We start from the raw sequence: 57,671 nt of genomic DNA on the forward strand, positions 1-57,671 counted from the left end.
GCTCTGCTGTTTGAAGAATTTCCTGCTCTATGCCGTCCGCAACGAATGGATCGAGAAGAATCCCTTCCGCTACTACAAGATGAAGATTGACAAGACGAATGTCAAGGTGCCGCTGACAAAGGCGGAGCTGGACCTGCTGTTGAAGCGGCCGATGCCCAACGAGCGGCTGGCCCGCATTCGGGATGTCTTCTGCTTCTGCACGCTGACGGGACTGGCCTTTACGGATGTCGACCACCTGCGGTGGGAACACTTCACGACGGACGAGGAGGGTCAGCTGTGAATCCATAAGCCTCGTGAGAAGACCTCGGTGATGAGCCGTGTTCCGGTGCTTCCGCAGGCAGCGGCCCTGCTGGAGAAGTACCGCGACGATGCCAACTGTCGGGCACGGGGCAAGCTGCTGCCTGTCCCGTCGAATACGAATATGAACGCCTGCCTGAAGGAGATTGCGGATATTTGCCAGATTCACAAGCATCTGACCACGCACCTGGCGCGCCATACGTTTGCCACACTGGCGATTGAATACGGGATGCCGATCGACATTATCGCTAAGATTCTGGGCCATACGAATACGAACATGACACGGCGCTATGCGAAGATCTCCGAGGCGAACATCAGCCGCGAGATGCGCCGCATCGGCAAAGTCCTGACAGCATAAACCGGCTGTTGAGTTGAAAAAACGAAGATGCGGCGGCGAGGGTTCTATTGCAGATCCCCGCCGCTCAGTTTATAGGAATTCATAATCCGTAAAAGCTGTACATTCTTCCATGAAATCGTTACGTCAGGTGGCTCCCCGCCGGATTACCTTTGCAGCAGACACAACGGCCACAATTCTGTCTGAACGGGGGTCGGAACAGATAAACGGGAAACGACATGGATAGACGCGATTTTCTTAAAAGTGGACTTTTTGCCGCAGCTGCCAGTGCGATAATCGGTCCGAAAGCCCTGGCGCAGGAGGTTGAAAAACAAGCCGTACGGGAGCGGTTGTCGAGAGAGATTCTCAATTACAAACCGCAGATGCAGTACCGCCCGATGGGGCGGACCGGCGTGAAGGTCTCGGCGCTGGGTTTCGGCATGCTGCGGCTGCCGATGAAGAACGGACACGTGGATTTCGACCAGACCACGCCCATGGTACGCCGTACCATCGAAGGCGGTGTGAACTACATTGACACGGGGCGTGTCTACCTGGGCGGAGAGAGCGAACAGACGGTGGGTCGTGCTTTGGCCGGAGGCTGGCGCGACCGGGTGTATGTCACCTCCAAGATGCCGTGGTGGGAGATGCGGTCGGCGGACGATTTCGAAAAGTTCTTCGACCAGTCGCGCCGCACCATCGGCACGGACGTGATTGATTTCTACCACATCCACATGATCATGCACCGCGCGTGGAAGGATTATGTGCTGCCTTATAGGCTCATCGAAAAGATGGAGCGGCTGAAGGCCCAGGGCAAGATTCGCTTCATGGGCTTCTCATTCCACGACAGCCTGCAGCTGTTCAAGAAGGTGGTGGTATACACCCCGGCCTGGGATTTCTGCCTGATTCAGCACAACTACCTGGATTACGAATACGAGGCAAGGGCGCTCGGCCCAAAGTATGCCGCAGCCAACGGGATGGGACTGGCGGTGATGAAGCCCGTCCATACGGGGTTTCTGGCCCGTCTGCCGCAGGCGATGCACAATGCCCTGGCCTCGACGGGGATCCGCAAGCCCGATGCGGAGTGGGCGTTGGATTATTTGTGGGATATTCCCGAGGTGAGTGTGGCGGTCAGCGGCATGGGTTCTATGGCGGATGTGGAGGAGAATCTGAGGTATGCCGCCAAGGCCCGGCCGAATATGTTCTCGCCGGCCGAGCGTGAGGCGTTGGGAGCTGCCATCCAGGCCTACCGCCATGCACCGGGCCATATCGACTGCACGGGTTGTTACCAGTGTATTCCCTGTCCGCATAACGTGGCCATCGGCTACATCTTCGCCTATGTGTACAACAACTACCTGTTGCACGGCAACCTGCAGCGGGCGCTGGCCGACTATACCGTGTCGATGTCGCCCGTTCAGCGCGGCGACCCGGCCTCCTCGTGTGTCGCGTGTGGCGAATGCCTGGCCAAGTGTCCGCAGCATCTCGATATCCCGAACCTGCTGGCCCGGGTTCGGGAGACGATGGGTAAATAAAGAATACACTTACATAAAACAATTCTAAAAGATGGAAACCAATCTTATGTACGACATGTATGTTCCGACCCGGGTGATGTTCGGGGCCGGGATGCTGGACAAACTGAATGAACAGCCGATGCCGGGACGCCGCGCCCTGATCGTGATCTCCAACGGAAAATCGACCCGTGCCAACGGCTACCTCTCGCGTACGGAGGAGCAGCTGCACAAGGCCGGCGTGGAGACGGTCCTCTTCGACGGGGTGATGCCGAATCCGACCGTCAGCAACGTCGACGCCGGGGCGAAGGCGGCCCGTGAGCACGGCTGCGATTTCCTCGTGGCGCTGGGCGGCGGCAGCGTGATGGACTGCACCAAGGCCATTGCCGTGATGGCGACCAACGACGGGGAGCTTTGGGACTATGTACCCATCGGTTCGGGCAAAGGCAAACCGATTGCCGTCCGGCCGTTGCCCATCATCGCCATCACGACCACGGCCGGAACGGGTTCGGAGACGGACAACTCGGGCGTCATCACCAGGGAGGATACCTTCGAGAAGGCCTTCGTGGGCGATGCTTCACTCTTTCCCGTCCTCTCAATCGTCGATCCGGAGCTGATGGCCAGCGTGCCGCCGACCTTCACGGCCTACCAGGGTTTCGACGCCCTGTTCCACAGCACCGAAGGGTACATTGCCCGGGGTGCGAACCTGATGAGCGACATGTACGCCCTGACGGCCATCGAGAATCTGGCGACGTACCTGCCCCGTGCCGTGAAAGATGGCAAGGACATGGAGGCCCGCACCCACGTGGCTTTCGGAAACACGTTGTCGGGTGTGGTGATGTGCCTCACGCTGATTACGAGCGAACACGCGTTGGAGCATGCCCTTTCGGCCTATCATCCGGCACTGCCTCACGGTGCAGGGCTGATTATGATTAGCCGGGCCTACTACAAATACTTCATCGAACGCCACGCCTGCGACGAGCGCTTCGTTCGCATGGCGCAGGCCATGGGAATGCCCGAAGCCACCCGGCCCGAAGATTTCCTCACGGCTCTCACCCGGCTGCAGGAGGCCTGCGGCGTGGCCGACCTGAAGATGTTCGACTACGGCATCACGCCCGACGAATTCGAGACCTTGATGCGCAATACGCGCGAGGTGATGGGCATCATGTTCACCAGCGACCGGGTGCAGATGAGAGACGAGGAGATTGTGCGCATCTACCGGGAGTCGTACAGATAGTCGATTCCCGATCCGGACCTTGGAAAAGCGTCAAACCTTTAAAAGAGAAGCGTATGAAAAAGTTGTTTTTGATCCCCTGGATGCTGCTGACGACACTTGCCGTGACAACGGCCTGCGGCGAACCCCATCCTTCATCGAACGAGCCGGAACAGACCCGACCCGAGGACGACGGGAACGACGAGGAAGGCGGCAACGTGAACGGAGCCGACGGGCGTTACCTTGTCCTCTACTGCTCGCGCACGGGCAATACGGAGCGGATGGCCCGGACCATTCAGTCCACATTGGATTGCGAGATGGCGGAGGTGGAGCCGGCTGTGCCCTACGATACGGACTACAACGCAATGCTCGACCGCGCACAGACGGAGCTGGAGGCCATTGCTCAAGGCGATTTCCCGGCAATCACCACCTCGGTCGAAAGTTTTGACAATTACGACATCATCTTTGTCGGCTATCCGATCTGGTTCGGGCACATGGCCTCGCCGATGCAGGCATTCCTGCATGATCATGCCGCGTTGCTGGCCGGAAAGCGGATTGCTCTCTTTGCCAGCAGCGGGAGCAGCGGCATCGGAACCTCCGAACGGGATGCTGCCGCGCTGGTTCCCGAAGCCTTGTTCGAAGAGTCGCTGCTACTCACCTCCGGCTCGTTGGGCAGCATGGCGACCCGTATTCCGGCTTGGCTGGAGGAGCTCGGAGCAGGCCGGGAGGAGCATTAAAAAGCACGCGACATGAGAAAGCAACTGTTCACTTTGCTGCTTGCGGGCATGCCTCTCGGGACGGCGCCCCTTTACGGGCAGACGGTCAATCTCCATACCCACATCATCCTTCCGGACTATCTCGAGGTGCTGAAGGCGCACGGCGCGGAGCTCGAAGAGAGTTTCCCGCTGCCTGCGTGGGATGCCGCACGGCACATCGACTTCATGGATCGTGCGGGTATCCGAACGGCCGTGCTGACGATGCCGGCCCCGCAGCCCTACTATGGCGATACGGATGAGTCGGCCCGCTGCATCCGCCGTGTGAATGAGGCCTCGGCCGAACTGAAACAGCGATACCCCGGCCGGTTCCGGTTTTGTGCCGCGCTGCCGCTGCCCGACGTGGAGGCTGCCATCCGCGAAGCCGTTTATGCGCTCGATACGCTGGGGGCCGACGGGGTGAAACTGGCGACCAACAGCCGCGGGCAGTATGTGGGTGACGAGGCGCTGGATCCGCTGATGGAGGTGCTCAACGAGCGACATGCCGTCGTCATCCTCCATCCGCACCGCCCGACGCCCTGTCCCAAGGAGATTATCGCCACCACACCGCTGGCCATGTACGAATATCCGGCCGAATCGACCCGGACCGTGGTGAACATGCTGGCGCGGAACGTGCTGGTCCGTTACCCGAATATGAAGGTGGTCGTGCCCCATTGCGGTTCGTTCCTTCCGCTGGCATTGCCGAGAATGAAATCCATCCTCCCGGCGATGGTGTCGCAGGGCTGCATGCAGCCGATTGATTGGAAAGCAAACCTGTCGCGCCTCTATTTCGACCTGGCGGGGAATCCCACGGCAGAGGTCCTGCATGCGCTGCTCACCATCACCACGCCCGACCATATCCTCTACGGTTCGGACTATCCCTATCTGCCCGATGCCGTGTTGCAGGCCAATCTGGAACGATTGAAACAGACACTCGCCGCCGACGGGGAGCTGGCCGGGTATGCCGACCGGATTCTGGGGCGGAATGCCGAACAACTGTTTGTCAGGAGCGCCGCTTGCGGCTGTACTCCGACGGAGTAATGCCCTCCTGTCGCCGGAACATGCGGCTGAAGTGCTGCGGATACTCGAACCCGAGGCGGTCGGCTACCTGCGCGACGCTCTCGCCGGCCGAAAGTCCGTTCTTGGCAAGCCGAATCACGAACCGGCGGATGTGGTTGCTGGCCGTGTCGCCCGTCGTTCTCTTGACGACGTCGCCGAAGTAGTTGGGCGACAAGCAGAGCCGGTCGGCGCAGTACTGCACGGTGGGCAGTCCGAGCTTCAGCTGGAGCTGCTGCTCGTAATAGTCGGCGAGCAGCCGGTTGAAGCGGACCAGAATGTCGGAGTTTTCCGCCTCGCGGCTCTGGAACTGGCGGTTGTAGAAGCGCTGGCAGAAGTTGAGCACCAATCCGATGTAGCCGACCAGAATGGCATCCTGCTGTGCGTCGCGCTCGTTGTCGAGCTCTTCGCGCATGCGGCGCATCAGCGAAACCAGGATGTCGTGCTCCCGGTCGCTCATGTGCAGCGCCTCGTTGACGCGATAGTCGAAAAAGGAGTAGTCGCGGATTCGTTTTTCGAGCGGCGTGCCGCGCAGCAGGTCGGGATGGAACAGAAGCGCCCACCCCGTAATCGAGACCCGCTCGCCGTTGTCCTCCTTGCCGCCCACCTGCCCCGGGGCCACGCAGAGCAGCGTTCCCTTGTTGTAGTCGTAGCGGCCGCAGCCGTAGTCGAGCTCCACGCCGACGTCATCGCGCAGGAAGAGTGCGTAGACGCCGTAGTTGTTCAGACTGTGGCGGATGGGCGACACCTCGGCATAGTCGATGACACAGACCAGCGGATGCCGTGCCGGACATCCGAGGTAGCTGCCGTAGTCGTTGACGCTTCGAACCTTCAGGATTTTGCTCATCGGAAAAAAGGCTTGAGGGGTTGTCCCCACAAAATTAACAATTCCCGCACAAAATCCGAATCGGTCGGCGGACGATTCGGTAAAACGGGTATGAACTTCCGGGGTTACGGTACCTGCACGGGCGGGCGAACCGCTACCTTTGCGATGTAAAACTCTGGAACAGTCCAACCATGACAAAGCGTATCTTCACTTTCGCGTGCCTGCTGCTGGGCCTGACGCTCTCGGGCGGCGGCATGGCGCAGACTCAATCGTCGAATCCTTCAAATACAACCACCATGGAAAAGAAACTCATAGGAAACACCCTGGCACTCTACCCCATGCCGCTGACGGTCGTCGGGGCCGAGGTCGACGGCCGCGTCAACTGGCTCGTCGTGGCACATGTCGGGGTTATCGGCCACGACCGGATTCTGGTCAGCATGAGCCAGAGCCACTACACCAACCGGGGAATCCGCGCCTCGCGCAAGCTCTCGGTCAACCTCGTCAGCCATGAGATGCTCCCCGAAGCCGACTATGTGGGAAGCGTAAGCGGTGCCCGCGAGGACAAGTCGCAGGCCTTCGCCTGGCATCGGGGCGCGAACGGCGCGCCGGTGATTGACTTCTCGCCGCTGACGATGGCGTGCGACGTCGTGGATATTTACGAGACGGAGGGCTTCGACAACTTCATCTGCTCGATTGCGGCGACCTACGCCTTGCCGGAGGTGTTGGACGAACGCGGACGACTCGACTACACGCGGCTGAAGCCCGTGCTGTTCGAGTTCCCGACCTACTCCTACCTCTCGACGGGCGAGGTGCTCGGCCGCTGCCTGTGGCTCGACAGCGAACCGTCGATGTGCGCCAAGGAGCCGATGGCCGGGGACGGCATCGTGCGCCTCTCGAAGATTGAGGTCCGGCCGGAGTATCTCGACGAATATATGCGCTTCGCCGCCGAAGTGGGCGAAGTATCGCTGCGCACCGAGCCGGGCGTGCTGACGATGTATGCCGTCTCCGAACAGGAGAACCCGTGCCGAATCACCATCCTCGAAACCTACGCGAGCCGCGCAGCCTATGAGAAGCACATCGCCTCGGCGCATTTTCAGAAGTACAAGCAGGGGACGCTCCACATGGTCCGGTCGCTCGAACTGACGGACCAGAGGCCGCTCAACCCGGCCAACCGCCTCCGCAACTTCATCGAGTAGCGGCGACCGTGCGTGTCGGCTCCGGATAACCGGCCATTCCGTCTTCGGCCCGGCCTTCAACCTTTCCGCGGGATTCCGGACGGGGAGGGACGACAGCCCATCATCCGTGCTCCACAACTTCGGAGCGAAGCCTACTTCAACGCTTCGGCCGTGCGGCGGATGAGCCCGACGGTCGTGTCGTCGTCGAAGACCGAGTAGAGCCCCTGGGGCTCCTGTGCCGGGTCGCCGCAGTAGACGTCGCCCGCCTGCCAGAGCGTGTGGGCCGGATGCGCCTCACCGCCCCACGCCCAGAAGTTGGCCCCGGCGAGCAGCCCTCCTTCGCGCTTCGAGGCAAGCAGCCGGTCGCAGATGCAGGCGTAGTAGGCGTCGCGCAGCGAGGTGGCGCTGCCCCGCTCGTAGCGCACGCTGTCGCGCGGGTAGCCGAACTCCTCGATGACGGCCGGTTTGCCCAGCCGCGCGGCAACCTCCAGATGGCGGTCGATGTAGCGGCGGGTCTCCTCCATCGAGTTCCGAAGCCCCGAAGCGGGGTCGTTGCGCGGCGTCCAGTTCCAGTTATAGGGCCAGATATGGAGGTTCACGTAGGAGATTTCGGGCACGGCGTGGATGCGCTCCACCAGCTCCATGTCGGCCTCGCAGCCATAGAAGCCCTCCGAACCGGTCGAAATCATGTGGTTGGCGTCGAGCGAGCGAATCAGCCGCGCCGTCCGGGCAATCCACTCGGCGAAGGCCTTCTTGTTCTGCTCACCGAAGGGGCGCGGCTCGTTGCAAATCTGCCACGAGAAGATGGCCGGGTCGTCGGCATACCGGAGCCCCGTATAGCGGTTCGTGCGGCCGACGATGAAGCGCACGTGCTCCTCGAGCAGCGCGCGGGCCTCGCGGCTGGGGATGAAGTGCGAGACATACTCGACGTAGGCCTCATAGCCGTCGACGGCCGGGATGGCCGGCTTGCCGGCACCGGTCCAGGCCAGGTATTGCGAATAGCCGCCCGACCACTCCCACGAATTGGTCAGGTAGAGCACGGCCTTCATGCCGCGCCGTCCCAGCTCGGCGAGGAAGTAGTCCAGACCGTCGAGCAGCTCGTCGTTGTACTTGCCGGGGACGTACTGGAGCGTCGGTTCGATTTTGGAGGGGACTCCCCCGCCGCCGTCGGCCCCCACCAGCACGCGCAGGTTCGTCACGCCGCAGGCGGCCAGCGTATCGAGCTCCCGCGCCAGGCGTTCGCGGTCGCCGCCGGGGCCCTTCGAGCCGAGGATGGGGCCGTACCAGAAGTTGGTACCCAGGAAGTAGCAGGGTTTGCCGTCGAGCACGAAGCGGCCGTTCTCGACGCGGACGAACGCATCGCCGTCCTCCGCGGTGCCGCAGCTGCAGGCCAGCCCCGCGAACATGCAGAGGCAGAGTTTGAAGAGAGATTTCACGGTATCGGGATTTAGAGGTTGGAGACAAAGATACGAAAAAGGGGCTCCCCAACCAACCAGGAAAGCACTTTTCCGGGTTGGAGCACCCGGCTCCTTATCCGATAGCCGCCCATGCGGCCCCGTACGACCGGTTCATCGCCCCGGTTCGTCACCCGGGCTCCACGCTTCGGGCGGCCCCGTTCTGCCGCGCCGGCCGTTCGACGCAGGTCGTTCGACGCCGCCCGCAGCCACACGGGTCCCGGCCTCAACGCTCCGTGCCGAGCGAAAGGGTCACCGTCACGGCGCCCTCTCCGCCGAGCAGTTCGAGCACGCGCTCGCGGGTCGAGGCGTCGTCGAGACGCCCCAGACGGGTGTAGCTCCACGAGTTCGAACCGTAGAAAATCACCAGCGAGTTGCCCTGATAGAGCACCATATCACCGGGCGACGTGGTGGTCGAAGCGTCGTTGCGGGGCAGCGAAAAGCCGAAGCTGCCCACCTTCTCCATGTCGCCGTAATCCTCCATGCGGATGTCGACGGGTCCCTGTGCGAGGCGGGCCTTCAAAGCCTCCGTCGCCTGGTTTTCGACCAGCGTGGCCGTAAACGAGCGGCCGCCGGCTGTCAAGGTAATCGTATTGCTGTTCATCGTATCCTCGTCCGGGTCTTTGTCCGGATTGTTCTCTCCGTCACCGCCCGGCTCCCCAGGTTCCTCGGGTTGTACGGATGTTCCGGGTCGATAGGGCTCCTCGTCGGACGGACTGCAGGCCTCGGCCGAGAGGAATGCCAGAAGCATGAGCGGAAGCAGGCGGAATCGGTGCATTGCAGTGTGTTTTTCAGGTTTGTTCTCTTTTCCGATACAAAGATAGCGCACGGCGGCTGCCGACACGGTATACGGATTCATGGTATGCTTACCCCGATTACGGATTTGCCGCACCCGGGGTCCGCAAGCGGCCTCCGAAGAGGCCATTACCGGCACCGCCGCCTCTTTTCTCCCCGCCCGGAAGCCTCGTTCCGCCGCCCCTGCGCGCCCCGCCCCAAAAAAGAGGGCCCGCCTCCGTACCCCCTCTGGAGGGTCGGAAGCGGGCCTCGGTACAGACAATCCGGCGGTCGTCAGTCGAGCGTCACCAGTTCGTACTTCTGGCTGCCCATGCCGAGCGCCTCGGCGTGGTCGAGCGTATGCATGCCGTGGCGCGAGTCAATGCGCTCGATGAGGTGCACCTTGCCGGGGTCCTCCGACGAGCGCACCAAATCGGTGCAGGCACGGTCGAGCGCCACGGGGTCGAGCGAGGCGAGGATGCCGATGTCGCCCATGCGCGGCTCCTCGGGCGAAGCGTCGCAGTCGCAGTCCACCGAGAGGTTGTTGGCCACGCTGATGTAGAGAATCCGGTCGCCGCAATGGTCCGCCACGGCCTTGGCCGCCTCGGCCATCGACTCCAGGAAGTCGTCCTGCTCGGGCAGGTTCTTCCACGCCTCGGCCGGAACGCGCGTCTTGCCGGCCGAGTGAATCCACGCCTTGCCGTTCGACGAGGCGATGCCAATCGACATGTTCTTGATGGCGCCGCCGAAGCCGCCCATGGCGTGGCCCTTGAAGTGCGAGAGGATGATGGTGAAGTCGTAGTTGAGGAAGTCCTTGCCTACGATGTCGAATTTCAGGTGCTTGCCACCCTCGACCGGAAGTTCCACTTCACCCTCGGCATCCATGATGACGACCGGTGCGATGGCCGTGAATCCGTGGTCGGCCGCCGCCTTCAGATGGCTCTCCGTATCGGCCCGGCCGCCGCCGTAGGCCGTGTTGCACTCGACAATCGTACCGTTGACCTTCTGCACCAGCGCCTTGATGAGCGACGGCTGCAGGAAGTTGTGGCCGCCCGGTTCGCCGGTCGAGAGTTTGACGGCTACCTTGCCCTTGGCCTCACGGCCGAGCGCCTCGTAGATTTTGACCAGATTGTCGGACGAAATCTCCTTGAAGAAATAGACCTTCGGGAGCGTTGCCGCAGCCGCCTCGGGTTCCGAAGCGGCCGAAGCCTTGCGTTGTTTCTGCGCATTGGCGCAGCCGGTCGCGGCGAGCAGCGTCGCCAGCAGGACCACCAGAATGTTCTTTTTCATCGTTTCGGGTATTTGAAGGTATTTGTCTTGTTTCAGAATTTGAGTTCGATGCCGCCCATCGCCGTGGCCCGGGGCATGGGATAACCGGCGATGATTTGGTAGGACTGCGCCAGCAGGTTCTCGCCGCGGGCCCAGAGCGAGAGCCAGCGCGTGGCGCGGAACGAGGCCCGGAGGTTCCACAGCACGAACTCCTCGGTCTGCACGGGGTCGGTCTGCGTATAGAGCCCGGCGATGTACTGTATGCCCGTCGCGACGCTCCAGCGCCCCCTCACGAAGGCGGCCCCCACGTAGAGCTTGTGCTCGGGAGCGGCCGGAAGGGGCTGCTCCATGTGCAGGAAGCTGTAGTTGCCGTCGAGCGACCAGCTGCGGTCGATGCGCCAGGCGGCCTGCAGCTCGACGCCCGCATTTTCAATCCGCCCCGAGTTCTGGTTGAGCATGCCGCTGCCGTTGGGGTTGGGGAGGGTCAGGATGAGGTTCCTGCCGTCGATGTAGAAGAGGTTCACACCGTAGCTCAGCCGCCCGTCGAGCAGCCGCTGGCTGAAGGCCGCCTCGTAGTTCCACATCGACTCGGGACGCAGGTCGGGATTCTGGGGCGGGAACATGTGCATCTCGCGCAGCGTCGGATAGCGGAACCCCTTCGAGGCCGAGAGCTTCAGCTCGATGCCCGCGCCGAGGTGGAAGGCGGCACCCGCCTGAGGCACCCACTCGGTCCCCGCGCGCGAGTGGTGGTCGACCCGCAGCCCGGCGTTGAGCGTAAGCCACGACCCGACATCCTGCCGCACGTCGACATATCCGGCCACCTCATCCTCGTGCATGTCCACCAGAGGAGAGGTGCTCCCCGCCTGCTCGCCGCTCACATACTCGTTCCAGGCGCGGCCTCCGTAGCGGAACCAGTCGGCACCCAGCGTGATGCGGCTGCCGTGGAAGAGCTGCAGGCTCTGGTAGAGCGACGCCCCCATCATGTCGTCGTAGGAAAGGAAGCGGTCGTCGGGCGGCAGCTCGCCCTCCGACGGGGTGTAGCCGTCGTTTATCCGGTGGTCGCCCCAGTTGTAGAAGAGGCTCAGCCCGCCGGAGCTCTTCGCGTAGCGGTTCTCGACGGCCAGCGAGGCGGCGCCCCGCGTGATGCGCTGGTCGCCGTCGAGCAGCCGGGCTCCGACCGGTCCGGGATAGGAGGCGTTGAAGTGGGTCACGTTCACGTCGCCGCGCAGACTCCAGTGCTCGCTTGCCTCGTAGCTCAGCCGCACATTGCCGCCGTACTGCTCGAAGCCCATGTCGGCGCGGTGGCCGTCCGTACGGTTGTACGAACCGGAGAGCGTGCTCGAGAAGCGCCCCTTGTGGATGAGGTTCGTCAGCTCGCTCTCCAGCGTGTTCCACGAGCCGTAGCCCGCCCTCAGACGGGTCTCCACGCCGTCCCCGGCCAGATGGCGGGTGACAATGTTGACCACGCCGCCCATGGCGTTCGAGCCGTAGAGCACCGATGCCGGTCCGCGCAGCACCTCGACCCGCTCGGCCAGAAACGACTGGCAGGCGTCGGAGACGGGGTGACCGAAGATGCCGGCATACTGCGGATGGCCGTCGATGAGGACCATCATCCGCCCTGAACTGCCGCTCAGTCCACGCAGCGAGATGTTGCCCGCCGCGCCGTTCGAGACGCCGTAACCCATCACTCCGCGCGAGGTGACGAAGAGCCCCGGCACCTGCTCGCTCAGCACGGGGAGCAGCGAGGGCTGCTGTGCGCGTTCAATCTGCGGCCGGCCGATGACGGAGACGCTCTGCGAGAGGTGGCGCGGGTCGGTCACCGTGCGGGCGCCGGTCACCACGACCTCGCCGATTGCGTAGCTCCGTGCCGGTCGGAGCGAGTCCTGGCTGGACGCGACGTCCGGCAGTGCAGGGTCCGTCAGTGCAGGGTCCGTTACGCGGGCCTGAGCCGCGAGGCTGCATCCTGCGGCAAGGAGCAGTGTCAGAATCCGGGTCTGGAGGTTCTTCATGATTTCAGTCTGCGGGGCATGGCTTCGGAAGCCATGCCCATGATACAAAGATAGTTCAAATGAACGGTTCGGTCGCACGCCCGGAGCCGGAAATTCACCGCCCGGGCACTCTTCCGGCGACAGGCCGCCCCTTTTCTGACGGGCCTGCCCCGTTTCCGGCAGCCCGGTTCCGTTTGCGGCAGCCCGGCGCCCCCTTTCGGCAACTCGGTTTCGCTTGCGGCGGCACCTTGTCCCGCCATGCGCGGCACTCCGGCACCCGCCTCGGCGGCGGCACACCCGTTCACGCTGCAAAATTAGGGTGGAACCGGCTTCGGACACCTATCCCGATTACGGCCGCGCATACCCGATTTACGGGTATTGCAGCACCGGGGCCGGATTCGACGAACAAACGCACAATTTCTACTCCCGAACGAAGAGTGCGGAACGCCGCGAAATAACGATTTTTACGCACTCAAAAACATCATGGAACAAACGAACGAACAGAACCGCCAAGCCCCGACACCGTCCATGGGATTGCTCTGGGGCCTGCTCATCGTCCTGCTGCTCAACGGACTGGTATTTCCCCGATTCTCGGGGGCCCAACTCGCCGACACCGACTACGGGACATTCATCGGCAAGGTGGACAGCGGTCTGGTGAAGGAGGTGATAATCAAGAACGGACAGATTTACTTCACGGCCGAAGGCTCCGACCGGAAGACCCGCACCTACCGTACGGGGGAAATCGGAGACCCCGGGATGGTCGAGCGTCTTCTGAAGGCGCCGAGCCCCAATCCCAACGGGAAGATAGCCTTCAACCGCATCATTCCCCACGAGAACTCACCCATTCTCAACTTCGTGCTGATGTGGGTCCTGCCGGGTCTCTGCTTCTATCTGATATGGCGTCAGGCGGGCCGGAGCATCCAGGCACGGCTCAAGGATGGCGGCAACTTCCTCTCGCTGGGCAGCAGCGGTGCCAAAATCTACGCCGATACCGACGTCAAAACCACCTTTGCCGATGTGGCCGGACAGGACGAGGCGAAGGATGCGCTGCAGGAAATCGTCGATTTTCTGCACGACCCCTCGAAATATGCGGAAATCGGCGCCACGCTGCCCAAGGGTGCGCTGCTCGTCGGCCCTCCGGGAACGGGCAAGACATTGATAGCCCGCGCCGTAGCCGGACAGGCCAAGGTGCCGTTCTTTGCCATCTCGGGCTCGGAGTTTGTCCAGATGTTCGTCGGCATGGGAGCGGCCAAGGTCCGCGACCTCTTCAAACAGGCGGGTGAAAAGGCCCCCTGCATCATCTTCATCGACGAAATCGACGCCATCGGCAAGCGCCGCGACTCGGCCTTCGGAGGCAACGACGAGCGGGAGCAGACCCTCAACCAGCTGCTGACCGAGATGGACGGCTTCGACGGGCGCAAGGGGGTGGTGATTCTGGCCGCCACAAACCGGCCCGAGAGCCTCGACAAGGCACTGCTGCGCCCGGGACGGTTCGACCGCCGCATCCAGATGGAGCTGCCCGACCTCGAGGGACGCAAAGCCATTCTCGAGGTGCATCTGCGCAAGGTACGGCACGAGACCGTCGACCTGGACCTCGTGGCACGCGCCACGGCAGGCTCGTCGGGCGCCGAGCTGGCCAACATCGTCAATGAGGCGGCGCTGCGGGCCGTCCGACAGGGACGCAAACGGGTGACGACCGAAGACCTGGAGGAGAGCGTCGAGACGGTGATTGCCGGCGCCCAGAGGAAGAACAGGATGCTCTCGCCGCAGGAGAAGCGGCTGGTGGCCTTCCACGAAACGGGGCACGCGCTGGTGGCAGCGCTGCAGAGCGACTCGGCACCGGTCCACAAAATCACCATCATTCCCCGTACATCGGGCGCACTGGGCTACACCATGCAGGTAGAGGACGAGGAGCAGCTGCTCCAAAGCCGCGACAGCCTCTTCAACCGGATTGCGACGCTCACGGGTGGAAGGTCGGCCGAAGAGCTGCTCTGCGGCACGGTGACGACCGGAGCCTCGAACGACATCGAACAGGCGACACGGCTGGCGCGCGCAATGGTCACCCGGTTCGGAATGAGTGAAAAATACGACATGATGGGACTCGAACAGGTGAACGACGCCTACCTGGGAGGCGAAGCGACGGCCTCCTGCTCGGCCTCCACGGCCGCCGAGGTCGACAGCGAGGTGCTGCGCATCATCCGCAAGGCACACGAGAAGGCCCGCGGCATCATCTCGGAACATCTTGACATCATGAACGAAGCGGCCGAGTACCTGATGGAACGCGAGAGCATAACGGGCGACGAGTTCATGCGCATCGTGCGCAAATACGTTCCCGCCCGGAAGTAGGACGTCCGAAGTGAAGATGCAGCGCCGGAGCTCCTGTTCGGGACCCCGGCGCTGCATTTTGTGTTCCGGCTTTGCGGTCCGGCGCGGGAACGTCCGCCGGCGGCCGTCAGCCATCCTCAACCGTCCTCAACCGCGGCCGCTGACGGCTATCATGTCGCAGAGCGTCGTATTGAAGTCCTCGGCCGCGAGCAGCTGCTCGAGCGTCAGGTGCATGCGGTAGCGCCAGTAGTAGCGGGGAATGGCCGGGACGTTGATGCGCTCCTTTTCGGGGTCGGGCGCCCGCAGCTCCTCATCCATCGCCAGCCAGTCCTGCAGCGGCAGGATGGCGAACATGGCGGGCGAGGTGAGGTGCATCTCGACGATGCGCCGGCAGAGCCACGGTTCGCACTCGGCGGGAGCCTCGCCCGGGCAGCGGAGCACCTCGTTGTAGAAGTGCTGCGTAGTGGCGCGCTCCTCGCGCCACCAGGCGCGCAGCGGCGTCATGTCGTGGGTCGAGGTCGAGCAGACGCTCAGATAGGGATAGTCGGCCGTCGCGGCGAAGCGCTCGCCCGCACGCTTGGGCATGCGCTGGATTTCGAGCGAGAGAATCTGCAGCATCCGCATCGTCGCGGGCACACAGTCGGGAATCATCCCCAGGTCCTCGCCGCAGGCGAGCATGTCGGTGGCCGTGAGCAGCACCGGCAGCTTGCGCAGGGCCGACTCCTGCCAGAAGCGGTCGTGGCGCCGGTAGAAGAAGTCGTCGTGCAGCCGCATGAAGGCCTCCTGCTGCCAGCCGGGCAGCAGCGCGAACGAACGGGTCCCGCGGGCCGCGATGCGGGGATGGTAGTACCCCTTGCGGTAGGGGTCCTCGACGAAGAGCACGTCGTCGAGCAGCGTCATCAGCCCCCCGCGCATCCGGCGGTCGTGCTCCTCCTCGCCCGGATAGCGGGCCGCCGCGCGGCGCTGCGTCGAGCACGAGGAGACGAGCCGCCCGTGGCGGATGCAGTCGCGCCGCACCTCGTCGGCCAGCTCGCCGAATATCGCCCCGAGCGTTGCGTCGTCGAGCGGCGGGGTGACGTAGCGCCCCTCCGAGAGGTCGAAGCCCATGCCGCGCAGCTCGCCGGCCGAATAGGGCATCGCCGGATTGAAGTGGCCCAGCAGCCCGTGGAGCGCCTCGGCGGGAATCTCCCAGATGCGGAAGAAGCCGAGGATGTGGTCGATGCGGTAGGCGTCGAAGTATTCGGCCATCTTGTGCAGCCGCGCGCGCCACCATGCGTAGCCGTCGTGCGCCATGCGCTCCCAGTCGTAGGTCGGGAAGCCCCAGTTCTGCCCCACCTCCGAGAAGGCGTCGGGCGGCGCCCCCGCCTGCGAATCGAGGTGGAAGAGGCGCGGCGACTGCCACGCGTCGGCACTCGTGCGGCCGATGCCGATGGGCAGGTCGCCCTTGAGGACGATGCCGCGGCTGTGGGCATAGCGGCTCACCTCCGAGAGCTGGAGGTGGAGGTGGTACTGCACCCAGCAGTGGTAGCCCACCTCGCGGCTGTGGGCCAGGCAGTAGGCCTCCACCTTGCGCCGCTCGTAGCGGGCATAGGGGCCCCACTGCGCGAAGTCGGTCGTGCCGTACTCGTCGCGCAGGCAGCGGTAGGCGGCATAGGGCAGCAGCCAGTGGCGGTTGGCCTCGACGAAGGCCTTGTAGTCGGCCCGGGCCGCCGTGCGGGCACCGCAGCGGGCGAAGGTGGCACGCAGCAGCCGCTCCTTGGCGGCGTTGACCCGCTCGTAGTCGACCTCCTCCAGCGCGTTGAGCTCGTCGCGCAGGCGGCAGTACTCCTCGTCCTCGGCCACGCCCGCCGCCGTCAGACGGAGGAACTGGGGGTGGAGCGCATAGATTGAGTTGGCGTTGTAGGGATAGGAGTCCTCCCACGTGCGGGTCATCGTCGTATCGTTGACCGGCAGCAGCTGGATGACCCGCTGGCGGGTCGCCGCGGCCCAGTCGATGAGCAGCTTCAGGTCGGCGAACTCGCCCACGCCGAAGCTCTCGCGCGAGCGGAGCGAGAAGACCGGAATCGCCGTCCCGGCGCCGTGCCACTGCCGCTCGGGCAGGCGGGGCGTGAGCGACGCCTCGACGAGCAGCTCCCCGTCGGCCGCCGCACCGCTCCAGCGGCGGTTTTCACCCTCCTCCCAAACGACGGGGCGCCCCGTCGCACGGTCGATGACGAGCAGCTTGAAGGCCGCCCCCTCGGGCAGCGTCAGGCGGAGGCTCCACTCGGGGAACTCCCCGTCGTCGAAGGGCACCATGCGCTGCCAGCCGTCGAGGCGCTCCGAGGCGATGGCCAGCTGCTCGTCGGGGCGGATGTCGGGAGCCACGACGCGCAGCAGCACCTCGCCGCCGGGGGCCTTTCCTACCGGTCTGGGCTCGGCGGCACCCTCCGTACGGCCCTGCCGACGGGCAAACACCGCCCGCGTGAAGGCCGACGAGAGGAAGGCGGCTCCGGCGGGAAGCTCCTGCCAGCGGTCGCGGATGCGGACCTCGCGGCAGGCGAGCCCGCGCGGCAGACGGAGCCGGTGGCAGCGCCACTCGGTGCGGATGCAGACCCCCTCGCGCTCGACCGTATAGCGGTAGGTCGTTCCGTCGCCTCCGCGCGGTGCGTCGCAGACGCCGCGCCAGAGCCCGTTTTCCACATAGTGCAGGACGATGCGCCGCCGGCCCCAGAGGAGCACGAGCTGCTCGCCCCATTGGGTGCGGTATTCGATTTCAAAGAGGAGTTTCATAGGCCAGAATACGTTTGGGGAGGGTTTTAACCCTACAAAATTAAACATTTTGCTCCCAAAGCGGAGCGCACCGCCCGAAAATTTTTGTCGACGCTCCGAACCACCGACGAATCAGCACGATGGCCCCTGCGGCGCGCTGCCGGGGCGAAAAAAACACCGGCCTACGCTTCCGCATTCGGGGAAAAAGCGTATCTTTGCGGCCGATTGGTTCCCCAAGAGGCCCTTCAGGCCCTGTGGATTAAAAGGGAATCGGGTGCAAGTCCCGAACAGTCCCGCTGCTGTGAACCTCCGCCAATCCTTCCGAACATCACATGCCACTGACCCCGCCCGGGGTCGGGAAGGCCTCGGAAGGAGGAGAAAGTCAGAAGACCTGCCAACGAATTTTTACCGGTTGACCGGACCCGTGGAGAGGACGGTCGAATCGACAAGCGAATGTTTTACAGGATTTACGGTTTTCTAAGACTGTTCATACCCCTTTGTGCGGGTCTGAATGCATGCATGGCGGCACACGCCCAGAGCCTCGACTCGCTGCAGCATGTCGAGGAGGTGGTCATCACGGGGCACATCGTGCGCCGCGAGGTGATTCCCGTGCAGGAGCTCTCGGGACGGGCACTCCAGCGGCTGGGCACCCACAACGTGGCCGACGCGCTGCGCTACTTCTCGGGGGTGCAAATCAAGGACTACGGCGGCGTGGGCGGTCTGAAGACGGTCAACATCCGCTCGATGGGCACCAACCACGTGGGGGTCTTCTACGACGGTATCGAGCTGGGCAACGCCCAGAACGGCACGGTCGACCTGGGGCGCTTCTCGCTCGACAACATGGAGTCCATCACCCTCTACAACGGCCAGAAGAGCGCCATCTTCCAGCCGGCCAAGGATTTCGGCTCGTCGGGCTCGATTTACCTCCAGACGCGCACGCCCCGCTTCGAGGAGGGGGAGCACGACCACGTCAAGGCGACCTTCAAGAGCGGCTCGTTCGGCGTGGTCAACCCCGCGCTGCTCTGGGAGCACCGAATCACCGAGCGGGTGAGCAGCTCGCTCAGCGCCGAGTACCTCCACTCGTCGGGGCGCTACCGCTTCACCTACCGCATGGAGGAGGGCTACGACACGACGGCCGTGCGCCGCAACGGCGACATCAACGCCCTGCGCGTCGAGGGGGGCACCTTCGGCCGTCTGGAGCAGGGCTACTGGCGCGCCAAGGCCTACCTCTACACCTCGGAGCGGGGCTATCCCGGGGCGGTGGTGCGCAACAAGTTCTCGCACGAGGACCGGCAGTGGGACACCAACTTCTTCGTCCAGGGGGCGCTCAAGAAGGACTTCGAGCCGTGGTACAGCCTGCTCGTCAACGCCAAGTACGCCTACGACTACCTCCACTACCTGGCCGACCCCCGCAAGGACGAATCCATCATGTACACCGACAACCGCTACTACCAGCAGGAGCTCTACCTCTCGGCGGCCAACCGCTTCAAGCTCTTCCCGTGGTGGGAGGCGAGCTTCTCGGCCGACTACCAGTTCAACCTGCTCGACGCCGACCTGCGCGACTTCGCCTATCCGCGCCGCCACACGCTGCTGGCCTCCGTGGCCACGTCGCTGCGCTTCGGCCGCGCCGAGCTTCAGGCCAGCCTGCTCGGGACGCTCGTCCACGACCGCACGCGCGGCGAGTCGGCCCCCGACAAGCGGAAGCTCACCCCGGCCGTCTTCCTCTCGTGGAGGCCCTTCGCCCGGGCGGACTTCAACCTGCGCGCCTTCTACAAGCGCATTTTCCGCATGCCGACGCTCAACGACCTCTACTACACCTTCGTGGGCAACATCAACCTCGACCCCGAGTTCACCACCCAGTACGACGTGGGCTTCACCTACGGATGGAAGTTCGAGCACACGTGGCTGCGCCATCTGAGCATCCAGGCCGACCTCTACTACAACGAGGTGGAGAACAAAATCGTAGCCACCCCCACCTCGAACTTCTTCCGCTGGACGATGGTCAACCTGGGCAACGTCGAAATCCGGGGCATCGATGCCGCACTCGAGAGCGGGTGGGCCATCGGCCGCGACTTCACGCTCACCACGCGTCTGAACTACACCTACCAGAAGGCGCAGGACTTCACCGACCCGACGAGCGAGTTCTACGGCGGGCAGATACCCTACATCCCGTGGCACAGCGGCTCGGCGGCGCTCAACCTCAACTGGCGGCGCTGGGAGGCGAGCTACAGCTTCATCTATACGGGCGAGCGCTACTCCTCGCAGGCCAACATCGTCTACAACTACCAGCAGCCCTGGTATACGAGCGACCTCTCGCTGGGGCGCAGCTGGGAGCTGGGGCGCGGCGAGCTGCACGCCACGCTCGAGGTGAACAACCTGCTCAACCAGCAGTACGAGGTGGTGGCCTGCTACCCCATGCCCGGCATCAACTTCAAAATCATCGCACAATACTCCTTCTGACCCCGCCATGAAACCCCTTTCCCAGACCTTCGGACCGCTGCTGCGCCCCTGCGCCGCCGTCGTGCTGCTGCTCGCCGCGACGGCCTGCCGCAAGGAGCTGCCGATGATTCACTCCGAGGTGGACTACGTCGCCCTGCCGACCACCCCCGAGCGCATCGAGGGCTTCTTCCTGCTCAACGAGGGCAACATGGGCAGCAACAAGTGCACCATCGACCACTTCGACGCCCGCAGCGGCGGCTACCGGCGCAACATCTACCCGGAGCGCAACCCCGGCGTGGTGAAGGAGCTGGGCGACGTGGGCAACGACCTGGCCATCCACGACCGGCGGCTCTACGCGGTGGTCAACTGCTCGAATCTGGTCGAGGTGATGGATGTCTACACGGCCGAGCACATCGGCAGCATCTCGATACCCAACTGCCGCTACATCGTCTTCGAGGGCGACCGCGCCTACGTGAGCTCCTACGCCGGGCCCGTGCAGATTGACCCCGAGGCGCGCCCGGGCAAGGTGGTCGAAATCGACACCCGCACGCTCGAAATCACCCGCGAGGTGACGGTCGGCTACCAGCCCGAGGAGATGGTCATCACGGGCGGACGGCTCTACGTGGCCAACTCGGGGGGATACCGCTTCCCCAACTACGACCGCACGGTCTCGGTCATCGACCTCGACACGTTCGAGGTGGTCAACACCATCGACGTGGCCATCAACCTCCACCGCATGGAGCTCGACCGCTACGGCCGCATCTACGTCAGCTCGCGCGGCGACTACTACGGCACGGGCTCCGACATCTACGTCATCGACGCGGCCAGCGAGCGCGTCATCGGCAGCCTCGGCATCGCGGCCAGCGAGATGTGCATCGACGACGACCGGCTCTACATCATCAGCACCGAGTGGAGCTACACCTCGCAGAGCAACGAGGTCTCCTACGCCGTCTACGACACGGCCGAGCAGCGCATCGTCTCGCGCAACTTCATCACCGACGGCACCGACCGCGAGATTGTGCTGCCCTACGGCGTGGCGGTCAACCCCGAGACCAAGGAGCTCTACGTCTGCGACGCCACCAACTACGTGACGCCGGGCTACCTCTACTGCTTCTCGCCCGAGGGGGAGTTCCGCTGGCGGGTCCGCACGGGGGACATCCCGGCTCACATCGCCTTCTCGCCCGAGCCCTTCTACTGATGCGGCCCGGCGCAGCCATCCGACAAAAGAACGACAAATATCCCATAAAAAACCATGAAACAGATTCTTCCGAACAACCGGTTCTGCCGCACTTCGGCCGCCCTTGTGCTGGCCCTTGCGACACTCTCCTGCTCGACGGACGGGGGTGACGACGCCCCCTCGACGGGCAAGGCCACACCCTACGTCACGCGCGTCGTGGAGTTCCGCCCCGCCCCGGGGCAGTTCGTCAACCAGCTGCCCGAATACAGCGAGGGCGACACGCCCGAGGATATGAACCGCAAGGCGCTCGAAGCCATCGGCAACAACCGCCGGGGCATGGTCTCGCTGGGCGGTTTCGGCGGCTACATCGTCGTCGGCTTCGACCACACGATTGAGAACCGCGCCGGGCTGTGCGACTTCCGCGTGCTGGGCAACGCCTTCTACGCCAGCGGCCAGAGCGCATACGGCAGCAGCGAGCCGGGCGTCATCCAGGTGGCCTGGGACGCCAACTCGAACGGCCGTCCCGACGAGGACGAATGGTACGAGATTGCCGGCAGCTCCTACCCCACGGCCTCCGAGTCGTGGCTCGACAAGGCGGCCGAGGCGGGCAACGACACCCGCACGCAGCTCGGCTACCGCATCACCTACCACCGCCCGGCACAGGAGCCCGGCGCCCCCACCGAGGAGTACATCCGCTGGGAGGACAACCTGCAGCAGACGGGCTACCTCGCCATGAACTCGGCGCACCTGCAGTCCTACTACCCGCAGTGGCTCACCGACGACGAGCTCACCTTCGAGGGGACGCGCCTGCCGCAGAACGGCATCGACCTGAGCGGCGCGGGGACCAACTACGCCCTCTACCGCTTCGCCTTCGGATATGCCGACAACGACACCAACGAGAGCGCCGCCTCGGCCATCGACATCGACTGGGCGGTCGACGCCTCGGGCTCTCCGGTCCATCTGCCCGGCGTGGACTTCATCCGCATCCACACGGGAGTCAACCAGGTCAACGGCTGGCTGGGCGAGTGTTCGACCGAGGTGATGGGCGTCACCGACCTCCACCTCACGGGCGAGGAGCTTCCGAGCGAGGGCATCGGACGATAGGAGGACCCAACAAGCGATTCATATTAAACATTTTATTTTATCACAAACCACTTGTCATGAAGAACAGATTACTCTGGAGCACGCTGCTGCTTGCGGCGGCACTCACCACCGCCTCGTGCAGCAGCGACGATACGCCGGCTGCCGAGCCGACCTTCGAATTCACGACGGGCGTCGAGACGGGCATGCCCGTGATGGTCGTCCCGGGCACGCCGACGACGCTCACCTACAAGGCCGAGCACCTTGCCGGACTCACGGCCGAGGCCCTTCCCCAGGGTTGGGACATCGCCATCGACCCCGCCGCGGGCAGCATCACGCTCGAGGCTGCGGACGACGCCGTCTCGAAGGCCGTGCTGCGCCTCTCGGCCACGGGTTCCGCCGCGCAGCAGCCGCTCTACGAGGTTGAGCTCCGCTGCCTCAACACCTTCGACGACCCGGCCGGCACGTTCATCCTCAACGAGGGCAACATGACCACCGAGAACGGCTCGCTGACCTACATCTCGCCCGAGGGCTACGTGCTCGACGACGCCTACCGCACGGTCAACGGCTCGGAGCTGGGCAACGTGGCGCAGGACATGGCCTTCTGCGACGGCAAAATCTACGTCATCTCGCAGAACGGCAACCGGAACGCCAACGGCGCGGAGTTCGAGAACGACGGCATGCTTGTGGTCATGGATGCCCGCACGCTGCGCCGGACGGCCTCCTTCTCCAACGAAGAGCTGGCCGGACTCGACTGGCCGACGCACATCGCCGTACTCGACGAGCGCCACATCTACATCCGCGACAATGCCGGCGTCCACCGGCTCGACGGCGAAACCGGAACGCTAACCTTCGTCGAAGGTTCGGAGGATGCACCCAAGAGCCGCTTTGTCACGATGAACGGCAAGGTCTACACCTACCTGTCGGGACTCATCAGCAAGATTTACGAGATTTCGCCCGAAAGCGACGCCGTCAACAGCATCCGGCTCCCGCTCACCGGCATCGAATGCGACATCAACGAGGTGCTGGGCATCCAGGCCGCGGACGACGGCCGGATGTGGATTATGACGTTCGGATTCGGCAAGACGGCCATGAACAAGTTCGACCTTTCGACCCAGGACATCGTACAGCGTCAAATCAACATCAAACCCACGGCAGGAGCCTCGGGCGTGGCATTCGCCGCACACGACAACCTCGTCTACTACGCCGACGGAACGACCATCTACCGGCTCCCCTTCGACGAGAGCGCCAAACTCGACGCCGCTTCGGGACTCGACGCCGTCGAGCTGCTGACCGACGTGTCGGGGCTGGACCCCAATGCCGGACAACTCTACAACGGGCTGGGCGTACACCCCGCAACGGGCCACCTGCTCATCAACTCCATCAAGTCCTTCGCCCTGTTCACCCAGAACCAGATTTGGGCGTTCGACCCCGCCGGCGACTTCCTGTCACCGCTGGCCAAATATGAGAACTACACTAACTTCCCGGCCGGGTTCTTTTTCCCCGAAAACCGATAGACGACCATGAAAAACATATCTTCGACCATGAAACGAATCTGGTTATGGGGTGCGGTGCTCGGCGCATCGGCCCTGCTCAACGGCTGCACGTCCGACACGGACAACGACGGCGGCACTCCCCCTCCCGCCCACCAGGAGGGGTATGCCGACCCCGACGGTGTCATCCTGCTCAATCAGGGGGCCCGCATGTCGGAGAACGGTTCGATTTCCTACCTTGCGCCCGACGGCACCATCGAAAAGGATGTCTACCGGACGGTCAACGGTTCGGCCTTCGGCAACGAGGCCATGGACCTCGACATGTGCAACGGGAAAATCTACATCATGAGCAACAACCTTTACCGGCCGAACAACGAAGCCGGCGACGGATGTCTGGTCGTGGCCGACGCCGAGACGTTCCGCCGCGAAAAGGTCTTCACGGCCGACGACCTCACCTTCCCCCGGCCCGAAGGTTCGCTCGAGGAGCAGGAGATGCTCCCGCTGTTGACCCCGCTGGAGAACATCGCCGTCATGGACGAGCACAACATCTTCTTCTCGGACAGCCAGGGTCTGTTCCGGCTCGACGGCACAACCGGCGAGCTGAACATCGTCAAGGGCTCCTATGCCTTCGGCAACCAGGGTGCCACCATCGAGACGGTGGTCTCGACGCGCGGCATGACCGTCATCGGCGACCACCTCTACTGCGCCGGAGGGGGCTTCTGGTCCGAGACCAAGCTCTTCGAGTTCACCCGGGGCAGCGACGAGGTGACGCGTGAGCTGCCGCTCAAGGGCGAGTTCATCAGCGGCATCTGCCGCACGGGCGACCACGAGCTGCTCGTGGCCACCTGCGGACGCTCGGGCAGCACGAAGAGCTACCTCACCTACGTCGACACCGACTCGTGGAGCATCACCCTCGAGCGGCCGCTCAACGCCGACATCTCGGCCGAGTTCATGAACTCGTCGGGCGTGACGCTCGCGGGCGACTACCTCTACTTCGCCGCCGGCTCGCTCACCGTGAGCCGCCTCTCGCTCAAGACGTGGGAGGTCGAGGAGTACATCCACGTCACGGACGACGCCCCCGAGGCGCGCTACCTGACCTGCAACGTGGTGGCCGACCCCGAGCGGCAGCTGCTCTACGTCTCGGTTTCGAACGAGCTGGGCGAGGCGATTGTCTCCGACGGCAACATCCTGGTCTACGACTGCAGCGGCGAGGAGCCCGTGCTGAAGAACAATCTGGTCAACCGGGGCAGCTACCCGGTGAACATCTACCCCGTTTCGCGCTTCTACCGTTGAGCCGGGCGGCACGATGCAGCACCGAACGCCCCGCTTCCCTATCAGGGAGGCGGGGCGTTTGTCATGCGGCACGGCGCACGTCCGGGTGCATCCGGCCCATTTCAGAAGAGGAGCTTGTAGCCCACGCCGCGGGCGTTGACCAGCCGGATGTCGGGGTCGGAGGCCAGACGGTGGCGCAGGCGCGTGACGAAGACGTGGAGGCTGCGGGCGTTGAAGAAGGAGTCGTCGCCCCAGATGCGCTGCAGAATCAGCTGCGTGGGGACTACCTCGCCGCGCCGCTCGCAGAGCATCGCCAGCAGCGCCGTCTCGCGGGCCGAGAGTTCGAAGACCCGCTCGCCCAGCGTCAGCCGCTGCTGCCCCGCATCGAAGAGGAAGCGCCCCACGGCAAGCGGCGCCGGACGGGCCGCCGGCTCCGCGGCCGCTTGCCGTCCCGCAAGGGCGCGCAGCCGCACGATGAGCTCGCTCATGGCGAAGGGCTTGCGCAGGTAGTCGTTGCCGCCCGCCTCGAAGCCCCGCACCACATCCTCGGCGGCCGAGCGGGCCGACAGGAAGAGAATCGGCACCGAAGGGTCCCTGCGGCGGAGCTCAGCGACGAGCGACAGCCCGTCCATGCCCGGCATCATGATGTCGGTCACCACCACCTGGGGCCGCTCGCGGTCGAAGGCGCGGAGCCCCTCGACGCCGTTGTAGGCCACCGTGACGGTGAAATCCTTCTCAGAGAGCGTGTCGGCGATGATGTCGGCGAGCGTCTGCTCGTCCTCGACGAGCAGCACGCGAATCTTAGGAGCGGGAGTCATGGCTCGGAATGGTGATGGTGAAACGGGTGCCGCGCCCCGGTGCGGAGTCGACGCGAATGGTGCCGCCGTGGCGCTGGGCCACCAGGCGGGCGTAGTAGAGCCCCAGGCCGAAGCCGCGGACCTCCTGCCGGTCGCCCGTCGGCACGCGGTAGAACTTCTCGAAGATGTGTTCGCGCGCGCGGCGGTCGATGCCGATGCCGTCGTCCTCGACCGTCAGCCGCAGCCGCTCCCCGGCCAGACGCGCCCCGATGCAAATGTGCACCCGCTCGCCCGAATACTTGAGGGCATTGTCGACCAGATTGCCCGCCAGATGGCGCATATGGAAGCGGTCGAGCGGAAAGAGCAGCGGGTCGGGCTCGATACGGAGCTCGAAGCGGGCCTCCTTGCGGCTCTTGAGCCGGTACTCGTCGACCACCTCGCGCAGCAGCGCCCCGACGTCGGTCTGCTCGCGCACGAGGGCGAACTCGCCGCGCTCCTCGACGCTCATCGTCAGGATGCGCTGCACCATGTCGCTCAGCGCGGCCAGCTGCCGGCGGATGACCGTCAGATAGCGCCTCCGCCGCCGGGGGTCGTCCGCCGCGCCGAAGTCGAGCAGGGCGTCGTTCGCGGCGTTGGCCACGGCGATGGGAGTCTTCAGCTCGTGGGTGATGTTGTGGGTCAGGTCGCGGCGCATCTCCTCGAGCGTCTTCTGGCGGAAGAGCGTCCGCAGCAGGTAGAGCAGCGCCCCGGCTACGGCCCCGAGCATCAGGAGCGACGAGATGACCACGCCCGCCATCTCGCCCAGAAGCTGCCGGTAGGGATTCTCGATGCGCAGCCGGAAATAGAGCTCGTCGTCGGTCGTGAGCGAGGTCGTGAAGGTGAGCGGATCCGCAATCCGCAGCGAATCATTAAGAGCTGTAACCACCACCTCCGAATCCGGGAGCGGCTTTGCTGTAAAGGGCTTCACCGACGACGTGCTGTCGGAAGGACCGCGTACGACATCCACCTTGTGGGGCAGGTCGATACCCGCCGCTGCAAGGTTGCACGTGAGAAGCGAGTCGTAGCGTGCCATGTTGAGCTGCAGAAGATAGACCGGCGGAATGCGGATCTCCTGGCGGATGTAGCGGGTCGTTTCGCCGTCCGAGACGCTGATATTGTGGTGGATCGTATCGGATTTCGAGGTGAAGGAGATACTCTTGCCCGCGCCGCCGAGATTCTTTACCGAAACCGACTGAATCATATCCACCTGAATCGAGTCGATGTTCCCCGATGAGGAGAAGGTAATAAGGCTTTTGCGTTCGGTGGGTTTGTTTCCCAACAGCAGGTCGTCATAGGCCGCGCGCGTCATGGCCTGCATGACCTGGCGCGAGAACTCCTCGCGGCGGTCGCGGTAGACACCCGCAAGGCTCCACGCCTGCACGGCGACGAGCACCGCCAGCGAGGCGGAGACCAGAAGCGAGATGCGGCCGAAGCGACGTTTGTTCATCCGGAAGAGGTTCTTGTGCCGAACAAAGGTACGCATAAAATAGCCACGGCCGACGGCGTTAAGACTATTTAACATTCGTTAACGGGGCGTTAACCATCGCCTGCCGGATTTCGTGCAACCTTTGTCTTCGGAAACCAAAACCGCAACAAAGATGAAAAAGTTCCTTATCCTCCTCACGCTGCTCGGCGCATCGGCCGGAGCGGCGCTTGCCCAACAGACCATCGTAACCTATACGCCCGACGGCGTCAAGACCTACGACACGGCCGAACCGCCCAGCGAAGTGCTCGACACGACACGCTTTGTCGTCAGCTACCGCATGCTCTACCAACAGCGGCCCGAGAGCGAACACCCGATGGAGGACCTACTGCTGCTCCAGATCGGGCGCAACGTTACGAAATTCTACTCCTACAAGACATGGCAAACCGATTCACTCGTGCGCGTCACGCCGCCCGAACAGGTGTTGGCCAACCTCGGAAGTTTCCACGGAGGCGTGCAGGATGTCCTCTTCCGCGACCAAGCGGGCGGTCGGCTGACTCATATCGATCAGATTGACATGGACCACCTGCTCTACACCGAGCCGCTGCCCGCCATCGACTGGGAGCTTGAGGAGGGCGAGCGGACCATCCTCGGCTATGCGTGCCGCCGAGCGCGCTGCACCTTCCGCGGCCGCAACTACGAGGCGTGGTATGCGCCCGAGATTGCCGTGAGCGCCGGGCCGTGGAAGTTCGGCGGGCTGCCGGGGCTGATTCTTGCCATCAAGGACGATGCCGGGGTGCTCGACATGGAGGCAACGGGTGTGGAGCAGCGCGTCGAACCCATCCGCATGACCGATCGCAACTACATGAAAACAAGCCGTAAAAAGTACCGCGAGCTCAAGCAGAAGATAATGACTGACCCGATCGGTTACCTCACAAACAACTCGAACGTAAGTATAACCGTCACGTCCCAGGACGGCACGCCTCTCGGGCCGGGCGACCTCGTGCGCGGATACAACCCCATTGAACTCGATTAACTACAGCGACGCATGAAGTGGGCAGTATATATCGTTGCGCTGTTCGGAGTTACGCTCACGGCCGCAGCCCAGGAGCTGACCGGGCGCGTCGTGGATGCCGCCGACGGACGACCCCTTGCCGGGGCCATCCTGCTGGCGGCCGACAGCACGGGCCGGCAGGCCGGCTACACCACCACGGCGGCCGACGGCGCCTTCCGCCTCCGCCCGCGGCAGGGGATGCGGGCCGCCAGCGTCGAGGTCTCGATGATGGGCTACCGCCCGCAGCGCCACACCACCGCCCGGCTGCCGCGCGAGATTCGCCTCGAGGCGGAGGCCGTGAAGATTCGCGAGGTCGAAATCCGTGCGCCGCGCCTCTCGCTGCGGGGCGACACGGTGAGCTACAACGTCGCGAGCTTCACCGAGGTGCAGGACCGCACGATTGCCGACGTGCTGCGCAAGATGCCGGGCATCGAGGTCGAAAAGACGGGCGAAATCCGCTACAACGGCGAGCCCATCAACAAGTTCTACATCGAGGGGATGGACCTGCTCGACGGCCGCTACTCGCTGGCGACGAACAACATCCGGCCGCAGGACGTGGCCAGCGTCGAGGTGCTGGAGAACCACCAGCCCATCAAGGCGCTGAACGACATCGCCCTGAGCGACCGTGCGGCGCTGAACCTCCGCCTGAGCGAACACGCCCGCTCGCGCTGGACGGGGTCGCTGCGCGGCGCCGGCGGCTGGGCCTCCGACGGGGCGCTCTGGCGCGGCTCGGTCTTCGCCATGCGCATGGCGGCCCGCAGCCAGTCGATGCTCAACCTCAAGGGAGACAACACGGGGCAGGACCCCACGGCCGACCTCACGCAGCTGACGACCGACGAGCTGCTCGGCAACGACTTCAACCGTTACCGGAGCCCCGAGTGGTTCCGGACGGAGCTCACCTCGGCCCCGCTGGCCCAGGAGCGCACGCGCTTCAACCGCTCGGTCATGGCGAGCGCCGACCACCTCTGGAAGCTCACCGACGACTACCAGCTGAGCGGCCACGTCGGCTGCGGCTACGACCGTCTGACCTCCGACTGGGCGGCGCGGACGCTCCGCTACCTGACCGACGGGAGGCTCGAGGAGCTGGCGACGGAGCAGGCGCTGCTGCGCAACCGCACGGCCTCGGGCCGGCTCCGGCTGCAGGCCAACACCGAGCGCCTCTACCTCCGCGAGCGCCTCTCGGCCGACCTTGCGTGGAGCGATTTCCGCTCCGCGGTCGGGGGCAGCTACCCCAATCAGCAGCGCGCCTCGACCCCCTCGTACCGCGTGGAGAACGACCTGGACTGCATCCTCCGCAACGAGCGGCGCACGCTCACCCTCTCCTCCTACGTGCTCTACCTCTCGCAGCCGCAGTGGCTCACCGTCGAGCGTGCGGAGTCGGGGCAGCGGCAGGAGCTCGACATCGACCTGGTGCGGATGAACCACAACGCCGCATGGGCCCTGCAGGCCGGACGGCGCTGGACGCTCCAGCTCAAGGGCGGCATCGCCGCGCTGCTGCGCCGCATGGGGAGCTCGCTGACGGGCGTCGAGGCGGCCGCAACGTCGGTGCAGAGCCGTCTGGGCCAGGCGGGAGGCTACCTCCAGCCCTCGGTCACCTTCCGCACGCACCAGGTGCACCTCACGCTTGACCTCCCCCTCGAGCTGCGCCACTCGTGGCTCGGCACACGGCGCAGCACCGCCCTGCTGTGGGAGAGCCGCGCGGCACTCCGCTGGGAGCCGGCCGCACGGTGGCGTCTGACGGCGGCCGTCACGCTGGGCGAGAGCGCTCCCGACGAGCAGCAGCTCTTCACCGCCACCCTGCTGCGCGACTACCGCACGCTGACGCGGGGCATCACCTCGTTCGACCGCACGCTGCGCCGCTCGCTCTCGGCCGGCGCCAACTATCGCAATCCGCTCAGCGGCATCTTCGCCCATGCGCTCGTCATGCGCACGTGGAGTGACATGCCTTGGCTCTCCGAGCGGAGCTATGCGGGCGACTACATCGTCGACGGCTGGCTGCGCCGCACGAACCGCACGGCGTCGTGGTTCGTCGCGGGCGGCGCGAACATCAACATCGACGCCCTGCGCGGGCAGGCGGGGGTCGACGTGCAGTGGCAGACGACCCGTCTGGAGAGCATCCAGCAGGGCGAGCCGATGCCCTACCGTCTGGCGACGCTCACCCTCTCGCCTCGCTTCAACCTCCGCCTCGCCCGCTGGTTCAACACCGAATACCGCCTCAACTACCGCCGTTCGGTGCTGGGCATCGAACAGCAGGAGCGCTCCGTACAGCACTCCTTCGACCAGCAGCTGCAACTCCACTTCGCGCCGACGCGGCAGCTGGTCATCCGCCTCACGGGCGAGCACTACTACACGCAGCTCACCTCCACGCAGCGGAAGCACCTCGTGCTGGTCGACGCCTCGCTCGGCTGGAAGGTCGGCGAGCGGTGGGAGCTCACCCTCACGGCCACCAACCTGCTCGACCGCGACAGCTACACCTATACGCTCTTCGACGGACCGAGCTCGTCGTCGTACCGCTACGCCATCCGTCCGCGCAACCTGCTGCTGGGAGCCTCGTGGCGCTTCTGAGCCGGGCAGAAAGAGAGACGGAACCCCTCAATTCCGGGGGTCCCGTCTCTTCGTTTGTTCTGCTGACGGCCGCTGCGTTCTGTTACCGGCCGCGGATGAACATCTGCCGGTAGTTGATTGTCAGCTGCCGGAACGACCTGACAAAATCGGCGCCCAGCGACCCGGCGGAGAGCAGCAGTCCTCCCCGCTCAGAGGAGAGCCAGCCCCCGCATCCGGGGAGAACCGGCCCCCGCATCCGGAGAGAATCGCGGCGCCCCCGCATCCGGGGAGAATCGCCCCCGCATCTGAGAAGAGCCGGCCCCCGCTCAGAGGAGAGCCTGCCGCACCGCTCAGTGGAAAGCCTGCCGCCCCGCGTCAGAGGTGAATCGCGGCGCCCATGGCCGCCTCGGCAGCCTCCATCACCCCTTCGTTCATCGTGGGGTGGGCATGGATGATGCGGGCCAGACGGTGGGCCGTGACGCCGAGCGCCTTGGCAAGCGTCGGCTCGGCCAGTATCTCGGTGACGCCGGCACCCACCATGTGGGCGCCGATGAGGCGCTCCTCGCCGTCGAAGAGCAGCTTGACGAAGCCGTCGCGGTCGCCCGCCGCCGTCGCCTTGCCCGAAGCGGTGAAGGGGAAGCGCCCGACGCGCACGTCGATGCCCCGCTCGCGCGCCTGCTGCTCGGTCATGCCGACCGACGCCACCTCGGGCGAGGTGAAGATGCACGAGGGGATGGTCGAATAGTCGACCGGCGCGGGGTTGAGCCCGCAGATGGCCTCGATGCAGCATACGGCCTCGGCCGAAGCGACGTGCGCCAGCGCCGGACCGCCCACGATGTCGCCGATGGCGTAGATGCCCGGCACGTTGGTGCGGTAGAAGGGGTCGACCACCACCTTGTCGCGCTCGACGGCGATGCCCAGCTCCTCAAGGCCGATGCCCTCGATGTTGGACTTGATGCCGACGGCCGAGAGCACCACCTCGGCGCTCAGCGACTCGACACCCTTGCGCCCCTCGACTTCGACGACGCAGCGTCCGTCGGCGCCGACCACGACACTGCGCACGGTGGTCGAGGTGAGCACCGTAGCCCGCAGCTTGCGGAAGACGCGCTCCATGGTCTTCGAGACCTCCTCGTCCTCGAGCGGCATGATGCGCGGCAGATACTCGACGAGCGTCACCTTGACGCCCAGCGTGGCGTAGAACCAGGCGAATTCGCTGCCTATGGCGCCCGAACCGACGACCACCATCGACGCGGGCAGCCGCCGCAACTCCAGCGCATGACGCGACGAGAGGACATGCTCGCCGTCGATGGGCATGAAGGGCATCTCGCGCGGACGGGCGCCCGTCGCCAGCACGATGTGGTCCGCCTCGTAGACGACGCCGTCGACGTCGAGCCGCCCCGGAGCCACCAGCCGGCCGAAGCCGGTGATGAGGTCGATGTTGTTCTTGCGCAGCAGGAAGGCAACCCCCTTGCTCATCGTCTCGGCCACGCCGCGCGAGCGGTCGACGATGCGCTCCAGGTCGGGGCGCACCTCCCCGTCGAGCGTCAGGCCGTAGTGGTCCGCAGCCTTGCACCAGGCGTAGACCTGGGCGCTCTTGAGCAGTGCCTTGGTCGGGATGCAGCCCCAGTTGAGGCAGACGCCGCCCGCCTCGGCCCGCTCGACAAGCGCCACGCGCCGGCCGAGCTGTGCGGCACGGATGGCGGCGACATACCCGCCCGGACCCGAGCCGACTACAATGATGTCATATTTCATGGTATTCGTTTTAGGAGCGAGGGGACGACGTGCGCCTCCGATGCGGCTCCGCCCTCCCCTCGATGGTTTTACTATGGTTGTTTCTCCGAATGGCGCCGCTTACTTGACCACGCGCAGCACCTCGCCGTTGTCGGCCGCCACGGCGCGCTTCCACTTCTCGTTGTAGCCCGGGAACTGAATCTTGTCGGGGATGTCGCGGCCGTTGCCGTTGTCGACGAAGTGGGCCGACGAACCGTCGCCGTCGAGGTACGAGAGCACGTCGCCGTGTTCGCTCTTGACGTTGCCGTCCATGTACTTAATCAGCAGGTAGCTGTTCAGACGCTGCCAGCGGTCGAAGAGCTCCTGTGCCGTCGAGACGCTCACCTCGGTCAGATAGCTGCGGCGCGCCTCGTCCGACATCTTGCCGATGCGGGCCGGAAGGCTCTCCATCAGGGCCAGGTGGTCGTTCTCCCACTTGTCGGTCACCTTGCGGATGTCGGCCGAAATCATGTCGTAGCGCATGTAGGCGAAGTTCGTCGTGCGGTTGAAGAGCCAGAAGGCCGACGTGGGCGAATAGCTGAGCATCGAGCCGTTCTTCTCGCTGAAGCACTCGGGAACCTCCTGCGCCGAGCAGAAAATCGGCGTCAGGCACGAGGTTGCGGCATCGTCGACACCGAACCAGAGGATGCCCGTATCGGCCGGACGGTCGGCGCGGGCCTGGCCCACGAACCAGAAGCCGGTCTGCTGCGTGGCCGTCGCACGCTCGTTGAGGTAGGTGACGCCGTCCACCTCGAAGTCCATCGGGCGCCAGCGGTAGGGGCAGTTGTGGCCGCCGGCACCGAGGTCGCGGGTCATGTCCATCGGTGTACCCTCGTAGTGGTCGCGCATGCAGTCGAAGACCGTCTTGGGCGATACCTTCTGGCGGGGCTTCACCCAGAGCGGCAGACGGTTCTTGAGGTTGTAGCCCATGGCGTAGTCCTCATAGGCGTCCATGCCGTCGGCCACCGTGCGGAAGAAGGCCCACACGCGGGCGTCGCAGCCGCGCACCGTGGCGAAGTCGGCCGGGCAGTAGGCGTCGGCGAAGCTGAACTTGCGGTCCGGACCCTCGTAGTAGCCCATTTCACGGGCGAACGAGATGACGTCGGGAGCATAGAGGCAGTTCTCGGGGTCGTCGAGCGGGAAGGTGGTGATGCGCGCCTGGTTGGCATGGCCCGAGACATATCCGTCGGGGATGCGGCGTGCCACCCAGACGATGCCGCGGCGGGCGTTGCCCCCCTTGCCGTCGTCCTTGTAGCCCTTGCCGATGAGCTCCATAATCCACGCCTCGTTGGGGTCGGCGATGGAGAACGACTCGCCGCTCGAGGCGTAGCCGTAGGTGTTGGCCAGCTCGGCGATGAGGGCGATGGCCTCACGGGCCGTCGTGGCGCGCTGGAGCGTGATGTATATGAGCGAACCGTAGTCGATGCCGCCCGTCGAGTCGGCCAGCTCGGCACGGCCGCCGTAGGTGGTCTCACCGATGATGAGCGAGTGCTCGTTCATGTTGCCGACGGTCGACCAGGTCTGCGCCGCCTGGGGTATGTCGCGCAGGTAGCGGCCCGTGTCCCACTCGTAGACGGGCATCATCGTACCCGGAGCGTAGCGGCCGGCCGCCGTGTGGTAGAGCGCCCCGTAGAGGGCATGCGAATCGGCGGCGTAGGAGACCATGACCGACCCGTCGGTCGAGGCGCCGCGCGTGACGATGAAGTTCGTGCAGGCCGAAACCGCCCCATAGGCGAGCAGCGCCACGGCCGAGAGAAGCAATTGACGTTTTTTCATTTTTTCTGGTTACTGGGTTTTGGAACAAATACAAATATAGGAAACTCTCGGCAAACCGCAAAACGCCCGGAGGGGCTGCGGCGGAAAATTTCGGCGGCCGTATCGCCGTTCCGCGAAAATTCGCTACATTTGTTCTCACATAAAAAAACGGACAACCATGTCGGTAAAGGAACAACTGGCCCGCGTGCGGGAGTCGCTGCCCGAAGGGGTAAGGCTCGTCGCCGTCTCGAAGACCCACCCGGTCGAAGCCATCCGGGAGGCCTACGACGCCGGGCAACGCCTCTTCGGCGAGAGCCGCCCGCAGGAGCTGCGGGCAAAATACGAAGTGCTGCCCAAGGATATCGAGTGGCACATGATAGGTCATCTTCAGACCAACAAGGTGAAGTACATTGCGCCGTTCGTCTCGCTGGTCGAGTCGGTCGACAGCGCGCGGCTGGTCGAGGCGCTGCAGCACGAAGCGGCGAAGTGCGGCCGCCGGCTGGACATCCTGCTCGAGATTCACGTCGCCGACGAGGAGACCAAATCGGGCTGGGAGCCCGACGAGCTGAGGGAGTACCTCTCCTCGGAGCCCTTCGCCGCCGCAACGGCGCTCCGCGTCCGCGGCGTGATGGGCATCGCCACCAACACCGACGACGAGGAGCACATCCGCCGCGACTTCCGCCGCCTCAAGCAGCTCTTCGACGAGCTGCGCCCCCGCTTCGGCGCCGATTTCGACACCCTCTCGATGGGCATGTCGCACGACTATCAGCTGGCCGTCGCCTGCGGCTCGACCCAGGTGCGGGTCGGGTCGCTCATCTTCGGCGAGCGCGACTACTCGAAACCCTTCACGCTATGAGACTCGGCTTCATCGGCTTCGGCAACATGGGCCGCGCATTGGCCGAGGGGCTGCTCCGCAAGGGGGCCCTTGCGGCGGAGGAGATGGGGGCCTGCGCCCGCGACTTCGACAAGCTGCGGCGCAACACGCAGCGGAGCGGCATCCGGGCCTTCCGGCAGGCGGCCGAGGTGGTCGACTTCGCCGACACGGTCGTCGTGGCCGTGAAGCCCCACCAGGTTGAGGAGGTGCTCGCGCCGCTGCGCGACGCACTGCGCAGCAAGTGCCTCATCTCGGTGGCGGCCGGATGGTGCTTCGACGACTACGAACGGCTGCTCGCACCCGGCACGCACCACCTCTCGACGATTCCCAACACGCCGGTCTCGGTGGGCGAGGGCATCATCGTCTGCGAGCGGCGCCACTCGCTCAGCGATGCGGAGTGGCAGGCCGTACGGGAGCTCTTCGGCCGGATTGGGCTGCTCCCGGTGGTCGACACGGCGCAGCTGAGCGCCGCGGGCACCATCTGCGGATGCGGGCCGGCCTTCATTGCGCTCTCAATCGAGGCGCTGGCCGACGCCGCCGTCAAGCACGGCATCGCCCGCGACGAGGCCTACCGCATGGTGAGCCAGATGGTGGTCGGCACGGGGCGGCTCCAGCTGGAGAGCGGCGAGCATCCCGCCCGGCTCAAGGACCAGGTCTGCTCGCCGGGCGGCACGACCATCCGCGGCGTGGCGGAGCTCGAGCGGCGGGGACTGCGCGGCGCGCTCATCGACGCCGTCGACGCCATCGAGGGGCGCTAAGTCCGGGGCCGGGCAAGGGGTGAAGGCTCCGGAGCCGAACGTAGGGCGCTGAATCGGGCGTCGGGCGTGGAGCACCGAGCCGGGCGCAAAGAGAGCGGCCGCAGGGAGAACAGCGTCAAAAAGAATGGCCGCGGAAAGCAAAGCCGCGAAAAGAGCGGCCGCGGGAAGAGCGGCCGCGGGAAGGACGGCCACGGGAAGCAAACAAAACGGGGCGGGAGTTGCACTCCCGCCCCGCATGTTTTGCGAAGGGATGGCCGCTACTTGGCCTCGTTGATTTCGCTCAGCCGCTTGAAGAGCTTGTCGTACTCGGCAACCATCTCCGCACGCAGCGCGGTGTAGTGCTTGCGCACGAGCGAGCGGTTGTGCGGCTCGGCGGGATTGTTCGCCTTGACGAAGAGGGCGTTGCGCACGGCAACGGCATCCTGCATCACGTCGAAAATCTCCTTCTCCTTCGAGGGCTGGAAACAAATGGCCATATCGCAGTCGAAAACGACCTCCTCAAGACGATAGTCAATCTCCTTCTTCAGGTCTCTCAAATTTGCCATAATCGTAAACGGATTTTAATGAATTGTGAGCAAAGATAGCAAATCCCTTTGAATCTGCAAATTTTTCTTTTCCGGCCCGGGCCGCAGCGCCGCTCCGGGGCGGAGAGAGGGGGGGGGTACTCGGGCCAGCCACGGCGCTGCTCCGGAGCGGAGAAAGAGGGGGTGGCACTCGGGCCGGGCCGCGCCGGGGCGAAGAAAGAGGGAGGTGGCACTCGGACTGGGCTGCGGCGCTGCTCCGAGGCGGAGAAAGAGGGGGTGGCACCCGGGCCGGCGGCGCGGCGTGGCTCCGGAGCATCTTCCGGAAGCAGCCCGCTCCAAAAAACACCGCCCCGAAACTCTCTCCCGCTCCCGCCCCCTCCCGAAACTCTCCGCCAAAACTCTCCGCCGAAACTCTCCGCCGAAACTCTCCGCCGAAAGGCGAAAAAAGCGGAGCGGCCTTCGCTCGGGAAGACCGCTCCGCACTTCGCAGCATGCCTTGCGGCACGCCCCACGGCGGCCGGCTCAACGCAGCCGCTCCAGCTCGCGGGCACTCTTGCGGGCCGCCTTTTCGGCCTTCTTGGCCGCCTTGGCCTCCTTCTTCGAGACCTGCTTCATGCCGCGCAGCTGCTCCTTCTCGACCTTGCCGGCCACTCGGGCGTCGTGACGGACGTCGCGCACCTCGTCACGCATTTGGCGACGAAGCTGGCGGCGGTACTGTCCGGCATCCTCCTCGGGCATCTCGACGATGATGCCGGTGATGGAGCGGTCGATGACCTCGCACGGGCAGTTGTCACCGCAACCCTTGGCCGCCGGAGCGGGCGCAGGGGCCGCCTTGGGCAGCATCGTGCGCTGCACGACCACGTTGCCGTCGTTGTAGACGACCACCAGCGTAGCCCGGCGCATCGTCGGCAGGATGTTGTGTTTGAGGTAATTCCACGCCGCGGGCATCGCCTTGAGCTTCGCCTCGAGGGTGGCGTCCGACAGTTTGCGGTCCAGCAGGTCGAGCACCGCCTGCCGCTCGGGCATGTTCGAGGCGGCGACCAGCGTCCGGCAGGCCGACCACGGCTCGACGACGGTATTGACGCTCACGGGGCAATGCTGCGAAAGGGCGTACTTCGCATCGACATACCCCTTGAGGTCCTGGGCGCGGTGGAGGGCCAGCGTCCGGTTGAACTGCATCGGGCCGTCGGGCGAGGCATAACCCGTAATCACCACCGAACGGAGCTGCCGGAGCGTATCGTGCATCGCGCCCGAGACGAAGGCATCCAGTTCGGAGAGCTCCCCGGCATTGCCGTTCAGCGTCGAGACGAGGCGTGCCGAGTCAATGCGGTAGAGCAACGAGAAGCTCGTGTCGTCGAGCCGCCGGACGACGAACCTGCGCACGAGGTAGTCGCCGTCGGTCGTCTCCGACAGCATCACGGTATCGGGCGCAGGGGCCGGAGCCGTGCTCTTGCTTTGGGCCGTCGCACCGGCGGCCGCACACAACGCAAGAGAGAGGGTGAAGGTAGTAACGAATGTTTTCACGCTGAATGTGTGTTTGGTTGTTGCTGACTCCCCCACTCGCAAGATTCGTACCACGCCGGCCCCCGGCCGCACAACATCACCGCCCGCCGGCCATCCCGGCCGCCTCAAAGACACCGGCCTCCCCGATTATCCCGGCCACACACGACACCTCCGGCCGAACCGGCGCACGCACTTCACCCGCGCGGCCGGCGCACGGCGCCGCACGCCGCACACGACATCCCCGGCCGCACAACGCACAAAAAAGTCCCGGAAGCCGTCGGCTTCCGGGACACCTCTTCGGACAACGTCCGGCACGCGGTTACATGCGCTCGGGGACGTCGATACCCAGCAGCTTCATACCCAGACGGATGACCCGCGCCACCTGCTGTGCCAGGCGAAGCCGCATGCGGCGCACGTCGGCCTGCTCCTCCTTCAGAATCGAGTGGTCGTGGTAGTATCCGTTGAACTGCTTGGCCAGCTCGTAGACATAGGCGGCGATGAGCGACGGGGCGAAGTTCTCGCCGGCGGCCTTCACCACCGACGGATACTCGGTCAGCATCTTGACCAGCTCCCGCTCCTCGGGCAGATAGGACGCACGCACCGGCTCCGAATAGTCGATGCCCGCCTCGGCCGCCTTGCGCAGCACCGAGCAGATGCGGGCGTGGGTGTACTGGATGAAGGGACCCGTATTGCCGTTGAAGTCAATCGACTCGCGCGGGTCGAAGAGCATCGTCTTCTTGGGGTCGACCTTCAGGATGAAGTACTTGAGCGCGCCGAGGCCCACCATCGTCGAGACGGCGTTGGCCTCCTCCTCCGTGCAGCCGTCGAGCTTGCCCAGCTCGGCCGACATCTCGCGGGCCGTGTGCACCATGTCGGCAATCAGGTCGTCGGCGTCGACCACCGTACCCTCGCGCGACTTCATCTTGCCCTCGGGCAGCTCGACCATGCCGTACGACAGGTGGGTGATGTGGTCGCTCCACTCGGCGTAGCCCAGCTTCTTGAGCACCAGCTTGAGCACCTGGAAGTGGTAGTTCTGCTCGTTGCCCACCACGTAAATCATGTCGTCGAGCCGGTTGTCCTCGAAGCGGCGGTAGGCCGTGCCGAGGTCCTGCGTCATGTAGACCGACGTGCCGTCGCCGCGCAGCAACAGCTTCTCGTCCAGACCGTCGGCGCGCAGGTCAATCCACACCGAGTTGTCGGGACGGCGGTAGAAGACCCCCTTGCGCAGCCCCTCCTCGACGAGCGACTTGCCCAACAGGTAGGTCTGCGACTCGTAGTAGACCTTGTCGAAATCGACGCCCAGCGCCCGGTAGGTGACATCGAAGCCCTCGTAGACCCAGCCGTTCATCATCTCCCACAGAGCGTAGACCTCGGGGTCCTTCGCCTCCCACTTGCGCAGCATCTCCTGCGCCTCGCGCATGATGGGGGCGTTCTTCTTGGCCTCCTCCTCGCTCTGGCCCTCGGCCATGAGCTCCTTGATTTGGGCCTTGTAGTGTTTGTCGAACTCGACGTAGTACTTGCCCACCAGGTGGTCGCCCTTCATGCCCGTCGAGGCGGGCGTCTCGCCGTCGCCGTAGAGCTTCCACGCCAGCATCGACTTGCAGATGTGGATGCCGCGGTCGTTGACCAGGTTGGCCTTGATGACGCGGTGGCCGTTGGCCTGGAGAATCTGCGCCACGGAGTAGCCCAGCAGGTTGTTGCGGATGTGGCCCAGGTGGAGCGGCTTGTTGGTGTTGGGCGACGAGTATTCAATCATCACGGTGCGGCCGGTCGAGGGCTGGCAGCCGTAGTTCTCCTGCGCGGCCAGCTCGTCGAAGCGGTCGGCCCAGAACGAGCCGTCGAGCACGAGGTTCAGGAAGCCCTTGACCACGTTGAAGGAGCTGATTTCGGGGTTGTGCTCCTTCATGTAGGTGCCCAGCTCGGTCGCGGTGGCCTCGGGCGACTTGCGGCTTCGTCGCAGCAGCGGGAAGGTCACCAGCGTATAGTCGCCCTCGAATTCGCGGCGGGTCTTCTGGAGCTGCAGCTGCTCGCCCTCGAGCGGGCCGTAAAGAGCTTCGGCGGCACGACGGGCCGCCTCCGTAACAAAGTTCTCGATATTCATAACCGTGTAATTACTTTTCTATTCGGAATCAGGGTGCAAATTTAACGCTTTTTCCCCGGAAAATCAACCTCCGGCGCAAGTTTCCCGCCGCGAACCGCCCCTGCGATTTTCCGCTTTCGGAAACTATGCCTATCTTTGCAGACAAAACGACGGATTTTTCCGCACCTTCTATGGAAATTATCATCATTCTGGTGCTGATTCTGCTCAACGGCCTCTTCGCCATGTCGGAAATAGCACTCATCTCCGCCCGCCGCTCGAAGCTCGACCTGGAGTCGCGCGCGGGCAACGCCGGGGCACGCCGCGCACTGCGGCTCATCGAGAACCCCGACCGCTTCCTCTCGACCATCCAAATCGGCATCACGCTCATCGGCATCCTCACGGGTATCTACTCGGGCGATGCGCTGGCCGAACGCTTCGGTCACGAGCTGGCCGCACTGGGCATCCCGCCGCGCGCGGCAGCCGCCACGGCACAGGTCCTCATCGTCATTGCGGTCACCTACCTCACGCTCATCTTCGGCGAGCTGGTTCCCAAGCGCATCGGCATGAACGCCGCCGAGAAGACCGCCTGCGCCGTCTCGCGCCCCATGCACCTGCTCTCGCTCGTCGCCTCGCCCTTCGTCTGGCTGCTCTCGCGCAGCACGGCGGGCATCACCCACCTGATGGGCATCGAGAAGGCCGGGAGCCGCGTCACCGAGGAGGAGATTCGCTCCATCATCCGCGAGGGGGCCGAGGAGGGCGAGGTGCAGGAGGTCGAGCAGAAAATCGTCGGGCGCGTCTTCTCGCTGGGCGACCGCCGGGTCGAATCCATCATGACGCCCCGCGGCGAACTGACGTGGCTCGAGGTCGGGATGACGCCCGATGAAATCCGCGCCGTGGTGAACGCCCACCCCCACAACCGCTACCCCGTGGGCCGGGGCAGCCTCGACTCGCTCATCGGCGTGGTCTACCTCAAGGAGCTCTTCCAGCACCTCCACGAGCCCGGCTTCTCGCTCGAACGGCACCTCGAACCGGTCAAGTTCTTCCACGAGGGGCTCGAGGTCTACGGCGCCCTCGAGCAGCTGCGCAACGAGCAGCTCGGCTACGGCGTGGTCTTCGACGAGTTCGGCCTCACGCGGGGCATCATCACCCTCAAGGATATCTTCGAGGCGCTCGTGGGCGAGATTCCCGACGGCGAGGAGGAGCCCGACATCGTCACGCGCGAGGACGGCAGCTGCCTGGTCGACGGGCAGTGCCCCTTCTTCGACCTGCTGACCCACTTCGGCATGGACGGCACGCCGCTCGACAACGCCTACAACACCGTCAGCGGCCTCTTCCTCGACCTGACGGGCCACATTCCCCAGACGGGCGAGCAGGTCGACTGGAAGGGGCTGCGCCTCGAAATCGTCGACATGGACGGCGTGCGCATCGACAAAATCCTCGTCACCCGCATCAAAACACCCGAAGCATGAAAATCGCCGACATAGAACTCGGGGAGAAGCCGCTGCTGCTCGCCCCGATGGAGGACGTGACCGACCCCTCGTTCCGCTACATGTGCAAGCGCTTCGGCGCCGACGTGGTCTACACGGAGTTCATCTCCTCGGACGGCCTTATCCGCGACGCCGCCAAATCGCTCAAGAAGCTCGAAATCGACGACGCGGAGCGCCCCGTGGGCATCCAAATCTACGGACACCTCATCGAGCCGATGGTCGAGGCGGCCCGCATGGCCGAGGCGGCCGACCCCGACATCATCGACATCAACTTCGGCTGCCCGGTCAAGAAGATTGCCGGGCGCGGCGCCGGTTCGGGCATGATGCGCGACGTGCCGCTGATGGTCGAGATGACGCGCCAGATTGTCCGCGCCGTGCGGAAACCCGTGACGGTCAAGACGCGGCTGGGGTGGGACGACGAGTCGAAGAACATCGAGGAGATAGCCCTGCGGCTGCAGGACGTCGGCATCGCGGCGCTCACCATCCACGGCCGCACGCGGGCCCAGATGTACCGCGGCGAGGCCGACTGGACGCTCATCGGGCGGGTGAAGAACAACCCCGCCATCCACATCCCCATCATCGGCAACGGCGACGTCGACTCGGGGCCCCGTGCCGCCGAGATGTTCGACCGCTACGGCGTCGACGGCGTGATGATTGGCCGCGCGACCTACGGCCGGCCCTGGATTTTCCGCGAGGTGAAGCACTATCTGGCCACGGGCGAGGTGCTGCCGCAGCCCTCGGTCCGGGAGCGGGTGGCCATCGCCCGCGAGCACCTCGCCAAGTCGCTCGAGGTGAAGGGCGACTACGTCGGCATCCTCGAGATGCGGCGCCACCTGACCAATTACTTCAAGGGGCTGCCCAACTTCAAGGAGACGCGGCTGAAGCTGGTCACGACGCTCGACGTCGAAGAGCTCTACGCAACGCTCGACCTCATTGCCGAGCGGTGGGGCGACTACGACCTCTCGGGGGCCGTTCCCGCCCCGCTGTCGCACGACCTCTGACCTTCGCCGGGCCGCGGAGAAAGGCGGGCAGCAGAGCCGGGGAAGGGAGCGGAAAACCGGGCGGCGGCGAAACCGGGGCAGAGGAGGAACCGGGCGGAGGAGGAACCGGGCGGAAGAGGAACCGCCCGAAAAAGCCGTCCGAAAAAACAAAAAAAGCGGTCCGGCGGGATACGATTCGGCTCTTCGGAACCGTTTAAGATAAGAAGGGTAACCAACCCGCTGAACCATGGACCGAAACCCGCTCCGTCAGACGCTGCTCCTTGCGGCCCTGTTTCTTCCGCTGCTCCTTGCGGCAGCTCCCGACGTTCCCGGCCCCGCCGGTCTTTCCAAGGCACCCGAGGCCACCGAAGCTCCCAAGGCACCCGAGGCCACCGAAGCACCCGAAGCTCCCGGCGCTTACAACTCTTCCGGCGGCCCCGACTCCATCAACACCCCCGACCGGCCCCAGCCGGCGATACGGGCCGCACAGCTCACCGGCAAGGAGCTGGACAGCATCATGCAGGCCGGCCGGAGCTTCGAGGTGCGCGTCCCCGACCGATGCTACGCCATCCTCGACGTCAACATGCCCCGCTCGCTGGTCGGCGGTGAGCGCCGTCTTTTCCGCGTCAGCAGCCATCCGGGACTCGATTCGCTCTTTACGGAGGCCGAAATGCGGCAAATCCGCGCCGAGATTGACGCCCGCTGCGATTCGCTGGGCAAGGATTCGCTGCTCACCTCGGAACTCTTCTGGGCGATGCGCCCCTACCTGGACCGTCTCCACTACGAAGACCCCCACTACCGGATTCTGATACCGACCATCGCCGACCCCGAGGTCTACACCCGCCGCGACCTGCGGCGCTTCGAGCGGACGCTGCCCACCCCGGGCTTCAGCCTGCTGCAAATCAACGACACGCTCGTCGTCGACCGCTCGCTCGACCCGGCCTTCCGGCGCGGCGACCAGGTGACGGCCATCAACGGTGTACCGGCGGCCGAATACCTCAAGTACGGCTACGACGACCGCTACACGTATCCCATCACGCTCATGGGGCGTTGCTTCTACAGCCAGGTCTTCGACCGTTTCCGCATCGAGCTCCGGCGCGACGGCCGGCCGATGGTCATCGAGACCCCCGGCATGCCGAACGCCCGAACGCTGTTCCTCCTCACGCGCGCCGAGGAGCTGGACCGCAGCATCCGCACCTGGCCCGAGGCGGGCTGCGGCTACATCGCCATTCCCGAATTCTTCCCCAACAACAACCGGCTGATTCGCATCCTCCACCGGACGCTTCGCGACTTCCGCCGGCAGGGGCTGACGGACGTCATCCTCGACCTGAGGCGCAACACCGGCGGCAACGGCCACAACTTCGACCGGCTCCTGTCCATCTTCATCGACAAGCCCGTCGTGGAGTACTGCACCGGGCAGTGGGTCAAGGCATCGAGAAGGTCGATGCCCTACTACGACTTTCTGACCGAGGAGATGCTCGGGCAGACCGTGCCGCTGCCCGAGGGAGAGTTCGTCCGTTCGTTCCCGACCATCCCCGCGATGCATGTCGACGGGCTCCGGTTCTACGTGCTCGTCGGACGCGACACGGGCTCGATTGCCGCCTCGTTCGTCAACATGCTCCAGTACCACGGCGCCGCCCTGCTGGCCGGCGAGCCGCTGCGGCACAACGCCCTCAAGTACGGCGAGGTGGTCGACGGAGGCCTCCTCCTTCCTACGAACCTCTACCAGGGGGCCGTCTCGATGGTGCGCATCGATGAGCGTACGCGCGCCGTCGACGGGGTCGTGCAGCCCGACATCCCCATCCCGTGCATCGCCGCGGAGTACCTCTCGGGGCGCAACGGCCAGCTCGACCGCCTGCTGGCCATCATCCGCGAGCGCAACGGCCGCTGAGCGGCAAGCGGCCGCAGGCTCCCTACGCAAAGAAGGCCGTACCGGACACCGGTACGGCCTTCTCCATGGCCGGTTGCCTCGCGCAATGACGCGTTGCGGGATGCGGGATGCGGGATGCGCCGGGCGCTCCCCCGCCTACTTCAGCACCCGCTCCACATATTCGCGGTAGTCCTTCACCACGGGGCAGTAGTCGTCGTCCTCGAACAGGGGCGACGAGATGAGGAAGTCGGCCGACGAGCGGTTGATGGCCGTCGGCACGTTGTAGAGCGTCGCCAGACGCAGCAGCGCCTTGACGTCGACATCGTGCGGCTGGGCCGACATCGGGTCCCAGAAGAAAATCAGCGCATTGATTTTCCCGTCGGCAATGAGCGACCCCAACTGCTGGTCACCACCCAGCGGGCCCGACTTGAGCAGCGTGATGTGGAGCCGCGTCCGCTCGGTCTCGTCACCATGCTCCCACTGATGGTCCAGAAGCGTCCGCTCCACCATCTTGCCCGTCGTTCCGGTGCAGACGAGGTGATGCTCGCTCAACTTTCCGGAGTTCCAGTCCACCCACTCCGCCAGGTCGCGTTTCATGTTGTCGTGCGCGACCAGCGCCAATACCTTTTTCTTCTTCTCCATAGGGCTCATGCTCTTGTTGTGCGGAGCCGGGAGGCTCACGCGGAATTCACATCAGTTCGTTCGGTCCGCGCTCAGCCGCACGCGGGCGACAGCGCCCGCACGGCAGCGAACCATCTGCAAAGATAAGCAATCGCGGGGCTTCGTGCTCCTCCGAAGCGCAAAATTCATACAAACGTATCGCAGCCGGACGCCTGCGGTCTGTCCCGTACAACAAAAAAGTCCCGCACCGTGGGGGTGCGGGAGCTCTTTGCAGGGATACATCCGCCCTACTTCTGCTCTTCGCCGTTCTCCTGCTCGGGGAGCTTGAACTCCGTGAAGCCGGCGCCAACCAGAATGTTGTACCACGAGATGCACTTCTTGATGTCGGAGAGGTGCACCCGCTCGCGGTCGTATTCGGGAAGCACCTCGGCGAAGAAGGCCTTGAGTGCTTCGGGCGATTCGCGGTGGCTGATGGCCTGTTTGCCGCCCGTATGGGCATAAATCCGGGTAAAGACCTCGGCCAGCGGAATATCGTCGCCCTCGGTGAACATCGAAATCTCGGTCAGCGCGCTCACACGCGACGAGGCCGACGCGTTCGAACGCTTGCCGTCGAGCAGCGACTCGACAATCACGCCGCGCGTGGACTGGGCCACGTATTTGTAGAGTCCGGGCTGACCCGAAATGGCCAGAATATCCTTCAGTTCCATAGTGTATAAAAAAAGTTGTGATTAGAAGTTTTCGCAATCATGGGCGTTACTCGCCGGGCTGCTCGGGTTCGGGCTCCGGTTCGAGGCCGCCGGTGCCGTTGCTCTCGACCGTCACCGTATACTCCTGGGGGAAGCTGTACGACACCACGCCGAACGGGCTGATGGTCCAGATGTAGAAGGAGACCTTCGACCCCACGGGCTGCTTGGGAATCTCGCCCTGGTAGATGGCGCGCGTCTGCAGACGGTCGGGCTCGTATTCCACCTCCGAGGCGGTCCGTTCGACTCCGGGCTCGTAATCCTCGCTGGGGGTGGTCACCGCGCTCTGGTCGACCGTATAGCGAATCAGCGCAAGGTAGAGGCGGTAGGGGTTCGAGAGCGTGGCGTTGACCACCACGGGCTGGTCGGCCGCAATGGGCGACGAGGGGTTCTTGCCCTTCGACCAGAAGACGATGCCTTCGATGTCGGTAGGCGTCTGATATTCAGGACCGCTCTGATGCTCCTTGTTGCAGGCCGTCATCGTGGCGACGGTCATGGCGACGAGCGCCAAAAACAGCATTTTTTTCATAGGAATAAATTTGAGTTTAATTAAAAAATGGTTTGACTTTACGCTTGGGAGCTCTACTCCTTTTTCACGTGCACATCCATCTGCGGAAAGGGGAAGCTGACCCCGTGCTGGGGCAGCTGCTTGTAGAATCGTTCGTTGTTTTCGTAGAAGACACTCCAGTAGTCGGCGTTGAGCGTCCAGGCCCGCACCGTAAGGTTCACCGAACTGTCGGCCAGCGCCGCAACCCACACCACGGGCGCAGGCTCGCGAAGCACCCGCTCGTCGGCGGCCAGAATCTCGAGAATCGCCTTACGCGCCACATCCACGTCGTCGCCGTAGGAGATGCCGATGGTCCAGTCGACGCGCCGCCGGTCGGCCGTCGAGTAGTTGTCGATGATGGCCGTGGCGATGGAGTTGTTGGGAATGTAGATAATCTGGTTGTCGTTGGTGGCGATGACCGTCGAGAAGAGCTTGATTTCGCGCACCGTGCCCGACTGCCCCTGCGCCGAGATGTAGTCGCCCACGCGGTAGGGCTTCATCAACAGAATCATCACGCCGCCGGCGAAGTTCTGGGCCGTGCCGCTGAGGGCCATACCGATGGCCAGCGTGGCGGCCGAGAAGAGGGCGATGAGCGAGGTGACGTTGACGCCGAGCGTCTGGACGACAATCATCACCAGGATGAGCGTGAAGACGACGCGCACGGTCTTGCGGAGGAACATCCGCAGCGAGACGTCGACCTTGCGGCGCTCGAAGGCGGCGTCGAGCAGCTTCACCAGCCGGCGCACAATCCAGCGCCCGATGAAGTAGATGGCCAGCGCGATGACAATCTTGATGGCCACCCACAGCATCTCGGAGGCCATGTTGCGCAGGAACTCGTCGAAGTCGAAGTCGGCCAGCCTGCGGACCGTCTCCGCAAAGCGGGCCTTCTGCACGCTGTCGGGCAGCATGAGCGGGGCGGGCGTTTCAGCCGCCACGGCCGTGAATATGTTGAAGAGTGGCCACATGAGTCGTATCCTCCCGAAAAAAGTTTGTGCGGACAAAAATAGCCAAAAAACAGATATTTTACTAACTTTGTTTCAAATTTACGGTAAAAGCCCTCACTTACGATGAAGAACAACGTGGAAATCATCCAGATAAACATCTCCGGCGAAGACAAGCCGGGCATGACCTCCTCCCTGACCGAAATCCTCGCCCGCTACGATGCCTTCATTCTCGACATCGGACAGGCCAACATCCACCAGTCGCTCACGCTGGGCATCCTCTTCATGACCACCTCCGACAAGTCGGGCAACATCATGAAGGAGCTGCTCTTCAAGAGCTCGGAGCTGGGTGTCATGATTCGTTTCACGCCGATTTCCGAGGAGAAGTACAACGACTGGGTGAGCCGTCAGGGCAAAAACCGCTACATCATCACGCTGCTGGGCCGCACCGTTACGGCGCGCCACATCGCCGAGGTAACGAAGGTGGTGGCCGAGCAGGGGCTCAACATCGACGCCATCAAGCGCCTGACGGGCCGCATGCCCCTCGAACGCGACGACCGCGCCGCCAAGTCGTGCATCGAGCTCTCGGTGCGCGGCTCGCTCACCGACGAGCAGAAGAGCACCATGCAGGAGCGCTTCATGAACCTCTCGGAAATCGGGCTCGACGTCTCGTTCCAGAAGGACGACATCTACCGCCGCAGCCGCCGTCTCATCTGCTTCGACATGGATTCGACGCTCATCGAGACGGAGGTCATCGACGAACTGGCCGACCGCGCAGGTGTGGGCGACAAGGTTCGTGCCATAACCGAGAGCGCCATGCGGGGCGAAATCGACTTCCGCGAGAGCTTCACGCGGCGCGTGGCGCTGCTGCGCGGGCTCGACGTCTCGGTCATGGAGGACATCGCCACCCACCTGCCCATCACCGAGGGGCTCGAACGCATGATGACCATCCTCAAGCGCGTGGGCTACAAGACGGCCATCCTCTCGGGCGGCTTCACCTACTTCGGCAACTACCTGCGCCAGAAGTACGGCTTCGACTACGTCTATGCCAACGAGCTGGAAATCGCCGACGGCAAGCTCACGGGCCGCTATGCGGGCGAAATCGTCGACGGACGCCGCAAGGCCGAGCTGCTGCGGCTGCTCTGCCAGTTCGAGAAAATCAACATCGCCCAGTCGGTGGCCGTGGGCGACGGAGCCAACGACCTGCCGATGCTCAACCTGGCGGGTCTGGGCATCGCCTTCCACGCCAAACCCAAGGTCAAGGCGACGGCCCGCCAGTCCATCTCGACCATCGGTCTGGACGGCATCCTCTACTTCCTCGGTCTGAAGGACTCCCGCATCGAAGAGTGACCATGGCACGCCGGGGCATCACAGCGCTGCTGCTCGCCACTCTACTCTCCGCGGGCGGCTGTTATGATTCGCACTTCTCCGAAGCGGCCGGCGGCGCCGCGGCCGGGGAGGGCAACACCCCTCTTTCGGAACTGCGCGCACGCTACACGGGCCGCCCGACCCTGGTCGAGGAGGATATCCGCGTCGTGGGGTACGTCACGACGAGCGACCGCGCCGGCAACTTCTACCGCACGCTCTGCATCGAGCAGGCGGGTGCCGCCCTCGAGGTGATGGTCGGGCTGGACCACCTGCACAACGACTACCCGCCCGGAAGCCGCCTCATGGTGCGGCTGCGCGGCCTGACGCTCGGACTCCAGTACGGGGTGCTCCAGGCCGGCACCCGCGCCGAACCCGGCAGCGGATATGCGACCGGCTACCTCGGCTCGCGCCCCGCAGCCGACGCCGCCATCGTCCGCCTCGACGGCGGGCAGAGCGTCGAACCCACCCTTCTGCACATCTCCGAACTCACGCCCGAACGGTGCGGCACGCTGGTCCGCATCGAGGCGCTGCAACTCCGTCCCGACGACGGGGAGCCTGCTCCCGAGACGTGGAGCGGCTACCATACGTTTGCCGATGCGTCGGGCCGCACGCTCCGCACCTACGTCCGCGCCTATGCCGACTTTGCCGACGCTCCGATTCCGACCGGCGAGGTCACGCTGACCGGCATCCTGCAGCTCGAAGGCTCCTCCTCGGACCGGTACATGCTTAAGATGAGGTATGAAACCGACTGTCTTGTTGTTCGTTAGTCTCCTCTGGGCCGGAAGCTGCGACAAGGCGGACGAGCCCGGCTACATGCCCGGGCCCGACGCCGTGTTCATGAGCATCGCCCATCTGAAGTCGCTCTGCACCAAAGCGAGCGTGACGCTCACGCGCGACATCCGGCTGCGGTGCGTCGTCACGGCCAACGACCACTACGGAGAGTTCGACCGCACGCTGGTCGTAGCCGACGCAAGCGGCGGAATCGAGGTGGCCGTCGACGCCGCGGACCTCTACCGCGACTATCCGCTCGGGGCCAACCTCACGCTCTACTGCAACGGTCTGGCGCTGGGCGACTACGGCGGGAAAATCCAGCTCGGCGCCCCGCCCCGGGGCGACTATGCCGTCGACCGCATCCCCGCGCGGGAGCTCTCCCACTACCTGCGGTGCAACGACGGCGGAACGCTGCAACGCGACTTCGTCCGCCGCTCCATCTCCGAGATTTCGCTGCGCGACGTCGACACCTACGTCCGCTTCGACCAGGTGCGCTTCACCACGCAGGGCACCTGGTGCGACATCGACCCGCTGAGCGGCAAGCGGCTCACCACGGAGCGCACCATCGTCGACTCCACGGGGGCCACCTTCCGCGTCCGCACGCTCGGCAGCGCCCAATACGCAGGCGAGCCTCTGCCCAAGGGCAAAGGCTCGCTGTGCGGAATTGTCGATTATTTCAACGGTGAATTTGCGCTGCGGGTGACCAACTACGAATTCTTCGGCTTCACCCCGTAGGGCGCTCAGCGCTGGAGCGCCTCCCAAAGCATGTCCTTGAGCCGTGCGATGTTCAGCCCCGAGACCGACGAGATGAAGAGCGACGGAACGCCCTCGGGCAGGTGGGACTTCATCTCTTCGAGCAGCTCGTCGTCGAGCATGTCGCACTTGGTGACGGCCAGCAGCCGCTGCTTGTCCAGCAGCTCGGGGTTGTACTGCGTCAGCTCGCCCAGCAGAATCTCATAGTCGCGGCGCACGTCGTCGCTGTCGGCCGGCACCATGAAGAGCAGCACCGAATTGCGCTCGATGTGGCGCAGGAAGCGCGTGCCGAGGCCGCGGCCTTCGTGCGCACCCTCGATGATGCCCGGAATGTCGGCCATGACGAACGACTTGCCATCGCGCACCTCGACGATGCCGAGGTTGGGCTCCAGCGTCGTGAAGGCGTAGTTGGCGATTTTGGGCTTGGCGGCCGAGACCACCGAGAGGAGCGTCGACTTCCCGGCATTGGGGAAGCCCACCAGCCCCACGTCGGCCAGCACCTTCAGTTCGAGGATGAAGGAGCCCTCGGCCCCCTCCTCGCCCGGCTGCGCATAGCGGGGCGCCTGGTTGGTCGCCGTCTTGAAGTGCCAGTTGCCCAGCCCTCCGCGGCCCCCCTTGAGCAGCACCAGCCGCTCGCCGTCGGCCGTCACCTCGCCCACCAGCTCGCCCGTCTCGGCGTTGCGCGCCACGGTGCCCAGCGGTACGGGGATGACGATGTCGCGGGCATCCTTGCCCGTCGAGCGGGCTCCCGAGCCGTTGCCGCCGTCCTCGGCGAACTGGTGGCGCTGGTACTTGAGGTGGATGAGTGTCCAGTACTGACGGTCACCCTGAAGCACGATGCTGCCGCCGCGGCCGCCGTCGCCGCCGTCGGGGCCGCCGAAGGCGACGAACTTCTCGCGGCGGAAGTGGGCCGAGCCCGCGCCGCCGTGGCCCGAGCGGGCGAAGATTTTCACGTAGTCTACAAAATTGGAGCCTGCCATAAGTTTCGGGTTTTCGGCCTCAAAGATACGAATTTTTCGGGAATCCCCGCACGCGGGCCGCAAAGTGGGCGCCGCACCTTAGTTGAAGGCCCAGATGTAGGCATTAAGGTAGGTGGCGAAGAGCAGCCAGAGCAGGTAGGGGACGAAGAGCCAGGCCGCGGGCCGGCACAGGCGCCAGGAAACGACCACGTAGGCGAAGACCAGCATGTCGAGCAGCGCGATGTCGATGAGGCCCGCCGTCGGGTTGCGCAGGTCGAAGAAGAGGACGCTCCACAGGAAGTTGGCGGCCAGCTGAGCCAGCCACAGCCACACCAGCGCGCTGCGGGCCTGCAGCAGCTCCTCGCGGGCGAGCACCGCCCCCAGCGAGATGCCCATGCAGAGGTAGAGGATGCTCCACGCCACGGGGAAGACGACGGCCGGGGGCGTGAGCGGCGACTTGACCAGCGTGGGATACCACTCGACGAGCGCCTCGCTCTGGAGCCAGCCCGCCATGGCGCCGATGCCGAAGCAGAAGAGCACCGGGACCAGATAGAAGAGAATGCGTTTCATTCGGACAGGGATTTTTTTCAGCCGGAGAAGCGTTCAAACATCGTTCCGTTCGGGGCCGCGGCGGACGAAAAGTGGCGCGGATGTCGGATTTTGCGAAAAAGCGCTTATTTTTGCCCCGAAACACCGATTCCGAAATGCACCACGACAACAAGATACCGCACGGCCCGCACCGCGGAGGGCTCTTCGCCCTTACGCCGCTCCTGGTCTTTCTGGCCAGCTACCTGCTCGTCTCGCTGGTGGCGGGCGACTTCTACCGGATGCCCGTCTCGGTGGCCTTTCTTGCCGCCGCCGTCTACGCCGTCGCCACGACGCGCGACCTCCCCTTCGCCCGCCGCATCGAGCTCTTCTCGGCCGGGGCGTCGAACGGCAACGTGATGCTCATGATATGGATTTTCATCCTGGCGGGGGCCTTCGCCGAGTCGGCCCGCAGCATGGGGGCCGTCGACGCGACGGTCAACCTGACGCTCCACCTGCTGCCCGACTCGCTGCTTCCGGCGGGGCTCTTCCTCGCCTCGTGCTTCGTGTCGCTGGCCATCGGCACCTCGGTGGGGACCATCGTCGCACTCGTCCCCGTGGCCGGGGGCATCGCCGCCGAGACGGGAAGCAACGCCGCCTGGCTGACGGCCATCGTCGCCGGCGGCGCCTTCTTCGGCGACAACCTCTCGTTCATCTCCGACACCACCATCGCCGCCACCCGCACCCAGGAGTGCGACCTGCGCGACAAGTTCCGCGTCAACATCCGCATCGTCGCCCCGGCGGCCGTCGCCACGCTGGTGCTCTACATCCTCACGGGCGAAGCTGTCGGCGGCGCCACGGCCACCGAGCGCATTGAGTGGGTCCGCGTGGTGCCCTACCTGCTGGTGCTCGTCACGGCGCTCTGCGGCATGAACGTGATGAAGGTGCTCCTGCTGGGCATCCTCTCGTCGGGGCTCATCGGCATGGCGGCCGGGAGCTTCACGGCGCTGGAGTGGTGCAGCGGCATGGGACGCGGCATCACGGGGATGGGCGAGCTCATCATCATCACGATGCTGGCGGGCGGCGTGCTCGAGATGCTGCGCCACAACGGCGGCATCGACTACCTCATCGGCCTGATGACCCACCGCATCCGGGGACGGCGCGGTGCGGAGGCCTCCATCGCCGGGCTGGTCTGCGTAGCCAACCTCTGCACGGCCAACAACACCATCGCCATCCTCACCGTGGGACCCATCGCCCGCAAAATCGCCGACCGCTTCGGCATCGACCGCCGCCGCAGCGCCAGCCTGCTCGACACCTTCTCGTGCTTCACGCAGGGGCTGCTCCCCTACGGCGCCCAGCTGCTCATGGCGGCCGGGCTGACGGGGCTCTCGCCGCTGGAGATTATCCGCTACCTCTACTACCCCTTCATCATGGGCCTCTGCGCGCTGCTGGCCATCGTGCTGCGCTATCCCCGCTCGGTAGCCGGCGTCCGGTAGCCGGCGCTCCGGCCCCGAAGCCGTAAGGTCCGAAAGCGCAACGTTCCGAGCCCGCAAACGCCGAACCCGAACCGTCCCGAATCCGAACCGTCCAAAATCACAAACGCCGAACCCGAACCGTTCCGAACCCGAACCGCAAGCCTCAAAACCGCTCCGCCATGAACACCGTCTGGATTGTCCTGCCGATACTGCTGGTGCTGATGTTCCAGCTCGGCCTCGAACTCGACCGCAACTCGTTCGCCGCCCTGCTGCATCGCCCCAAAGGGGTGGTGGCCGGCCTGCTCGGGCAGCTCGTCGCGCTGCCGCTCATCGCCTTCGGCGTGGGGGTGCTCTTCCGCCTCGAACCCGTCCTCTTCATGGGACTCATGCTCGTCGCCTGCTCGCCCGGCGGCAGCTCGTCGAACGTCTTCACGATGCTGGCCCGGGGCGACGTGGCGCTCTCGGTGACGCTCACGGCGCTCAGCAGCCTGATTACGCTGGTCACCATCCCGCTGCTCATGGAGGGCGTCGCCCGCTTCGTCGCGCTGCAGAGCGACACGGCCATCGAGCTGCCCGTCGGGCGGCTGCTTCTCCAGAACATCCTCCTCCTGCTGCTGCCGATGCTCTGCGGCGCTCTCTTCCGCAGCCGCTTCCCCGCACGGGCGCAGCGGCTGCACACCCTTCTGGGGCGGGTCGCCTTCCCGGCGCTGATGCTGCTCGCCGCACTCTTCTTCGTGCAGTACGCCCGCACCATCCTGGAGAACCTGCCCGCGCTGGGCAGCGCCTCGCTGCTGCTGATTCTGGCGGCAATGGGGGCCGGGCGGCTGCTCGCCGACGGCTTCGGGCTCGACCGCACGGGACGCCGCACGGTCGTCATCGAGGTAGGCATGCAGAATGCCGCCCAGGCGATTGCCGTCGCCTCGTCGCCGCTGATTTTCAACAACGAACGGATGGCCATCCCGGCCATCGTCTATGCTCTGGTGATGAATGTCGTGCTGCTGCTCTACCTCAGGGTGCTGCAGCGCGGCGACCGGCTCCGCGCAGGGGCCGGGCGGTAAACGGACGAAGGGGACGAAGGGCGGAACGCCCCGGAAAGCCGGTTCATCGGTACGGGTCAACGCCGGACAAAGCGGCCCCGGGCTGCATCGGCCGCGCCGAACCGTTCCGTCGGCATTCTTCTCCCCGTTCCCGGTCAATGCCGGGCTGTCGGGGCGGGGTCTGCCGACTCGTCGGGACGGCCGTCGATGTAGCGGCGCTTGAAGATGTGGAGGCAGAAGAGGAAGAGCGAGAGCATGAGCGGCCCGAAGATGATGCCCATGAATCCGAAGAGGGCCAGTCCGACGAAGACGCCGAAGACGGTCACCAGCGGATGGATGTCGGCCATGCGCCGCTGCAGCACCAGCCGCGTGAGGTTGTCGACGTGGGTCACCACGAGCGTCCCGTAGGCGGCCAGCCCGACGGCGGCGGCCCAGTGGCCCTCCAGCGCCAGATAGGCGGCCAGCGGCAGCCAGAGCAGCGCCGTGCCGACAATCGGGATGACCGTCGCAAAGCAGGTCAGCACGCCCCAGAACAGCGGGTCGGGAACCCCGAAAATCAGATAGCCCACCAGCGCCACGCCCCCCTGCACGACCGCCAGCAGCGGGATGCCGATGGCATTCGACCGCACAATCTGATGCATTTCGTGAATGACGTCGTCGCGCTGCCCACCGTCAAAGGGTATCAGGTCGCGGACGTAGGCCTCCATGGCCCGGCCGCCCGTCAGCATGAAGTAGAGGACGAGCAGCAGCACGACAATGTTGACGGCGAAATCGACGATGCCGCCCAGCACGTACTGCCCCGCTCTGGGGAGCATGGCGATGAGCGAGGCCACGTTGCGCTCCTGCCACAGGTCGTAGCCGGTCCGTTCGTAGAGCAGCGCCGAGAGGTTTTTCACGGCGTGGAGCAGCTGCTGGGGGTCGGCCGCGAGGTGCTGGACGTGGACCACCAGCATCCAGCCGACCAGCGTGAGGGGGACCAGAAAGCAGAGGACGGCCTCGACCAGCAGCAGCGCAGCGGCGGCACTCGGCCGCCAGCGCCGCCGTTCGGTCAGAAAGACCATCTGGCCGCGCAGCAGCACGTAGAGAGTTGCCGCCCCCATCAGTCCGCCCAAAAAGGGGGTCAGTTCGATGAAGATGGTTGCGCCGAGTCCGAAAATCAGCACGAAAAGCGCATAGCGCCCGTATCGCTCCCGAAAATTTCGCATACGCCGCCCCACGGGCAAGGAGCGTGCCGGAAGCGCCGCCGATGCGGGTCGATTTTTTCCGGCCGCCATTCTGCGCGCCCCGTCTCGGCACGGGCGGATTCCGTCCGGTGCGGCACGGTCTCATCTATCCCGGCACGGGACCTTCCCCGTCAGCCATAGGCGCGGCACCTTCTCCACCCGCCGCGGACGCGACATCTTCTCCGCCCGTCCGGTACGGGGCTCACCCACCCCGGTGCGGGCCGGCACATTGGCTCCTCCTGTCCGGCACCTTTTCCGTCCGGCGCGGGTCCACTCCCCTCCCGCCGCAGGGACGTCAACCGAGCAGCTGCTCGCGCAGCAGGCGGCACGTAGCCTCGGGCGCCTTGGGGTCGAAGCGCTGCGTATGGATGCCGAAGGCGGCCGCAGCCTCGAGGTTGATGCCGCGGTCGTCGATGAAGAGCGTCTCGGCGGGGTCGAGGCCGAAGCGCTGGAGCAGCAGCTCGTAAATCCGCGGCTCGGGCTTCACGCACCCCTCCTCGCAGGAGACCACCTCGCCCTCGAAGAGCCCGTAGACGGGAAAGGTGCGCAGGTAGGCGATGAATTCGCGCGACATGTTCGAAAGGATGTAGAGGCGATAGCCCGCCTGCTTCAGCTGACGAATCAGCGCCTCGGTCGGCTGCACGGGCTCCTGCAGTTCGATGGAGTAGCGCAGGTAGGAGGCGCACTTCTCGAGGCTGCATCCGTTCATGTCGGCGAGGGTGCGGGTCACCTCCTCGAAGGTCGAGGTGCCGCGGTCGTACTCCTCCCAGAAGCGGGGCATCCGCTCCGAGCGGACAAAGGAGAAGAAGTCGATGAACTCCTGCGTGCAGCGCTTTATGTTGCGGGCGAAGACGACGCCGCCCAAATCGAATACGATGTTTTTCATGAAGGCAAAGATAGGACTTTTCCGCGACATGCGGAAGCGTGCACCGTCCGTCTGCCGCACCCCGGTGGCATAAAAAGGCGGAGGCGCAGCCTCCAAAAAGCTGCGCCCCCGCATGCTGAAGCCGGTTACAAGCCGGTTCCGGCCGGACCTTTTCCGGACTTTCCCCGGACTTTCCCCGAACATCCTGCCGGCCTGCTTCTCCGCCGGCCGCCGGAGCCCGATGCCGGTTCCAGCCGAATGCCGTCGGCCCGGGCGTCACACACGCCGGTCACGCCCGCCGGTCACACCCTGCTAAAAGAGGTGCCAGGTCACCGTGAGGCCGGCCATGACGATGGCCACCATCGACATGAGCTTGACCAGGATGTTGAGCGACGGGCCCGAGGTATCCTTGAAGGGGTCGCCCACCGTATCGCCCACGACCGTCGCCTTGTGGCAGTCGGAGCCCTTGCCGCCGAAGTGGCCCTCCTCAATCATCTTCTTGGCGTTGTCCCACGCACCGCCGGCATTGGCCATGAAGACCGCCAGCACGAAGCCCGAGCTCAGTCCGCCGACGAGCAGCCCCATGACGCCGGCCACACCGAAGACGAGACCCACGACCACCGGCACGATAATGGCCAGCAGACTCGGGAAGAGCATCTCGCGCTGGGCGCCCCGCGTCGAGATGGCGACGCAGCGGGCGTAGTCGGGCGTACCCTCACCCGTGAGGATGCCCTTGATTTCGCGGAACTGGCGGCGCACCTCCGTCACCATGCTCTCGGCCGCGCGGCCCACGGCATTCATCGTCAGACCGCAGAAGAGGAACGACATCATCGCGCCGATGAAGAGGCCGATGAGCACCGTGGGGTTCATGAGCGAGATGTGGTAGTACTCCATGAAGTCGAGCATCGAGGCATCCTCGACCAGACGGGTCACACCGCCCGGAAGCTCCAAGAGCGTCTGCCCGTTGTGAAGCATGCCGATGCGAATCTCCTCGACGTAGGAGGCCAGCAGCGCCAGCGCCGTGAGGGCCGCCGAACCGATGGCGAAGCCCTTACCCGTGGCGGCCGTCGTGTTGCCCAGCGCATCGAGCGCATCGGTGCGACGGCGCACCTCGGCCCCCAGACCGCTCATCTCGGCGTTGCCGCCGGCGTTGTCGGCAATCGGACCGTAGGCGTCGGTGGCCAGCGTGATGCCGAGCGTCGAGAGCA

General features: G+C 64.9%; 45 protein-coding genes, 1 pseudogene and 1 riboswitch (1 of these 47 running past the window's edge). Of the genes and pseudogenes, 24 read left to right on the forward strand and 22 right to left on the reverse strand.

The features are described from left to right. The 5 genes and pseudogenes from B5F90_RS08200 to B5F90_RS08220 all read left to right on the forward strand — a co-directional run. A pseudogene (locus tag B5F90_RS08200) lies at window positions 1–655 on the forward strand (site-specific integrase); the annotation flags it as partial. A gap of 326 nt (window positions 656–981) precedes the next feature. Further along, window positions 982–2,160, forward strand: coding sequence for an aldo/keto reductase (locus B5F90_RS08205; protein ID WP_239307770.1), 1,179 nt, complete (start codon window positions 982–984; stop codon window positions 2,158–2,160). Between the two features lie 31 nt (window positions 2,161–2,191). Beyond that, window positions 2,192–3,373 (forward strand): iron-containing alcohol dehydrogenase, encoded by a 1,182-nt coding sequence (locus tag B5F90_RS08210; protein WP_204229543.1) that lies wholly within the window; start codon window positions 2,192–2,194, stop codon window positions 3,371–3,373. Window positions 3,374–3,426: 53 nt separating this feature from the next. Beyond that, entirely contained in the window at window positions 3,427–4,086 is a 660-nt protein-coding gene (locus B5F90_RS08215; protein WP_087362323.1) for a flavodoxin, read from the forward strand. A 12-nt stretch (window positions 4,087–4,098) separates the two neighbouring features. Then, window positions 4,099–5,142 carry an amidohydrolase family protein gene (locus tag B5F90_RS08220; protein ID WP_239307771.1) on the forward strand — a complete coding sequence of 348 codons (1,044 nt, stop codon included), beginning with the start codon at window positions 4,099–4,101 and terminating at the stop codon, window positions 5,140–5,142. On the opposite strand, the gene B5F90_RS08225 is transcribed toward B5F90_RS08220, so the two are convergent. Beyond that, window positions 5,105–6,004: an AraC family transcriptional regulator gene (locus tag B5F90_RS08225; RefSeq protein ID WP_087362325.1), complete on the reverse strand. Its 900-nt coding sequence runs from the start codon at window positions 6,002–6,004 to the stop codon at window positions 5,105–5,107. The two genes, B5F90_RS08220 and B5F90_RS08225, sit on opposite strands and share 38 nt — an antisense overlap. A 233-nt stretch (window positions 6,005–6,237) precedes the next feature. Between B5F90_RS08225 and B5F90_RS08230 the strand changes: the two genes are divergently transcribed. Continuing rightward, entirely contained in the window at window positions 6,238–7,179 is a 942-nt protein-coding gene (locus B5F90_RS08230; protein ID WP_239307774.1) for a flavin reductase, read from the forward strand. Between the two features lie 131 nt (window positions 7,180–7,310). Here the strand turns inward: B5F90_RS08230 and B5F90_RS08235 are convergent, their stop codons facing one another. The 4 genes from B5F90_RS08235 to B5F90_RS08250 all read right to left on the reverse strand — a co-directional run bounded on the left by B5F90_RS08235 (window position 7,311) and on the right by B5F90_RS08250 (window position 12,664). After that, window positions 7,311–8,594, reverse strand: coding sequence for a cellulase family glycosylhydrolase (locus B5F90_RS08235; protein ID WP_087362326.1), 1,284 nt, complete (start codon window positions 8,592–8,594; stop codon window positions 7,311–7,313). Between the two features lie 244 nt (window positions 8,595–8,838). After that, window positions 8,839–9,390, reverse strand: coding sequence for a cyclophilin-like fold protein (locus tag B5F90_RS08240; RefSeq protein WP_087362327.1), 552 nt, complete (start codon window positions 9,388–9,390; stop codon window positions 8,839–8,841). Between the two features lie 290 nt (window positions 9,391–9,680). Next, complete coding sequence (locus B5F90_RS08245; RefSeq protein ID WP_087362328.1) at window positions 9,681–10,676, reverse strand: DUF362 domain-containing protein; 996 nt, start codon at window positions 10,674–10,676, stop codon at window positions 9,681–9,683. Window positions 10,677–10,708: 32 nt separating this feature from the next. Next, on the reverse strand, window positions 10,709–12,664 hold the full coding sequence (locus tag B5F90_RS08250) for a TonB-dependent receptor (RefSeq protein ID WP_087362329.1): 1,956 nt from the start codon (window positions 12,662–12,664) through the stop codon (window positions 10,709–10,711). A gap of 462 nt (window positions 12,665–13,126) precedes the next feature. Here B5F90_RS08250 and ftsH point away from each other — a divergent pair, with 462 nt between their 5' ends. Then, on the forward strand, window positions 13,127–14,989 hold the full coding sequence (ftsH, locus tag B5F90_RS08255) for an ATP-dependent zinc metalloprotease FtsH (protein ID WP_087362330.1): 1,863 nt from the start codon (window positions 13,127–13,129) through the stop codon (window positions 14,987–14,989). Between the two features lie 126 nt (window positions 14,990–15,115). Here ftsH and B5F90_RS08260 read toward each other — a convergent pair whose 3' ends face one another. Further along, window positions 15,116–17,737, reverse strand: a complete 2,622-nt coding sequence (locus tag B5F90_RS08260) for a 4-alpha-glucanotransferase (protein ID WP_087362331.1) — start codon at window positions 17,735–17,737, stop codon at window positions 15,116–15,118. A 188-nt stretch (window positions 17,738–17,925) separates the two neighbouring features. Next, window positions 17,926–18,130: riboswitch (cobalamin riboswitch) on the forward strand. Window positions 18,131–18,169: 39 nt separating this feature from the next. Here B5F90_RS08260 and B5F90_RS08265 point away from each other — a divergent pair. The 5 genes from B5F90_RS08265 (at window position 18,170) to B5F90_RS08285 (ending at window position 25,198) form a co-directional block, all read left to right on the forward strand. After that, complete coding sequence (locus B5F90_RS08265) at window positions 18,170–20,176, forward strand: TonB-dependent receptor (RefSeq protein ID WP_087362332.1); 2,007 nt, start codon at window positions 18,170–18,172, stop codon at window positions 20,174–20,176. A gap of 103 nt (window positions 20,177–20,279) precedes the next feature. After that, a complete protein-coding gene (locus B5F90_RS08270; RefSeq protein ID WP_234025680.1) occupies window positions 20,280–21,353 on the forward strand; it encodes a DUF5074 domain-containing protein in 1,074 nt (357 codons plus the stop codon). Window positions 21,354–21,407: 54 nt separating this feature from the next. Next, a complete protein-coding gene (locus tag B5F90_RS08275; protein ID WP_143256141.1) occupies window positions 21,408–22,436 on the forward strand; it encodes a PKD domain-containing protein in 1,029 nt (342 codons plus the stop codon). Between the two features lie 56 nt (window positions 22,437–22,492). Beyond that, the gene (locus B5F90_RS08280) at window positions 22,493–23,929 is read left to right on the forward strand and encodes a DUF5074 domain-containing protein (protein ID WP_087362334.1); all 1,437 of its coding nucleotides are present in this window, start codon (window positions 22,493–22,495) and stop codon (window positions 23,927–23,929) included. A 27-nt stretch (window positions 23,930–23,956) separates the two neighbouring features. Beyond that, window positions 23,957–25,198: a DUF5074 domain-containing protein gene (locus B5F90_RS08285; RefSeq protein ID WP_143256142.1), complete on the forward strand. Its 1,242-nt coding sequence runs from the start codon at window positions 23,957–23,959 to the stop codon at window positions 25,196–25,198. A 101-nt stretch (window positions 25,199–25,299) separates the two neighbouring features. Here the strand turns inward: B5F90_RS08285 and B5F90_RS08290 are convergent, their stop codons facing one another. Both B5F90_RS08290 and B5F90_RS08295 read right to left on the reverse strand, forming a co-directional pair. Next, a complete protein-coding gene (locus B5F90_RS08290) occupies window positions 25,300–25,995 on the reverse strand; it encodes a response regulator transcription factor (RefSeq protein WP_087362336.1) in 696 nt (231 codons plus the stop codon). Then, on the reverse strand, window positions 25,979–27,460 hold the full coding sequence (locus B5F90_RS08295) for a HAMP domain-containing sensor histidine kinase (RefSeq protein WP_158699641.1): 1,482 nt from the start codon (window positions 27,458–27,460) through the stop codon (window positions 25,979–25,981). The genes B5F90_RS08290 and B5F90_RS08295 overlap by 17 nt, the downstream gene beginning before the upstream one ends. 151 nt (window positions 27,461–27,611) lie before the next feature. On the opposite strand from B5F90_RS08295, the gene B5F90_RS08300 reads away from it, so the two are divergent. Together B5F90_RS08300 and B5F90_RS08305 are read left to right on the forward strand one after the other, a co-directional pair. Further along, window positions 27,612–28,472, forward strand: coding sequence for a GLPGLI family protein (locus B5F90_RS08300; protein WP_087362338.1), 861 nt, complete (start codon window positions 27,612–27,614; stop codon window positions 28,470–28,472). A gap of 12 nt (window positions 28,473–28,484) precedes the next feature. After that, a complete protein-coding gene (locus tag B5F90_RS08305; protein WP_087362339.1) occupies window positions 28,485–31,055 on the forward strand; it encodes a TonB-dependent receptor in 2,571 nt (856 codons plus the stop codon). A 354-nt stretch (window positions 31,056–31,409) separates the two neighbouring features. Here the strand turns inward: B5F90_RS08305 and lpdA are convergent, their stop codons facing one another. After that, entirely contained in the window at window positions 31,410–32,786 is a 1,377-nt protein-coding gene (lpdA, locus tag B5F90_RS08315; protein ID WP_087362341.1) for a dihydrolipoyl dehydrogenase, read from the reverse strand. 99 nt (window positions 32,787–32,885) lie between these two features. Beyond that, entirely contained in the window at window positions 32,886–34,580 is a 1,695-nt protein-coding gene (locus B5F90_RS08320) for a C69 family dipeptidase (RefSeq protein ID WP_087362342.1), read from the reverse strand. A gap of 157 nt (window positions 34,581–34,737) precedes the next feature. On the opposite strand from B5F90_RS08320, the gene B5F90_RS08325 reads away from it, so the two are divergent. Beyond that, entirely contained in the window at window positions 34,738–35,415 is a 678-nt protein-coding gene (locus tag B5F90_RS08325) for a YggS family pyridoxal phosphate-dependent enzyme (protein ID WP_087362343.1), read from the forward strand. Then, the gene (gene proC / locus B5F90_RS08330; protein ID WP_087362344.1) at window positions 35,412–36,191 is read left to right on the forward strand and encodes a pyrroline-5-carboxylate reductase; all 780 of its coding nucleotides are present in this window, start codon (window positions 35,412–35,414) and stop codon (window positions 36,189–36,191) included. Before B5F90_RS08325 ends, proC begins: the two co-directional genes overlap by 4 nt. Before the next feature lie 257 nt (window positions 36,192–36,448). Here the strand turns inward: proC and B5F90_RS08335 are convergent, their stop codons facing one another. The 3 genes from B5F90_RS08335 to argS all read right to left on the reverse strand — a co-directional run bounded on the left by B5F90_RS08335 (window position 36,449) and on the right by argS (window position 40,319). Further along, window positions 36,449–36,736: a hypothetical protein gene (locus B5F90_RS08335; RefSeq protein ID WP_087362345.1), complete on the reverse strand. Its 288-nt coding sequence runs from the start codon at window positions 36,734–36,736 to the stop codon at window positions 36,449–36,451. A gap of 501 nt (window positions 36,737–37,237) precedes the next feature. Continuing rightward, entirely contained in the window at window positions 37,238–38,239 is a 1,002-nt protein-coding gene (locus B5F90_RS08340; protein WP_087362346.1) for a hypothetical protein, read from the reverse strand. A gap of 298 nt (window positions 38,240–38,537) precedes the next feature. Continuing rightward, window positions 38,538–40,319, reverse strand: coding sequence for an arginine--tRNA ligase (gene argS / locus B5F90_RS08345; RefSeq protein ID WP_087362347.1), 1,782 nt, complete (start codon window positions 40,317–40,319; stop codon window positions 38,538–38,540). A gap of 170 nt (window positions 40,320–40,489) precedes the next feature. Between argS and B5F90_RS08350 the strand changes: the two genes are divergently transcribed. From B5F90_RS08350 to B5F90_RS08360, 3 genes are all read left to right on the forward strand, one after another. Next, window positions 40,490–41,767, forward strand: a complete 1,278-nt coding sequence (locus B5F90_RS08350; RefSeq protein ID WP_087362348.1) for a hemolysin family protein — start codon at window positions 40,490–40,492, stop codon at window positions 41,765–41,767. Next, window positions 41,764–42,786: a tRNA dihydrouridine synthase DusB gene (gene dusB / locus B5F90_RS08355; RefSeq protein ID WP_087362349.1), complete on the forward strand. Its 1,023-nt coding sequence runs from the start codon at window positions 41,764–41,766 to the stop codon at window positions 42,784–42,786. The genes B5F90_RS08350 and dusB overlap by 4 nt, the downstream gene beginning before the upstream one ends. Before the next feature lie 226 nt (window positions 42,787–43,012). Further along, window positions 43,013–44,656 carry a S41 family peptidase gene (locus B5F90_RS08360; protein WP_087362350.1) on the forward strand — a complete coding sequence of 548 codons (1,644 nt, stop codon included), beginning with the start codon at window positions 43,013–43,015 and terminating at the stop codon, window positions 44,654–44,656. Between the two features lie 135 nt (window positions 44,657–44,791). On the opposite strand, the gene B5F90_RS08365 is transcribed toward B5F90_RS08360, so the two are convergent. The 4 genes from B5F90_RS08365 to B5F90_RS08380 form a co-directional block, all read right to left on the reverse strand. After that, on the reverse strand, window positions 44,792–45,277 hold the full coding sequence (locus B5F90_RS08365) for a methylglyoxal synthase (protein ID WP_087362351.1): 486 nt from the start codon (window positions 45,275–45,277) through the stop codon (window positions 44,792–44,794). A gap of 266 nt (window positions 45,278–45,543) precedes the next feature. Then, window positions 45,544–45,963 carry a DUF5606 domain-containing protein gene (locus B5F90_RS08370; RefSeq protein WP_087362352.1) on the reverse strand — a complete coding sequence of 140 codons (420 nt, stop codon included), beginning with the start codon at window positions 45,961–45,963 and terminating at the stop codon, window positions 45,544–45,546. Between the two features lie 46 nt (window positions 45,964–46,009). After that, window positions 46,010–46,528, reverse strand: a complete 519-nt coding sequence (locus B5F90_RS08375; RefSeq protein ID WP_087362353.1) for a hypothetical protein — start codon at window positions 46,526–46,528, stop codon at window positions 46,010–46,012. A 53-nt stretch (window positions 46,529–46,581) separates the two neighbouring features. Beyond that, the gene (locus B5F90_RS08380; protein WP_087362354.1) at window positions 46,582–47,511 is read right to left on the reverse strand and encodes a mechanosensitive ion channel domain-containing protein; all 930 of its coding nucleotides are present in this window, start codon (window positions 47,509–47,511) and stop codon (window positions 46,582–46,584) included. Window positions 47,512–47,613: 102 nt separating this feature from the next. Between B5F90_RS08380 and serB the strand changes: the two genes are divergently transcribed. From serB to B5F90_RS08395, 3 genes are read left to right on the forward strand one after another with little or no spacing between them, the layout of a single operon-like run. Beyond that, window positions 47,614–48,837 (forward strand): phosphoserine phosphatase SerB, encoded by a 1,224-nt coding sequence (gene serB, locus B5F90_RS08385; RefSeq protein WP_087362355.1) that lies wholly within the window; start codon window positions 47,614–47,616, stop codon window positions 48,835–48,837. A 2-nt stretch (window positions 48,838–48,839) separates the two neighbouring features. Next, window positions 48,840–49,622: a DUF5689 domain-containing protein gene (locus tag B5F90_RS08390; RefSeq protein ID WP_087362356.1), complete on the forward strand. Its 783-nt coding sequence runs from the start codon at window positions 48,840–48,842 to the stop codon at window positions 49,620–49,622. Further along, window positions 49,612–50,361, forward strand: coding sequence for a DUF5689 domain-containing protein (locus tag B5F90_RS08395; protein ID WP_239307772.1), 750 nt, complete (start codon window positions 49,612–49,614; stop codon window positions 50,359–50,361). Before B5F90_RS08390 ends, B5F90_RS08395 begins: the two co-directional genes overlap by 11 nt. 5 nt (window positions 50,362–50,366) lie before the next feature. Here B5F90_RS08395 and obgE read toward each other — a convergent pair whose 3' ends face one another. Together obgE and B5F90_RS08405 are read right to left on the reverse strand one after the other, a co-directional pair. Next, window positions 50,367–51,359, reverse strand: coding sequence for a GTPase ObgE (gene obgE / locus B5F90_RS08400; protein WP_087362358.1), 993 nt, complete (start codon window positions 51,357–51,359; stop codon window positions 50,367–50,369). A 78-nt stretch (window positions 51,360–51,437) separates the two neighbouring features. Continuing rightward, on the reverse strand, window positions 51,438–51,908 hold the full coding sequence (locus B5F90_RS08405; RefSeq protein ID WP_087362359.1) for a TspO/MBR family protein: 471 nt from the start codon (window positions 51,906–51,908) through the stop codon (window positions 51,438–51,440). Window positions 51,909–52,042: 134 nt separating this feature from the next. Between B5F90_RS08405 and B5F90_RS08410 the strand changes: the two genes are divergently transcribed. Beyond that, window positions 52,043–53,359, forward strand: coding sequence for a Na+/H+ antiporter NhaC family protein (locus B5F90_RS08410; RefSeq protein ID WP_087362360.1), 1,317 nt, complete (start codon window positions 52,043–52,045; stop codon window positions 53,357–53,359). 158 nt (window positions 53,360–53,517) lie between these two features. Beyond that, on the forward strand, window positions 53,518–54,396 hold the full coding sequence (locus B5F90_RS08415; protein ID WP_087362361.1) for a bile acid:sodium symporter family protein: 879 nt from the start codon (window positions 53,518–53,520) through the stop codon (window positions 54,394–54,396). Window positions 54,397–54,530: 134 nt separating this feature from the next. Here the strand turns inward: B5F90_RS08415 and B5F90_RS08420 are convergent, their stop codons facing one another. From B5F90_RS08420 to B5F90_RS08430, 3 genes are all read right to left on the reverse strand, one after another. Beyond that, window positions 54,531–55,580: an AI-2E family transporter gene (locus B5F90_RS08420; protein WP_087362362.1), complete on the reverse strand. Its 1,050-nt coding sequence runs from the start codon at window positions 55,578–55,580 to the stop codon at window positions 54,531–54,533. A gap of 313 nt (window positions 55,581–55,893) precedes the next feature. Beyond that, on the reverse strand, window positions 55,894–56,484 hold the full coding sequence (locus B5F90_RS08425; protein ID WP_087362406.1) for an HAD family phosphatase: 591 nt from the start codon (window positions 56,482–56,484) through the stop codon (window positions 55,894–55,896). Window positions 56,485–56,775: 291 nt separating this feature from the next. Beyond that, a protein-coding gene (locus B5F90_RS08430) for a sodium-translocating pyrophosphatase (RefSeq protein WP_087362363.1) crosses the window boundary here: on the reverse strand, window positions 56,776–57,671 show its 3' end. Its footprint extends 1,321 nt past the window's final position; 896 of the gene's 2,217 nt are visible here — the last part of the coding sequence; the start codon falls outside the window, past its right edge; its stop codon occupies window positions 56,776–56,778.

The organism is Alistipes sp. An31A, assembly GCF_002159425.1.
Classification (GTDB): domain Bacteria; phylum Bacteroidota; class Bacteroidia; order Bacteroidales; family Rikenellaceae; genus Alistipes; species Alistipes excrementigallinarum.

Excerpts from the sequence above, each read along its gene's own strand:
- B5F90_RS08210 (WP_204229543.1), top strand. The coding sequence starts at position 2,192 with ATGGAAACCAATCTTATGTACGACATGTATGTTCCGACCCGGGTGATG.
- B5F90_RS08215 (WP_087362323.1), top strand. The coding sequence starts at position 3,427 with ATGAAAAAGTTGTTTTTGATCCCCTGGATGCTGCTGACGACACTTGCC.
- B5F90_RS08220 (WP_239307771.1), top strand. The coding sequence starts at position 4,099 with ATGAGAAAGCAACTGTTCACTTTGCTGCTTGCGGGCATGCCTCTCGGG.
- B5F90_RS08225 (WP_087362325.1), bottom strand. The coding sequence starts at position 6,004 with ATGAGCAAAATCCTGAAGGTTCGAAGCGTCAACGACTACGGCAGCTAC.
- B5F90_RS08230 (WP_239307774.1), top strand. The coding sequence starts at position 6,238 with ATGGCGCAGACTCAATCGTCGAATCCTTCAAATACAACCACCATGGAA.
- B5F90_RS08240 (WP_087362327.1), bottom strand. The coding sequence starts at position 9,390 with ATGCACCGATTCCGCCTGCTTCCGCTCATGCTTCTGGCATTCCTCTCG.
- B5F90_RS08245 (WP_087362328.1), bottom strand. The coding sequence starts at position 10,676 with ATGAAAAAGAACATTCTGGTGGTCCTGCTGGCGACGCTGCTCGCCGCG.
- B5F90_RS08250 (WP_087362329.1), bottom strand. The coding sequence starts at position 12,664 with ATGAAGAACCTCCAGACCCGGATTCTGACACTGCTCCTTGCCGCAGGA.
- ftsH (WP_087362330.1), top strand. The coding sequence starts at position 13,127 with ATGGAACAAACGAACGAACAGAACCGCCAAGCCCCGACACCGTCCATG.
- B5F90_RS08260 (WP_087362331.1), bottom strand. The coding sequence starts at position 17,737 with ATGAAACTCCTCTTTGAAATCGAATACCGCACCCAATGGGGCGAGCAG.
- B5F90_RS08265 (WP_087362332.1), top strand. The coding sequence starts at position 18,170 with ATGTTTTACAGGATTTACGGTTTTCTAAGACTGTTCATACCCCTTTGT.
- B5F90_RS08270 (WP_234025680.1), top strand. The coding sequence starts at position 20,280 with ATGATTCACTCCGAGGTGGACTACGTCGCCCTGCCGACCACCCCCGAG.
- B5F90_RS08275 (WP_143256141.1), top strand. The coding sequence starts at position 21,408 with ATGAAACAGATTCTTCCGAACAACCGGTTCTGCCGCACTTCGGCCGCC.
- B5F90_RS08280 (WP_087362334.1), top strand. The coding sequence starts at position 22,493 with ATGAAGAACAGATTACTCTGGAGCACGCTGCTGCTTGCGGCGGCACTC.
- B5F90_RS08285 (WP_143256142.1), top strand. The coding sequence starts at position 23,957 with ATGAAACGAATCTGGTTATGGGGTGCGGTGCTCGGCGCATCGGCCCTG.
- B5F90_RS08290 (WP_087362336.1), bottom strand. The coding sequence starts at position 25,995 with ATGACTCCCGCTCCTAAGATTCGCGTGCTGCTCGTCGAGGACGAGCAG.
- B5F90_RS08295 (WP_158699641.1), bottom strand. The coding sequence starts at position 27,460 with ATGAACAAACGTCGCTTCGGCCGCATCTCGCTTCTGGTCTCCGCCTCG.
- B5F90_RS08300 (WP_087362338.1), top strand. The coding sequence starts at position 27,612 with ATGAAAAAGTTCCTTATCCTCCTCACGCTGCTCGGCGCATCGGCCGGA.
- B5F90_RS08305 (WP_087362339.1), top strand. The coding sequence starts at position 28,485 with ATGAAGTGGGCAGTATATATCGTTGCGCTGTTCGGAGTTACGCTCACG.
- lpdA (WP_087362341.1), bottom strand. The coding sequence starts at position 32,786 with ATGAAATATGACATCATTGTAGTCGGCTCGGGTCCGGGCGGGTATGTC.
- B5F90_RS08320 (WP_087362342.1), bottom strand. The coding sequence starts at position 34,580 with ATGAAAAAACGTCAATTGCTTCTCTCGGCCGTGGCGCTGCTCGCCTAT.
- B5F90_RS08325 (WP_087362343.1), top strand. The coding sequence starts at position 34,738 with ATGTCGGTAAAGGAACAACTGGCCCGCGTGCGGGAGTCGCTGCCCGAA.
- proC (WP_087362344.1), top strand. The coding sequence starts at position 35,412 with ATGAGACTCGGCTTCATCGGCTTCGGCAACATGGGCCGCGCATTGGCC.
- B5F90_RS08335 (WP_087362345.1), bottom strand. The coding sequence starts at position 36,736 with ATGGCAAATTTGAGAGACCTGAAGAAGGAGATTGACTATCGTCTTGAG.
- argS (WP_087362347.1), bottom strand. The coding sequence starts at position 40,319 with ATGAATATCGAGAACTTTGTTACGGAGGCGGCCCGTCGTGCCGCCGAA.
- B5F90_RS08350 (WP_087362348.1), top strand. The coding sequence starts at position 40,490 with ATGGAAATTATCATCATTCTGGTGCTGATTCTGCTCAACGGCCTCTTC.
- dusB (WP_087362349.1), top strand. The coding sequence starts at position 41,764 with ATGAAAATCGCCGACATAGAACTCGGGGAGAAGCCGCTGCTGCTCGCC.
- B5F90_RS08360 (WP_087362350.1), top strand. The coding sequence starts at position 43,013 with ATGGACCGAAACCCGCTCCGTCAGACGCTGCTCCTTGCGGCCCTGTTT.
- B5F90_RS08365 (WP_087362351.1), bottom strand. The coding sequence starts at position 45,277 with ATGGAGAAGAAGAAAAAGGTATTGGCGCTGGTCGCGCACGACAACATG.
- B5F90_RS08370 (WP_087362352.1), bottom strand. The coding sequence starts at position 45,963 with ATGGAACTGAAGGATATTCTGGCCATTTCGGGTCAGCCCGGACTCTAC.
- B5F90_RS08375 (WP_087362353.1), bottom strand. The coding sequence starts at position 46,528 with ATGAAAAAAATGCTGTTTTTGGCGCTCGTCGCCATGACCGTCGCCACG.
- B5F90_RS08380 (WP_087362354.1), bottom strand. The coding sequence starts at position 47,511 with ATGTGGCCACTCTTCAACATATTCACGGCCGTGGCGGCTGAAACGCCC.
- serB (WP_087362355.1), top strand. The coding sequence starts at position 47,614 with ATGAAGAACAACGTGGAAATCATCCAGATAAACATCTCCGGCGAAGAC.
- B5F90_RS08390 (WP_087362356.1), top strand. The coding sequence starts at position 48,840 with ATGGCACGCCGGGGCATCACAGCGCTGCTGCTCGCCACTCTACTCTCC.
- obgE (WP_087362358.1), bottom strand. The coding sequence starts at position 51,359 with ATGGCAGGCTCCAATTTTGTAGACTACGTGAAAATCTTCGCCCGCTCG.
- B5F90_RS08405 (WP_087362359.1), bottom strand. The coding sequence starts at position 51,908 with ATGAAACGCATTCTCTTCTATCTGGTCCCGGTGCTCTTCTGCTTCGGC.
- B5F90_RS08410 (WP_087362360.1), top strand. The coding sequence starts at position 52,043 with ATGCACCACGACAACAAGATACCGCACGGCCCGCACCGCGGAGGGCTC.
- B5F90_RS08415 (WP_087362361.1), top strand. The coding sequence starts at position 53,518 with ATGAACACCGTCTGGATTGTCCTGCCGATACTGCTGGTGCTGATGTTC.
- B5F90_RS08420 (WP_087362362.1), bottom strand. The coding sequence starts at position 55,580 with ATGCGAAATTTTCGGGAGCGATACGGGCGCTATGCGCTTTTCGTGCTG.
- B5F90_RS08425 (WP_087362406.1), bottom strand. The coding sequence starts at position 56,484 with ATGAAAAACATCGTATTCGATTTGGGCGGCGTCGTCTTCGCCCGCAAC.